The 56413-nt window shown below is 67.3% G+C and carries 56 protein-coding genes, 2 tRNA genes and 2 pseudogenes (2 of these 60 cut by a window edge); 14 read left to right on the forward strand and 46 right to left on the reverse strand.

All coding sequences use genetic code 11. The annotated features are described in order from the left end of the window. From E3T23_RS10260 to E3T23_RS10290, 7 genes are all read right to left on the reverse strand, one after another. Positions 1-213: the 5' end (the start) of a response regulator gene (locus E3T23_RS10260; protein WP_134370268.1), read on the reverse strand. 480 nt of this gene lie to the left of the window's left edge; only the first 213 of its 693 coding nucleotides appear in the window; its start codon is at positions 211-213; the stop codon falls past the left edge of the window. Between the two features lie 87 nt (positions 214-300). Continuing rightward, positions 301-561 (reverse strand): SHOCT domain-containing protein, encoded by a 261-nt coding sequence (locus E3T23_RS10265; RefSeq protein WP_134370269.1) that lies wholly within the window; start codon positions 559-561, stop codon positions 301-303. A gap of 56 nt (positions 562-617) precedes the next feature. Continuing rightward, positions 618-1163 (reverse strand): hypothetical protein, encoded by a 546-nt coding sequence (locus E3T23_RS10270; protein ID WP_134370270.1) that lies wholly within the window; start codon positions 1161-1163, stop codon positions 618-620. Positions 1164-1578: 415 nt separating this feature from the next. Further along, complete coding sequence (locus E3T23_RS10275; protein WP_134370271.1) at positions 1579-2868, reverse strand: bifunctional alpha/beta hydrolase/OsmC family protein; 1290 nt, start codon at positions 2866-2868, stop codon at positions 1579-1581. Between the two features lie 150 nt (positions 2869-3018). Next, entirely contained in the window at positions 3019-3717 is a 699-nt protein-coding gene (locus E3T23_RS10280; RefSeq protein WP_134370272.1) for a haloacid dehalogenase type II, read from the reverse strand. Next, positions 3714-4289: a Crp/Fnr family transcriptional regulator gene (locus tag E3T23_RS10285; RefSeq protein ID WP_241977823.1), complete on the reverse strand. Its 576-nt coding sequence runs from the start codon at positions 4287-4289 to the stop codon at positions 3714-3716. Before E3T23_RS10285 ends, E3T23_RS10280 begins: the two co-directional genes overlap by 4 nt. Before the next feature lie 100 nt (positions 4290-4389). Continuing rightward, positions 4390-4743: a hypothetical protein gene (locus E3T23_RS10290; RefSeq protein ID WP_241977825.1), complete on the reverse strand. Its 354-nt coding sequence runs from the start codon at positions 4741-4743 to the stop codon at positions 4390-4392. Between the two features lie 374 nt (positions 4744-5117). On the opposite strand from E3T23_RS10290, the gene E3T23_RS10295 reads away from it, so the two are divergent. Continuing rightward, entirely contained in the window at positions 5118-6293 is a 1176-nt protein-coding gene (locus E3T23_RS10295) for a TIGR04053 family radical SAM/SPASM domain-containing protein (RefSeq protein WP_134370273.1), read from the forward strand. A gap of 74 nt (positions 6294-6367) precedes the next feature. Here the strand turns inward: E3T23_RS10295 and E3T23_RS10300 are convergent, their stop codons facing one another. From E3T23_RS10300 to E3T23_RS10315, 4 genes are read right to left on the reverse strand one after another with little or no spacing between them, the layout of a single operon-like run. Then, a complete protein-coding gene (locus E3T23_RS10300) occupies positions 6368-6640 on the reverse strand; it encodes a hypothetical protein (RefSeq protein ID WP_134370274.1) in 273 nt (90 codons plus the stop codon). Further along, complete coding sequence (locus E3T23_RS10305; RefSeq protein ID WP_134370275.1) at positions 6637-7428, reverse strand: slipin family protein; 792 nt, start codon at positions 7426-7428, stop codon at positions 6637-6639. The genes E3T23_RS10300 and E3T23_RS10305 overlap by 4 nt, the downstream gene beginning before the upstream one ends. Then, on the reverse strand, positions 7428-8189 hold the full coding sequence (locus E3T23_RS10310) for a hypothetical protein (RefSeq protein WP_134370276.1): 762 nt from the start codon (positions 8187-8189) through the stop codon (positions 7428-7430). The genes E3T23_RS10305 and E3T23_RS10310 overlap by 1 nt, the downstream gene beginning before the upstream one ends. After that, positions 8189-10573 (reverse strand): nitric-oxide reductase large subunit, encoded by a 2385-nt coding sequence (locus E3T23_RS10315; RefSeq protein ID WP_241977826.1) that lies wholly within the window; start codon positions 10571-10573, stop codon positions 8189-8191. Before E3T23_RS10315 ends, E3T23_RS10310 begins: the two co-directional genes overlap by 1 nt. Positions 10574-10796: 223 nt before the next feature. Here E3T23_RS10315 and E3T23_RS16010 point away from each other — a divergent pair, with 223 nt between their 5' ends. The 4 genes and pseudogenes from E3T23_RS16010 to E3T23_RS16020 form a co-directional block, all read left to right on the forward strand. Further along, the gene (locus tag E3T23_RS16010) at positions 10797-11027 is read left to right on the forward strand and encodes an NAD(P)-binding protein (RefSeq protein WP_166806271.1); all 231 of its coding nucleotides are present in this window, start codon (positions 10797-10799) and stop codon (positions 11025-11027) included. A 99-nt stretch (positions 11028-11126) separates the two neighbouring features. Beyond that, positions 11127-11852 (forward strand): annotated as a pseudogene (hemG, locus tag E3T23_RS16015) (protoporphyrinogen oxidase); the annotation flags it as partial. Positions 11853-11874: 22 nt separating this feature from the next. Beyond that, entirely contained in the window at positions 11875-12234 is a 360-nt protein-coding gene (locus E3T23_RS15700) for a hypothetical protein (protein ID WP_241977828.1), read from the forward strand. A 449-nt stretch (positions 12235-12683) separates the two neighbouring features. Continuing rightward, positions 12684-12764, forward strand: a pseudogene (locus tag E3T23_RS16020) (Rieske 2Fe-2S domain-containing protein); the annotation flags it as partial. A gap of 226 nt (positions 12765-12990) precedes the next feature. Here E3T23_RS16020 and E3T23_RS15710 read toward each other — a convergent pair. Further along, entirely contained in the window at positions 12991-13791 is an 801-nt protein-coding gene (locus tag E3T23_RS15710) for a helix-turn-helix transcriptional regulator (protein ID WP_241977830.1), read from the reverse strand. Positions 13792-14268: 477 nt separating this feature from the next. Here E3T23_RS15710 and E3T23_RS10340 point away from each other — a divergent pair, with 477 nt between their 5' ends. Beyond that, positions 14269-15132, forward strand: a complete 864-nt coding sequence (locus E3T23_RS10340) for a hypothetical protein (RefSeq protein ID WP_174843866.1) — start codon at positions 14269-14271, stop codon at positions 15130-15132. Between the two features lie 368 nt (positions 15133-15500). Here E3T23_RS10340 and E3T23_RS10345 read toward each other — a convergent pair. From E3T23_RS10345 to E3T23_RS10355, 3 genes are all read right to left on the reverse strand, one after another. After that, positions 15501-15574, reverse strand: a tRNA-Ile gene (locus E3T23_RS10345). A 101-nt stretch (positions 15575-15675) separates the two neighbouring features. Beyond that, on the reverse strand, positions 15676-16923 hold the full coding sequence (locus E3T23_RS10350) for a glycosyltransferase (protein WP_420898317.1): 1248 nt from the start codon (positions 16921-16923) through the stop codon (positions 15676-15678). Between the two features lie 183 nt (positions 16924-17106). Continuing rightward, positions 17107-18021, reverse strand: a complete 915-nt coding sequence (locus E3T23_RS10355) for a DMT family transporter (protein ID WP_134370282.1) — start codon at positions 18019-18021, stop codon at positions 17107-17109. A gap of 41 nt (positions 18022-18062) precedes the next feature. Here E3T23_RS10355 and def point away from each other — a divergent pair, with 41 nt between their 5' ends. Further along, positions 18063-18629, forward strand: coding sequence for a peptide deformylase (gene def / locus E3T23_RS10360; protein WP_134370283.1), 567 nt, complete (start codon positions 18063-18065; stop codon positions 18627-18629). A gap of 45 nt (positions 18630-18674) precedes the next feature. Here def and E3T23_RS10365 read toward each other — a convergent pair whose 3' ends face one another. The 15 genes from E3T23_RS10365 to recO form a co-directional block, all read right to left on the reverse strand. Beyond that, on the reverse strand, positions 18675-19553 hold the full coding sequence (locus E3T23_RS10365; RefSeq protein WP_134370410.1) for a sensor histidine kinase: 879 nt from the start codon (positions 19551-19553) through the stop codon (positions 18675-18677). An 88-nt stretch (positions 19554-19641) separates the two neighbouring features. After that, a tRNA-Asn gene (locus E3T23_RS10370) sits at positions 19642-19714 on the reverse strand. A gap of 64 nt (positions 19715-19778) precedes the next feature. Next, the gene (locus E3T23_RS10375; RefSeq protein WP_134370284.1) at positions 19779-20786 is read right to left on the reverse strand and encodes a D-isomer specific 2-hydroxyacid dehydrogenase family protein; all 1008 of its coding nucleotides are present in this window, start codon (positions 20784-20786) and stop codon (positions 19779-19781) included. Further along, complete coding sequence (locus E3T23_RS10380; RefSeq protein ID WP_134370285.1) at positions 20770-21684, reverse strand: ATP-binding cassette domain-containing protein; 915 nt, start codon at positions 21682-21684, stop codon at positions 20770-20772. Before E3T23_RS10380 ends, E3T23_RS10375 begins: the two co-directional genes overlap by 17 nt. A gap of 4 nt (positions 21685-21688) precedes the next feature. Next, the gene (locus tag E3T23_RS10385; RefSeq protein ID WP_134370286.1) at positions 21689-23377 is read right to left on the reverse strand and encodes an ABC transporter ATP-binding protein; all 1689 of its coding nucleotides are present in this window, start codon (positions 23375-23377) and stop codon (positions 21689-21691) included. Beyond that, complete coding sequence (locus E3T23_RS10390) at positions 23374-24348, reverse strand: ABC transporter permease (RefSeq protein WP_134370411.1); 975 nt, start codon at positions 24346-24348, stop codon at positions 23374-23376. The genes E3T23_RS10385 and E3T23_RS10390 overlap by 4 nt, the downstream gene beginning before the upstream one ends. 104 nt (positions 24349-24452) lie before the next feature. Beyond that, complete coding sequence (locus E3T23_RS10395) at positions 24453-25541, reverse strand: ABC transporter permease (protein ID WP_134370287.1); 1089 nt, start codon at positions 25539-25541, stop codon at positions 24453-24455. A gap of 122 nt (positions 25542-25663) precedes the next feature. After that, the gene (locus E3T23_RS10400; protein WP_134370288.1) at positions 25664-27301 is read right to left on the reverse strand and encodes an ABC transporter substrate-binding protein; all 1638 of its coding nucleotides are present in this window, start codon (positions 27299-27301) and stop codon (positions 25664-25666) included. A gap of 167 nt (positions 27302-27468) precedes the next feature. Then, complete coding sequence (dnaG, locus tag E3T23_RS10405) at positions 27469-29340, reverse strand: DNA primase (protein WP_134370289.1); 1872 nt, start codon at positions 29338-29340, stop codon at positions 27469-27471. After that, a complete protein-coding gene (locus E3T23_RS10410; protein ID WP_174843867.1) occupies positions 29340-30590 on the reverse strand; it encodes a deoxyguanosinetriphosphate triphosphohydrolase in 1251 nt (416 codons plus the stop codon). Before E3T23_RS10410 ends, dnaG begins: the two co-directional genes overlap by 1 nt. After that, on the reverse strand, positions 30583-31755 hold the full coding sequence (dusB, locus tag E3T23_RS10415; RefSeq protein WP_134370291.1) for a tRNA dihydrouridine synthase DusB: 1173 nt from the start codon (positions 31753-31755) through the stop codon (positions 30583-30585). Before dusB ends, E3T23_RS10410 begins: the two co-directional genes overlap by 8 nt. A gap of 45 nt (positions 31756-31800) precedes the next feature. After that, positions 31801-31929 carry a hypothetical protein gene (locus tag E3T23_RS15830; RefSeq protein ID WP_255570722.1) on the reverse strand — a complete coding sequence of 43 codons (129 nt, stop codon included), beginning with the start codon at positions 31927-31929 and terminating at the stop codon, positions 31801-31803. After that, positions 31926-32585, reverse strand: a complete 660-nt coding sequence (locus tag E3T23_RS10420) for a DsbA family oxidoreductase (protein ID WP_134370292.1) — start codon at positions 32583-32585, stop codon at positions 31926-31928. The genes E3T23_RS15830 and E3T23_RS10420 overlap by 4 nt, the downstream gene beginning before the upstream one ends. Positions 32586-32592: 7 nt before the next feature. Continuing rightward, the gene (locus tag E3T23_RS10425) at positions 32593-33459 is read right to left on the reverse strand and encodes an isoprenyl transferase (RefSeq protein ID WP_134370293.1); all 867 of its coding nucleotides are present in this window, start codon (positions 33457-33459) and stop codon (positions 32593-32595) included. Beyond that, positions 33456-34178 carry a DNA repair protein RecO gene (recO, locus tag E3T23_RS10430; protein ID WP_134370294.1) on the reverse strand — a complete coding sequence of 241 codons (723 nt, stop codon included), beginning with the start codon at positions 34176-34178 and terminating at the stop codon, positions 33456-33458. The genes E3T23_RS10425 and recO overlap by 4 nt, the downstream gene beginning before the upstream one ends. A 78-nt stretch (positions 34179-34256) precedes the next feature. Here recO and E3T23_RS10435 point away from each other — a divergent pair, with 78 nt between their 5' ends. Continuing rightward, entirely contained in the window at positions 34257-34955 is a 699-nt protein-coding gene (locus tag E3T23_RS10435) for a trimeric intracellular cation channel family protein (RefSeq protein ID WP_241977836.1), read from the forward strand. A gap of 108 nt (positions 34956-35063) precedes the next feature. Further along, positions 35064-35798 carry a hypothetical protein gene (locus E3T23_RS10440; protein WP_174843868.1) on the forward strand — a complete coding sequence of 245 codons (735 nt, stop codon included), beginning with the start codon at positions 35064-35066 and terminating at the stop codon, positions 35796-35798. A gap of 95 nt (positions 35799-35893) precedes the next feature. Here E3T23_RS10440 and leuA read toward each other — a convergent pair whose 3' ends face one another. From leuA to hrcA, 9 genes are all read right to left on the reverse strand, one after another. Next, a complete protein-coding gene (leuA, locus tag E3T23_RS10445; RefSeq protein ID WP_134370295.1) occupies positions 35894-37666 on the reverse strand; it encodes a 2-isopropylmalate synthase in 1773 nt (590 codons plus the stop codon). 156 nt (positions 37667-37822) lie between these two features. Next, positions 37823-38725: a GTPase Era gene (gene era, locus E3T23_RS10450; protein WP_134370296.1), complete on the reverse strand. Its 903-nt coding sequence runs from the start codon at positions 38723-38725 to the stop codon at positions 37823-37825. Next, positions 38718-40034: a hemolysin family protein gene (locus E3T23_RS10455; protein ID WP_134370297.1), complete on the reverse strand. Its 1317-nt coding sequence runs from the start codon at positions 40032-40034 to the stop codon at positions 38718-38720. Before E3T23_RS10455 ends, era begins: the two co-directional genes overlap by 8 nt. After that, positions 40031-40498: an rRNA maturation RNase YbeY gene (gene ybeY, locus E3T23_RS10460; RefSeq protein WP_134370298.1), complete on the reverse strand. Its 468-nt coding sequence runs from the start codon at positions 40496-40498 to the stop codon at positions 40031-40033. Before ybeY ends, E3T23_RS10455 begins: the two co-directional genes overlap by 4 nt. Continuing rightward, on the reverse strand, positions 40495-41577 hold the full coding sequence (locus E3T23_RS10465; protein WP_134370299.1) for a PhoH family protein: 1083 nt from the start codon (positions 41575-41577) through the stop codon (positions 40495-40497). The genes ybeY and E3T23_RS10465 overlap by 4 nt, the downstream gene beginning before the upstream one ends. A 1-nt stretch (position 41578) precedes the next feature. Further along, the gene (locus E3T23_RS10470; protein ID WP_134370300.1) at positions 41579-41956 is read right to left on the reverse strand and encodes an HIT domain-containing protein; all 378 of its coding nucleotides are present in this window, start codon (positions 41954-41956) and stop codon (positions 41579-41581) included. A gap of 22 nt (positions 41957-41978) precedes the next feature. Then, positions 41979-42719, reverse strand: a complete 741-nt coding sequence (locus E3T23_RS10475) for a 16S rRNA (uracil(1498)-N(3))-methyltransferase (RefSeq protein ID WP_134370301.1) — start codon at positions 42717-42719, stop codon at positions 41979-41981. 6 nt (positions 42720-42725) lie between these two features. Then, entirely contained in the window at positions 42726-43844 is a 1119-nt protein-coding gene (gene dnaJ / locus E3T23_RS10480) for a molecular chaperone DnaJ (protein ID WP_134370302.1), read from the reverse strand. 81 nt (positions 43845-43925) lie between these two features. Next, entirely contained in the window at positions 43926-44957 is a 1032-nt protein-coding gene (gene hrcA, locus E3T23_RS10485; RefSeq protein ID WP_134370303.1) for a heat-inducible transcriptional repressor HrcA, read from the reverse strand. Positions 44958-45125: 168 nt separating this feature from the next. Between hrcA and E3T23_RS10490 the strand changes: the two genes are divergently transcribed. Both E3T23_RS10490 and E3T23_RS10495 read left to right on the forward strand, forming a co-directional pair. Beyond that, positions 45126-45572: a DUF4870 domain-containing protein gene (locus E3T23_RS10490; protein ID WP_134370304.1), complete on the forward strand. Its 447-nt coding sequence runs from the start codon at positions 45126-45128 to the stop codon at positions 45570-45572. Between the two features lie 42 nt (positions 45573-45614). Then, positions 45615-45989 (forward strand): DUF4870 domain-containing protein, encoded by a 375-nt coding sequence (locus E3T23_RS10495; protein WP_134370305.1) that lies wholly within the window; start codon positions 45615-45617, stop codon positions 45987-45989. 21 nt (positions 45990-46010) lie between these two features. On the opposite strand, the gene hemW is transcribed toward E3T23_RS10495, so the two are convergent. From hemW to lepA, 3 genes are read right to left on the reverse strand one after another with little or no spacing between them, the layout of a single operon-like run. Continuing rightward, entirely contained in the window at positions 46011-47237 is a 1227-nt protein-coding gene (hemW, locus tag E3T23_RS10500) for a radical SAM family heme chaperone HemW (RefSeq protein ID WP_134370306.1), read from the reverse strand. A 4-nt stretch (positions 47238-47241) separates the two neighbouring features. Further along, a complete protein-coding gene (locus E3T23_RS10505) occupies positions 47242-47889 on the reverse strand; it encodes a DUF1990 family protein (protein ID WP_134370307.1) in 648 nt (215 codons plus the stop codon). Positions 47890-47893: 4 nt separating this feature from the next. Next, positions 47894-49741 (reverse strand): translation elongation factor 4, encoded by a 1848-nt coding sequence (gene lepA, locus E3T23_RS10510; protein ID WP_134370308.1) that lies wholly within the window; start codon positions 49739-49741, stop codon positions 47894-47896. A gap of 327 nt (positions 49742-50068) precedes the next feature. Here lepA and E3T23_RS10515 point away from each other — a divergent pair, with 327 nt between their 5' ends. The 3 genes from E3T23_RS10515 to rpsT all read left to right on the forward strand — a co-directional run bounded on the left by E3T23_RS10515 (position 50069) and on the right by rpsT (position 51664). Next, positions 50069-50509, forward strand: coding sequence for a hypothetical protein (locus E3T23_RS10515; protein WP_134370309.1), 441 nt, complete (start codon positions 50069-50071; stop codon positions 50507-50509). A gap of 26 nt (positions 50510-50535) precedes the next feature. After that, positions 50536-51282 (forward strand): alpha/beta fold hydrolase, encoded by a 747-nt coding sequence (locus E3T23_RS10520; protein ID WP_134370310.1) that lies wholly within the window; start codon positions 50536-50538, stop codon positions 51280-51282. Between the two features lie 118 nt (positions 51283-51400). Next, positions 51401-51664, forward strand: coding sequence for a 30S ribosomal protein S20 (gene rpsT / locus E3T23_RS10525; protein WP_134370311.1), 264 nt, complete (start codon positions 51401-51403; stop codon positions 51662-51664). 122 nt (positions 51665-51786) lie between these two features. Here the strand turns inward: rpsT and holA are convergent, their stop codons facing one another. From holA to E3T23_RS10545, 4 genes are all read right to left on the reverse strand, one after another. Continuing rightward, positions 51787-52830, reverse strand: coding sequence for a DNA polymerase III subunit delta (holA, locus tag E3T23_RS10530; protein ID WP_134370312.1), 1044 nt, complete (start codon positions 52828-52830; stop codon positions 51787-51789). A 41-nt stretch (positions 52831-52871) separates the two neighbouring features. Further along, positions 52872-55448, reverse strand: a complete 2577-nt coding sequence (locus E3T23_RS10535; protein ID WP_134370313.1) for a ComEC/Rec2 family competence protein — start codon at positions 55446-55448, stop codon at positions 52872-52874. Positions 55449-55570: 122 nt separating this feature from the next. Next, positions 55571-56185: a DUF2238 domain-containing protein gene (locus E3T23_RS10540; protein WP_134370314.1), complete on the reverse strand. Its 615-nt coding sequence runs from the start codon at positions 56183-56185 to the stop codon at positions 55571-55573. Beyond that, positions 56182-56413, reverse strand: partial view of an endonuclease/exonuclease/phosphatase family protein gene (locus E3T23_RS10545; protein WP_134370315.1) — the 3' portion only. The gene runs 629 nt beyond the window's last position; only the last 232 of its 861 coding nucleotides appear in the window; its start codon lies beyond the right edge, outside the window; its stop codon occupies positions 56182-56184. The genes E3T23_RS10540 and E3T23_RS10545 overlap by 4 nt, the downstream gene beginning before the upstream one ends.

Consider the following 56413-nt stretch of genomic DNA (forward strand, 5'->3'; position numbering starts at 1 on the left):
GCTGAACCCGCGCAACTGCCGGAGGACCTCCAGCCCGTCGATCCCCGGCAGCATCACGTCCAGGAGCACGAGAACGGGAGGGTCTTTGCGGAGTGCCGCAAGCGCCTCGGTGCCGTCCGCAGCCTCCGCTACGTCATACCCTTCCGCTTCCAGGTAGCCGCGCAGGACGGTCCTGATCTGTGCCTCGTCATCAACAACCAGGACTTTCTGCATCGCTCACCCCTTTCTCCTGATTATCGCCGCCCACCGGCACTGACTCCGCATTACGCCCAGAAACTCGGCGAGCGGCCCCCTCAGGCCCTACCCTTCGAGGACCTTCAACCGTTCTCGGTACTCCGTTTCATTCAATTCACCCTTCGCGAAGCGATCATCGAGGATTTGACGCGCTTGACTCCGCTCGCCTTCCCCTCGGCCTGCCCGAGAACCTCCGCGCGACACACCGCGATCCGTTCCGCCCGCAAAAGACATCACGATCCAGACAACGAGAAGGATGACTGCGACGAGCATGAGCAGCCCTACCGGCCATCCCCACGCCATGTTGTAACCGTTTCCCCACATCATTTCTCCTGCTCCTTCAATTCTTGTTCACTTTTTGACATTGATACAGTCCGTGGCGGTCAGGTCGTTGCCATTCCCGGGCCCATTTCTGTGCCTGTGCCCATTCCGATACCCGAGTGCATACCCATTCCCGAACCCATGCCCATCCCCTCACCTGGGGTGTGGGTAGCGTTCAGCATCGTGTCGATGCGGCTCGTCATCTGGTCCACGGCTGCCGCTCTTTCATCAGATGACAGAGTGCTGTTGGAGTCGAGATTGGTTTTGAGTTCCGAGACCATTGCGTCCTTGAGTCCAGAAACCGATTTGCCCTCAGCTTCGGCTATGTCCGCGAGGGACTCACCCGACTGCAGCCGCTGCTGCAGCTCCGTCTGGCTCAGGCCGAGGGAACTCGCGACCGCGATCATGGGCGAACTCTGCCCAAATCCCCTGCCGCCCATGTGGTCAGACTGGTGATCGTCAACTGTTGACGAGTTCGTCGATGACGGCCGGGGAATCGTCCCCTCACCGGTTGAGGCCTGCGCGGCGGCAACACCCCCAGTGACAAGCGCTCCGACAAGCCCGAGTCCCGCAATACCAGCGGTCATTTTCTTCCGATTGAATGTCATCAGTCTCAGCACCTTTCACTTTCAGCCACCACGTTGGTGTCTACACACCAGCATGCAGACCGCGCATGAAGCGCCAGCCTCCGAGAGTGTGAAGGTTCGATGAAACGCACTGACCCGGCTCCAACTGCTCCGCCCAGACCCCCACCGAAGCGGTGAATCCTGAGGGCGTGCACCAAGCTAACGACCTCAACTCACAGTGACAGGCACACCGCGGGCGATCAGTCGATGCCCCAAGTCGATTCGAGCTCGAGATCGAGATCGAGCACGTTGAGTCATTCAATGGCCACAACCCGAGAGTGCACTAGGGCATCCCAGACCACCCCAACCGGGTCGTGCATAAACGTTCGCGCTTCAAGTACCAGGGCGGCGGAATGCCGGTCCGACAGGAGCGCGTGGTCGGCGATTGGGAGTGCGCTCATGCCTGGACTCCGACATCCAGATCATCGCTGATCGTTGTGGGACCTCGACCGTCGTCGACGACGGTCGTGTCGATGACGATTTCCGAGTGCAGGGTGCGGTGTACGGGGCATTTGTCGGCGATTTCGCGTAACCGCTGACGCTGCTCGTCGTCGAGGTCACCGTCGAAGCGGATGACCCGTTCGATGCGGTCAACCTGGCCGGTTTCGGTCTCGCAGTTGCTGCAGTCCTGCGCATGGATTCGGGAGTGCCGCAGCGAAACGGTGACCTTCTCCAGCGGCCACTTCTTGCGCTCGGCATACATCCGCACTGTCATCGAAGTGCAGGCGCCCAGGCCGGCCAGTAGGAAATCATAGGGCGACGGGCCGCTGTCGGTGCCGATGGGAGCGGGCTCGTCGGCGGCCAGCCGGTGCCGACCGATCATGATCCGCTGGGCGAAAGCCCCGGTCCCGGTCTCGGCCACTACGACGAGTCCTTCAGCCGGGTCTTCCGATGTGGACGATGCAGCCGGCTCCGGGAGCGGGGCGACGGCGTAACGGCCGGCCCAGGTGGCGAGCATGGCGGCCGCGTAGGCGGCATCCGCCGGCTTCGTCAGCAGGTGATCGGCCCCATCGAGCGCCACGAACGATTTAGGGTGCCTGGCTGCCTCATAGATGCGACGCGCGTTGTCGGCATCGACGGTGGTGTCGGTCGGCGAGTGCATCACCAGCAGTGCCGCGCCCAGGTTGCGAATACGCTCGGCCTGAGGCTGGGCGGCGATGTCATCGAGGAACTGGCGACGGATGCGGAAGGTGCGGCCGGAGAGTTCCACCTCAGCCTCCCCGCACGCTTCGATCTCGGCGCGGCTCTCGCGCAGCAGGTGTGCGAGGTGGTCGGGATCGGCCGGCGCCCCGATCGTCGCCACGGCCCGCACCTCGGGGATGCGGTGGGTGACGGCGAGCACGGCGGCCCCGCCCAGCGAGTGCCCGATCAGCAGGGACGGCGCCGCGTGGTGCTCACGCAGATAGTTTGCGGCGTTGACCAGATCCTCGATGTTGGAACTGAAATTGGTGTTGGCGAAGTCTCCCCCGGACTGTCCCAGACCGGTGAAGTCGAACCGGAGCACCGCGATCCCGAAGTCGGTCAGGGCCCGGGAAATCCGGGCTGCCGCGAGCACGTCCTTGCTGCACGTGAAGCAGTGCGCGAACAGCGCGTAGGCCCGGGGCTTCGACTCCGGCAGGTCCAGACGCGCCGCCAGGGGCGACCCCTGGGAGCCGGTGAACTCCAGTCTCTCGCTCTGCCTGCTCATGCGTTGTCCGTTCTGTAGTTGATCGTTCTGTGGTCGATCATCGATCCTGGCCTGGCTCTTGTCCCCGAACGAATTCGACGGAGATTTTCCGATTTTCGGCCCATTTGGGCCCGAAACCGGGCTCCAGGGCCAAAATCTCCGTCGAATTCGTCAGGAGCGGTGGGCGGGGTGAGGGTCGGGGGCGAGCTGGGTGGCCAGTTCACCGAGAGCGCTGAGGGTGTGGTCCGGTGCAGTGAAGAAGCTGGGGTAGGTCTCGCCGGTGCGGTTCAGCCATGCGGTGCGGAGGCCCGCCTGGGCTGCCCCATGGATGTCCCAGGGGTGCACGGCGACCAGGAGGAGGTCGGACGGCTGGACCCCACAGGCATCTGCGGCGTACTCGTAGGCGGCCCGAACCGGCTTCCAGGCCGGGGCGTCCTCCACCGTGAGCAGGGCCTCGAATTCGCCCCGGAGGCCCGACCGGGTCAGGAGGGACTCTGCCACCTGCGCGGATCCGTTGGAGAAAGTCACGAGGCGCAGCCCCGCACTCTTCAGGCCACGGATGCCGTCGGCGATGTCCGGGTGCAGGCTCAACGTTTCGAATCCGTCCATCACGTGGCGTACCGCGTCGTCGAGGCTCTGGGTGAGGGCGACGTCGCGGAGTACTCCGCACAGGAGCTCGGAGCCGATCATCGAGAATTTCGCGGTCCCGCCCGCGGCGGCCAGGGCGAACCCGTCCCGCAGCAGCGTGGCGAACCAGACCCTGGCCAGGGAGGCCGGGGCGCCGACCTCCACGAACCGGGCGCTCAGGGGGGACATGTCGGAGAGGGTCTCGTTGACGTCGAACACGATCACTGAGGGCGTGCTGGTCATAGTGGGTTCCTTTGGTCAGTGCGGGTGGTGCCGGTCGTGCGGCCTCGCTGGTCGGTCACTCCGTGCGCCGGACGACAACGCTCAGTGCGGAGGCATCCTGGATGATGATGCGTCCCCGGCCCCGACGGATCAGGTCGCGGGCGGCGAAATCGGCCATGGTCTTGGAGCGCCAGATCGGTCAGTCGCTCCTCGAGCTGGGCGACCTGTTCGCCCAGCAGACGGGAGATGCGCACGGCGATGCGCGGATCGGAGAGGAAATACTGTCCGACCTCAGCCACGGTGAGCTGGCAGATGGCCGCGTCCTCGATGGCCTCCGCATCGTTGTCGTACATGCGCTGGCCAACGAGTGACGTATCGCCGAAGACGGCGCCGGGTTCGAGGATGGCCATGGTCAGGGCCTTGCCGTCTTCGGTCACGCGGAAAACGCGCACCCGCCCGGCCTTGAGGATGAAAAGCGCGGTGACCGGCTGGCTCTGGCTGAAGACGAGTTCCCCGGCCCGGAACAACCGGGCCGGGGTCATCAAATCCATCGCATCGATCTCGGCTTGGCTGAGGTCCGCGAACAGATCCACCTCGGTCAGGCACCTGAACGGTTCTGCGGGTGTCGATATCAACGGGTTGGCCTCTCGTGCGTGCGGCGACCAGGGACGCCGGTCCCGATCGGGGCCGCACTCATCTCGTCTCCGCAGGTTTCACGCAATTGCTCACGCTCGGCTCGTGAGGATACGCACGGCCGTCAGCCTCAGAATAGCCCCGTAGATCAGGTGCCCCATCAAAGAGAACACGCTGGTCATGTCCAGGACGAAGAGGGGCATCCCCAGCATCAGGAGCATCATCACCAGCGGTCCGAGAACCCACCAGATGGTTGCCGAACAGAACCGTCAGGCCCGAACCGATCATGATCGAGATTATCAGGTGCAGCCAAAAACCAACCAACGCCGACGAGGAGCCGACCATGGACGCGAGCATCGGCAGCATGCCCATCAACATGCCGAAGACCGCACCGCCGGCCAGTCCCCCGAGCACCCCGGCCAGGCCGCGCCGACCCAAGTGGCGGAGAGGGCAGCGGGGCATAAAAGCCGGAGGAACGCGAATTCTGCGATCTCGGACACACCCCCCAAGCAAACCCAACCCATGTGCTCGTCCGGCGTGCGTTCAACGTGAACAGGCGGCGGAACTGTGGAGAAAGCCGGGCGTCCCCAGGGTGGCGGTGCTTGTGGTGAGCCGCCGGTAAATAAACACGGAACTCTTCTCAAGTTTAAAAAGGAACTTTATGCTAAAAATTATTTGGGTCATGAATGACCCGAGCTCACGCTGACGGAAACCCCGAAGCAGCTCGAAACCACAGGCGCGACCAACCGGCATCAGCCGGACACGGACGCCTGGGCGAGGAACCCCGCATGACCGAATCCCCCCGCAAACGCCCAGTGCGATTGCTGCACCACGACGCCGCCGAACGGCCCTTCATCGTCATCTGGGAGGTCACCCGAGCCTGCCAATTGGTCTGCACCCACTGCCGCGCCGACGCCATCCGCAGCCGCAACCCGTTCGAGCTCAGCACCAAGCAGGGCAAGGAGCTGCTCGACGACCTGGCCGCGTTCGGCACGCCACGCCCACTCATCGTGCTTACCGGCGGCGACCCCTTCGAACGGCCCGACCTGCCCGAACTCGTTGCCCACGGCACCGGGCTTGGGCTGAGCATGGCCCTCTCCCCCTCGGTGACCCCGAAGCTCACCCGCTCGGTGCTCGTCGAACTGCACGACGCCGGAGCGAAGGCCATCTCGCTCTCGCTGGACGGGGCGACCGCCGCCTCCCACGACGCATTCCGAGGCGTGAACGGCGTATTCGACGACACCATGGTCGCGGCCCGGATGGTGCGCGAGGTCGGCTACCGGCTGCAGATCAACACGACGGTTACCGCCGCCAACGTGCACGAGTTGCCGTCCATTCTCAAAACCGTGCTCGAGCTTGGCACCACACTCTGGAGCATCTTCTTCCTGGTACCGACCGGGCGCGGCAAGCTGCTGCAGGCACTGAGCGCCGATCAGGTGGAAGAGGTGCTGCACTGGATGCACGACGTCTCCGACCTTGTGGCCATCAAGGCGACCGAGGCGCCGCACTACCGTCGAATCGCGATCCAGCGCGCCGGTGTGGCCGACCTCGACGCGACCTTCCCTGTGGGCCCGCTGCGGGCCGAGCTGCGTCGGGACACCGCCGACCTCCTGACGGGAGACGAGCCGAAACGGCGCGCCGCCCGGGCCCCGATCGATGTCAATTCCGGCCGCGGCTTCGCCTTCGTCGACCATGTCGGCCTGGTCTACCCGAGCGGGTTCCTGCCGGTCGCTGTGGGCTGTGTTCGCGACCAGCCGTTCTCGGAGATCTACCGTGACGCCGAGCTGCTGCAAGATCTACGCTCGCCCGACAAGTTCGGCGACCGGTGCGGCCGCTGCGAGTTCCGCACGGTCTGCGGCGGGTCACGGTCGCATGCCTATGCCGTCACCGGCGATCCACTCGCTGCCGACCCAAGCTGTGCCTTTGAGCCGGCGATGCCGGACGAGCCGGCAGAAGCTCACTGACCGACTGACGCAGACAGAACAATGCCCGGCCGATTCCTCGGCCGGGCATTGTTCGTGCGGGAGTGCTAAGCAGGTCAGGGCAGGTTGTGCTTGCCGCCAACCCACTGCAGGGCGCCGATCAGGGCCACGCCGACCCCGGCCATGCCCACGAACATGCCGAGCATCATCCAGAACAGCAGCGGTTCCAAGCCGGCGACGATGGCGTCCGTGCGCACGATGGTGCCCACGAGAAAGCCGAAGATCGGCGCGAACAGGCCGATGAACGATCCCACCAGCATCAGGCGGATGCACCGGGTGCGATGGGCGGGTGAGGCCGGGCGGTTCTTCTCCCGCAGAACGTCGCTCATGAGGGGCTCCCGACCGGCATGGTAGCGGGGACCGAAGCGGACATCTTGTTGAGGAACGGACCGATGATGTCCATCGGCAGCGGGAAGACCACGGTGGAGTTGTGGTCGGCGCCGAGCTCGAGCAGAGTCTGCAGGTAGCGCAGTTGCAGTGAGGCGGGGTTGCGGCTGAGGATTTCGGCGGCCTGACCGAGCTCCTCCGAGGCCTGCAATTCACCGTGCGCGTTGATGATTTTTGCACGGCGATCCCGCTCGGCCTCGGCCTCGCGTGCCATGGCCCGTTGCATCGCCTGCGGAATCTCCACGTCCTTGATCTCGACGACCTTGACCTGGACACCCCACGGTTCGGTCTGGGCGTTTATATTGCGGGCCAGATCCTCGTTGAGGTCGGCGCGGTGCGCCAGCAGGGTGTCCAGGTCGGCACGGCCCACGACCGATCGCAGCGTGGTCTGCGCCATCTGCGAGGTGGCCATGGCATGGTTCTCCACGCCCATCACCGACAGGACCGGGTCGGTCACCTGAAACAGCACGACCGCGTTCACCCGGGCCGGCACGTTGTCCTTGGTAATGACATCCTGCGGAGGGATGGTGAGGGTAACGATGCGCAGGTCGACCCTGATCATGCTGTCGATGCCGAGGAAGACGATCTGCACACCCGGCTGGCGGATCGGGCGGAGCCGCCCGAACCTGAACGACACCCCGCGTTCGTACTCCTGCAGCACCTTGAACGAGGCCGCCAGCCAGATCAGGAAGAGGCCCCCCACAGCGAGCGTGGTTATCAGGATCGCCATCAGCGGTTCTCCCCGCGGGTCCAGTCGGGGTCCGCGCCGACGCGGCCAGGGCCGGCTTCCATTTCCAGTTCGGCCCAGCGGGCCGAGAACGATGAAGGCACTGTGTTTCCTTTCGGTTCAACGGGGTCCGGGGCACGCCGGCCGGTTTTTCTGATGGTGCCGTAACCGCGGGCGCCCTCCGCCTGGCGGGCGGCCTCCCGTGTGGCGATGCTCTCGTCGAGGCTCTCGTGGCGCAGGTGCTCGGGAAACCCGGCCGGGCTGCGCCGCAAGTGCGACCAGAGCGGCCAGCTGCCCACGGCGATGATGATGGAGGCAGCCGCCAGGATCACGAGCTCGACACCGGTGCGCTGCTGCAACATCGTGGCCAGCGGCCATGCCAGCCCGAGCACCACAACGGCACAGGCGATACCACGGTGGAATCGCTCAGCCTCCGAGCTCGGCCACGGATCGATGTTGCGGGAGACCTGGCGGCCGGTGTCGGACGTAGTGCATGTGTCTTTCACCGGGCAGGGGTTGCAGACCGTGGGACTGGCCTGATATCGCGTGACCCGGTTGTCCGGGTCGAAGGAGATCGGCCACAGCCACTGGTCTTCCGAGCACTTCCACGCATCGTGGTCTTCGTGGTAGCTGAAGGCCCCCGCTCGCGCTGCGGTCGTCGTGGTGGCGGTTCGCCGGGCGAGCAGGTCCAGGACGTGTGCCACGACCAGCAGAAAGCCGCCGTAGACGAGCGCGAACCAGATCTCCGAATTGATCTCCTGCATTAGAAGCCGTCCACCGGGCGGTCCGGGTTGGACTCCGGTGTCGCGTCCACGCTCGACCGGGCATCCGATGCGTATCCCAGCGTCGGTTCTGCGCTGTACGCGGTGACGGGTACCGATGGTTGGGCCTCAACGAACAGGGCCTCCATGGGCACCTCCTGGGTGCTGCCCTTGATGCGGTAGCGCACTCCGAGCCAGGCGATCCAGACGAACGGCATGACACCACCGACGATGAAGAGCACGTCACCGGGCAGCCGCAACCACTCGAGCACGGCATTGCCGGGTTCAGTGATGAAGTTCAGGCTGCGCGCCTCGAAGTAGCCGTCGTTGATGGAGTGCCACAGCTGGATGACGCCGAGCGGCAGCAGGGTCGCGAAGGTCATCCAGGCCAGGCCGAGGTTCAGGCACCAGAACGACAGCTTTGCGAGCCGGTCAGGCCAGCGCTCCGGTGGAATCAGGTAGCGAAGGGCGAACAGGGCCAGTCCGACTCCGAGCATCCCGTAGACCCCCATCATGGCTGCGTGGGCGTGATTGGCCGTTAGCGCGGTGCCGATCTCGTAGTAGGAGATGATCGGCAGGTTGATCAGGAAGCCGAAGACACCCGCGCCGAGGAAGTTCCAGAACCCGACAGCCACGAGGAACATGACCGCCCAGCGGTGCGGGAACGGGGCCGAGCTACGGGACTCCTGCCGGGCACCGAGCTGCAGGAAACTCCACGCCTCGATGGTCAGGAAGGTCAGCGGAATCACCTCGAGCGCGGAGAAGAACGCCCCGAGCGCCATGTGCTCCACGGGCGTTCCCGAGAAGTACAGGTGGTGCATGGTGCCAAGGATTCCGCCGGCGGAGTAGAGGATGACGTCGAGGAGGATGATCTGCATGGCGATCTTGTGCTTGACCACGCCGAGCATTACGAAGATATACGCGACCATGACCGTCGTGAACAGCTCCAGGAAGTCTTCAACCCAGAGGTGCACCACCCAGAAGCGCCAGAACTCGGCCACGCTTAGATGCACCTCAGTGCCAGCCAGCATCCCTACCGCGTAGAACGCGGGAATCGCCAAACCAGAGTAGAAGAACAGCCACGGCAGGTTGAAGCGGTGTTCAGACTTGAGCCGAGCCCGGATGCCGCGGAAGATAATGACGATCCAGAGGGTCAGGCCCACTACGAGCATGCCCTGCCAGACCTTGGGCAGATCGATGTATTCCCACTGCATGCCCCAGAAAATCGAGTCCTTGGCCGCTTCGACGCCGAACACGCTCATCGCCTCACCGACGAAGGAGCCGGCGATCACGACAGCGAGAGCACCGAGCAGCGCATAGGCGAGCCAGTGCTGGCGCTTGGGCTCCCGGCCGGAAATATACGGCGCTAGGAAGATGCCCGCAGCCAGGAACGACGCGGCCGTCCAGAGCAGCGAGAGCTGCACGTGCCAGGTGCGGGCGAGGTTGAACGGCAGGATCTGGGCCAGGTCAATTCCGAAGAAGCTAGTGAGGTCCACTCGATAGTGCTCGATGGCCGCGCCCAGGAACGCCTGAGCGAGGAACATCAACGCGACAACGAAGAAGAACCAGGCCGTGGCGGACTGCGCCGGGGTCACTTTCACCTCGCCCGGCTGCCGGAACGACAACGCCGGGGTCTCTTCGCCGTGCTGCCAGCCCATCTTTTTGCTCCACCGGCCGTACAGGCCGAAGAGCGCACCGAGGGCGACGAGTAGCGAGATGAGCGAGAGTGCGCTCCACACGATGATGTCAGCGGTCGGCGCGTTGTCAACAAGCGGTTCGGCGGGCCAGTTATTCGTGTACGAGTAGTCGTGTCCCGGCCGCTCGGCCGCGGAGGCCCAGGCGGTCCAGGCAAAGAACGCCGTGAGCTCGTGCACCTCGGCCTCGTCGGTGATCGCGTACGGGATCAACCCGTACTGCGTCGTCGGGGCTCCGAAGTAGTCAGCGTAATGCTGGGTGATCTCCTCGAACGCCTCGATCTGCAGATCGGTGAAGACCAGGTCTCCCGAGGCAGCGTCGTAGCGATTGGTACGCATCATCTCAACGAGTTCACCCTGCGGGTCCTGTACTCCGGAGGCGGTAAGGGCCTCGAGCACAAATTCGGAAGACCGGCGCAGATAGTCGGCCGTGTAGTCCGGCCCCAAATACCCCCCGTGCCCCATGATCGAGCCGTACTGCTGCAGTCCGCGACCGGCGAAGATCTGCTGGCCGTCGGTGATCTCAGCGCTACTGAAGACGACCTCTCCCTGCGAGTCGACCACCTGCTTGGGCTGCGGCATCGAGTCGGTGTATGTCCTCAGTGCGAGGAATCCCATGACGGCGAACCCGAAGACCATGACCAGGGCAACGCCCTGAACCCACCCCTTCGAGACCATCAACTCCGATCGCACGCGTTTTACCTTGGATCGTATTCGGACCACGACTGGGCCCCTTTCCTGTTGCCTGACAATTCCCCGAGTGGGGTACAGCGCCGTGTCAAGGCTAGTGGGTATAAAAGGAGCAATCTGCTTTCAATTCGAATTTCAACTTTTCGCCGGCGTAGGCTCGCATGATCACCCCCCGATGACATGAAGGAACTAGGTGCTAGAACAACTCCGGACCGAACCGACCCGCGTGACCATCGTCGGCGCCGGAATTAGTGGCCTCGCCACCGCCTGCTTCCTGCACCACAGCCTCGGCGACGAAGCGCAGATCACCGTGGTCGAGGGCACCGACCGACGGGGCGGAAAAATTTCAACGCGAACACTCGCGGGCCATCCATTCGATACCGGCCCTGACTCACTGATGGTACGGTCCCCGTGGTGGCGGCTCTGCTCGAGGATCTCGGTCTGTCCGGTGCCGTAGTGGCACCGGTTGGCGGGGGCGCGCGCATCTACAGCCGCGATCGCCTGCGGTCGTTGCCTGGGGGAACCCTGTTCGGCGTTCCCGGCGGGCTGCTGCCGCTTGCTTCATTCCCGGCTGCTCTCGCCGCTCGGGCCGGCCCGCGCCGACCTCGACCTGGTGCGTCCCAGCAGCCACCCGGTATCGGCTGACCCGTCGATCGGCGAGATTGTGCGCACCCGGATGGGTGCCCACGTGTTCAACCGCCTGGTCGAGCCACTGCTCGGCAGTGTGCACGCGGGCCGGGCCGGCACTCTCAGTGCCCAGAGCACAGCTCCCCAAATCGCGTCCCTGGCCCAGAGCAACCGAAGCCTCTACCTCGGCATGCGGCGCCGGCCCGCGCCCGCGCCCGCAGCCGGCGGCAGCGCCGGCCCCGTGCTCGTCACCCTGAACACCGGGCTCGACGACCTGATCGAGGCCCTCGCCGAACAGTTGACGGATGCTACGATCAGGCGCGACAGCGCTGTGACCGCGCTCACCCACGCACTCACCGCAGAGTCAACGCCCCCCAACGTCGGTGGCTATCGGCTAGACCTCGACGACGGCAGTCTTATCGGGGCCGACGTCGTCGTGGTCGCCACGCCGGCCTTCGTGTCGGCGGCCGTCGTTGCCGCAGCCAGCTCTCAGCTCGGCGCTCTGCTCGAGGAAATCGAGTACGCCAACGTCGCCAAGGTCTGCTTGGTCTATCCGCGGTCAGCGTTCCCGGCCGACCTCGCCGGTACTGGGTTTCTGGTGCCACCCGAAGAAGGCAGCCTGATCGTGGGCTGCACGTGGTCGAGCCTGAAATGGCCACACCTTCGCGGACAACGACGTGGTGCTCATCCGCTGCATGGTCGGCCGGCACGGCGACAACCGCTGGACCACCATGACGGAAACCGCCCTCGTGCGACGGGTGCGCGACGAAGTGGACGACGCCATGGGCCTGGTCGGCACGCCCATCGAACAACCCGTGCCGCGCCGGCCGCGAGGCATGCCCCAATACCTCGTGGGCCACGAAGGCCGACTCGACGTCATTGACACCACGCTGACCGAGCTGCCCGGTCTGTTCCTGACCGGATCCGCCTACCGGGGTGTGGGGCTGGCCAGCTTCATCGCCGAGCGCACGGCGGCTGCGATCGTCTCCGCCCGAGTTGCCCACGAGGCGACCACCACGAGCGCTCTCGCTGATTAGGCAGACCCGCGCCAGCTGACCCCAGCCGGCGTCGACTGCGCGCTGCGCTTGCATGCGCCTAGCGGGACCATCAGAATTCCCGCCGCTGTGCATCCGTGCCCGAACGCATGGCTGCGGGAGTATCACCTCGCCGGAGACGCCGCGGCTTGTGCGCTGCCCGGTCGCGGTGGTGCGAAAGGTCTTCGCCTGGCTGGCCGCGATCAGACATTCATGTTCTGCGGGCTCGCCCGCGCTGGAGAGAGATTCCCCGGCGGACCAAGCCAGCGACTCCGTCCCTGCTCATGGCAGCACCTCGAGGACGCCGCGGGCGCCCTTCTCGGCATCCCACTGCCCACGTTCGGCCCGGCATCCAGCACCCAGACCCGCACACGCTCACCCACCTTGGCTTGGAGCGGGAGGGCGGCGTGCTGGTGAAAGACAGCGCCGGCAGCTCCTTCGCGCTCGGCGACATGTGCTCCCACGCCGACATTTCCCTGTCGGAGGGTTTCGTGGAAGGCGACGCCCTGGAATGCTGGGCACACGGCGGCCGGTTCGATCTGTCCACCGGGCGGGCCCGAACCCTGCCGGCCTCCGAACCGGTTCCGGTCTACCAGCTCACCACCGTGGACGGCGATGTCTCCGTCGACGTCAGCAACCAGGTCGACGTGTCGGCCCACGTGGCCTCGACCGAGGGGCTGCTCGACCCAGGCTCTGCACAGGCTGGGTGCGGCTCGCCTGGACTCGGATCAGGCTGGGTGCGGCTCGCCTGGACTCGGATCAGTCAGCGACGGTCTCCGACGCATCGGTCCAGCTCTTCGGCAGCTCCACAATGCACAGGTGAGGCTGCACGAATGGTCTCAAGCGGATGGCGTCGCCGTCGTGGCCGAGCGACTGCGCGAGGCCCTTCATGAGGCCCAGGTGCACCGAGCAAACCACGGCCGGATTCTCCCGCGCCTCCGCCCGGAACGGGCACCCGGTCAGCGCAATGGCTGACTTGTCGGCCTGCAACGCGGGCTCGAAGCCGATCTCGGTGAGCACACGTAGCAGCGGGGGAACCACGTCGGCGGCAGGGGTGTTGGCGCCGGGCGCTTGCGTGGCGTCGGCGACCGATGCCCGGGCGACCGGTCCGTTCGTGGTCAGCCCGTCGGTGGTGCGCTCGCCGGTGCTTGGCTCCCCGGAGGTCACGGCATTCGCCACGGCCGCGTACTGCGCCGACCAGCGCTCGCCGGCCCGCACCGCGCGGGCGCGGCCGCCATCGAGGTCTTCGGCGATCACCGCGGCGAGGGCCTCCGTGAGCTGCTGCTGGGCGGTTTCGGTCGACAGCGGCCCCGCGACCGCGCTAAAAAGTACGTGCGGGCGCCCGCGTCGCCCGGCACTGGCGATGGTCCGTTGCACGAGCCCGGCCGTCCCGAGGTGCTCCAGGTGAAAACGCGCCGTGGTGATGTGCAGCCCGAGGGCCGTGGCAACTGCGCCGACGTCGAGGGGCACTGCGGACTCGGTGAGTAGAGCCAGTGCACGACGGCGCGGCTCACTGGCCAGGGCGGCATGTTGGGCGTCGTTCTTCGTGGTCGTAACCATGCATTTACAGTAGCAGCGTGCGGTTAAAGCTTCTTTAGATTCTGGTCGCCAGCCGATGGAAGGCACCCGGACTGTCACTGCGCTCTCTGCGGTGAACACCTTGAAGCCGATGCCCCGGTCGGTGGGAACGACGGTTTAGTTCACGAAAAGCACGGAGTCCAGAATACGGGTGTCCAGGAAGGCCCGGCCGACCTGGATCAGGCCCCGCCGAGGAACATGGCGAACAGAAGCAGGCCGAGCACCGAAATTCTTATGGCTGGCGCCTGCGCGACCACCAGTGCAAGCACACCGACTGCACTGCCGAGCACTATCGCAGTGGCCTGCCCATGTCAGAGGGAGGTGCCGTGCGTATGGGCCGCCCGAAGATTACGCTAGATGCAGAGGAGGCGGCGTCCTACGACTGAACGTCCCGAATTGGGGCGTTGACACTCACTTGTGTACGCTGCGAATCTTCGCATGAGGGACTAGGGAGCCAGCATGATCGCGAACCTCGGGCTGAACCGGCTGCTTTGGGTTGTGACCGGCGGGACGGCCATCGTCGCCGCAGTCGCCGGCATCCTGAATCCGCGCCTTTACACCGGACTCGTCGCCGAGGCGCTGCTTCCTGGGGCGCTCGCACAGGACATCATCTCGGTGCTCGCCGGGATCGGCCTGCTCGTGCTCGCCGCGCTTGCCCGTCCCAATCGGCGCCGGCAGCAGCTACTCGCGCTCGGCCTGCTCGGCTACCTCTTCTACGCGTACGGCATCTACGTGATCGAGCGGGCCTACAACGGCCTCTACCTGGTCTACCTGGCGATCTTCACCCTGGCGTTCTGGAGCGTGGTCTACGGCACGGCCAACCTGCGGCGAGAGGTGATGGCGCGGACAACGATGCCGCGCGGGCTGCGGGTTGTCTCCGCTGTCGGCGCGCTACTGCAGCCTCTGATGTTCTACCCACTCTGGATAGCAATGCTGATCCCGCTCATGCGCGACCGGGACCAGATCGACTCGCTGTACTCCATCTTCATCCTGGACCTGGGCTTCATCATGCCCGCGTTCCTGATCCTCGCTGTGCTGGTGTTCCGCAACCGGGGCGCCGGCCTTGTGCTGCTGCCGGCCCTGTATGTGCTGGGCTTCACCCTCATCTTCTCGCTGGCGCTGGCCGAGCTGGTCAAACCAGTGTTCGGCACCGCGCCGGACCTGCCGGCGCTGGCCGCCGCAGCGCTGCTCTCGGCACTGTTTCTGGTGCTCGGCGGGCTGCACCTGCGCCGCCTGGAATTACCTCAACTACGCGCAGACACTGTAGAGGTCCGCCCGCCTCTGGAGATTCCGGGAGCCGACGGTTTCCGACGGCACCGCTGAACGTCTCGACCCGACCGTCGTGACCTCGATTGATCTTGATCCGACCGGGAGTTCCTTGCAATTTCGGGTTTAATTCTATCGGCACACCTCGACCGACCTGGGCCGGTCTCGACGTAATATACGTTCAATAGTCGTGCGCACATCAAGTCTCAGGCGCGGGCGCTCGCGGCAGGCGGGCACGGCCGCATAAACGTTGGATAAACGGTGACCGCGTCAAATATTGGCTTGGCAATCAAAAAATGAAGTACTGATCACAGATCACTTCGAGTAGGAGGCCCAGGACTTGAACCCAGGACCGTCTCCTGATGGGTTCGAGTCTCGCTACTTCGGTGGGAACTAAACTACCTGTTCAAAGGCTATTTCTTTCGTAGGGCGGCCGGGACTTGAACCCGGGACCGACGGATTATGAGTCCGCTGCTCTAACCAGCTGAGCTACCGCCCCAATCGACGCCTCTGCTCTGACGAGTGTGCAACCGATTTTGCGGTGATCGGGTGGATCACCGGCTCCCACGATACAGGCACTCGAAAGATGAGGACGCCCGGCTACTCCGCGCCCCAAGCGGTCGCGTCCGAGGTTACCTCGTCGATGACCGGTTCCCCGCGGTAGAGGCATTCAAAGGTGCTCAGGGTGCGGTTGATGTCGTGCGCGCCGATGAGCCGGAGGGACTCGTTCTTGAGGGTGTCCAGATCGTTGGGTGCGGCCGTCAGCACGGTCGTGAGCTTGTCGGCGAGGTCCTGAGCCTTGCCTGGCTCGAACAGGTAGCCATTTTGGCCGTCGTGTACGAGGTGCGGAAGCGCCATGGCGTTGGCGGCCACGATCGGCAAGCCGGACGCCATCGCCTCCATGGTCGCGATGCTCTGCAGCTCCGCGATCGACGGCATCGCGAAGACGGTCGCGCGGGTGTACGCGGTCGCCAGTTCGGCATCCGTAACGTAGCCGGTGAACGTGACCCGGCCGGTGAGGCCGAGTGTCTGCGAGAGGTGTTCCAGGTTGCGCTTCTGGTCGCCGCCTCCGACGATCTCCACTTTCACATCGAGCTCGGGTGCGAGCAGGGCCACGGCCTGCAACAGCACGTCGATCTGTTTCTCGCCGGTCACCCGGCCGACGAAGAGGATGCGGTTCTCGGTGCGGGGCGCGAAGCTGGGCGTGTAGTTTCGGGCGTCGATGCCGCACGAGATTGCCAGCACACCCTCGAGGCCGGTATAGCGCTCCAGGAACTGGGCGGCACGCAGAGTCGGGGTGGTGACCGCTTCCGCCCGGCCGTAGGTGCGCCTCGCGGCCCGCCAGGCGGCCTTGATGAGACGATCATGCATGCTCTTGGGCACCAAGGTGAATTCGAGCATATTCTCGGGCATGAAGTGGTTCGTGCCGATGATGCGGATGCCCCGCTTCGCCGCCTCGATCGTGACGGCGCGGCCCACCATGATGTGGGACTGGAAATGGACGACATCCGGTTTGAACGTGTCGAGAATGCGCCGGGACTCCCGCGGGATGAACCACGGCAGTGCGTACCGGAGCCAGTCGTGCGGGTACCAGCGCCAGCTCTTCAGGCGGTGCACGACCATCGGCTGGCCTTCGTGTACCTCGGTCCAAGTGCCGAACTTGCGTGACGCGGCCGGCGCCATGATCTGCACCTCGTGCCCGCGGGCCACCATCCCGGCGGCAAGGCGTTCCGCGAACCGGGCCGCGCCGTTCACGTCAGGAGAGAAGGTATCTGCGGCGATCAGGATGCGGAGCGGTTTCTTCGACACCGGCTGACTTCGGGTCGATTCGCTCGGCAAATCGGTCAAATCTGACAAAAGACACTGTCCCAACGTATGTGTGCCGGAGTTCGTCATCCGGCAAGAATTCATGTTTTCGACGGCGCGCACGCTGACGAGGTCTTCTAGCACCTTATTCTAAACCGGTGCCGCAACAGTCATACAGGGGGCGGCGCGCCCACACGAACGCCGAACTGAGAACCGCGGACCGCGTCAGTCGCCGGCGAGAGGGTGGTAGCGCGCCAACAGGAAGACCCCGACGATTGCGATGACACCCGCGATGAGGAATGCGACAGCCGCCCACGGCGGAGCCTGTTCGATCTCACCCAGAACGACGATGCCGATGCCGACGGCAATCAGCGGATCGATGACGGTGAGTCCGGCGATGACCAGGTCCGGCGGCCCGGAGGCGTAGGCGGTCTGCACGAAGTAGGCGCCGAGCGCCGCCGCCGCCAGCAGCCCGACGACGCAGGTCAGGGTCAGCCATTCGAAGTTGCCGTTCTGGGTGCGGTTGATGACGACCTTTGCCAGCGTGGCGACGAACCCGTAGAGGACCCCGGCGCCGACGATGTAGAAGATGGCTTTGAACCGGGTGCGCAGCTTGACGAACGCGACGCCGAAAACGGACAGCACGACGCCGAGGACGATCAGGATCGTGATCAGGTTTTCGTCGGTGACCGGCTTGTCCACGGCGGTGAAGGCGGCCACGGTGACGAAGAGGCCCACGCCGCCGACGCACATCGCGATCGCGATCTTCGACGCGCGGTTGACGGGGACCCGCGTGATGCGGGCGTTCAGGATCGATGTGATCACGAGGGCGACGGCGCCGAGGGGCTGCACCATGATGATGGGGGCGAACGCCAGGCTGGAGAGCTGGAACACGATCGCCAGTCCGAGCATGATCGTGCCGAAAACCCATGACGGCCGGCCGAGGAGCAGCATCAGCTGGCGCGGGTTGAGCCCGCCGGTGACCTCGGCGGTTTTGGCCTCGACCTTGGTGACGCCGCGGTGCTGGAATTGCGCCCCGAGCGAGAGGAACACGGCACCGACGAGGGCGAGCGGAATCCCGATGGCCTGACGCGGATTGATTGCGATTTCCGCAGTCAGGTCGGTCAGGTCGGGGTTCACTCGAACGAGCCTATCGAGATCCAGCCCGATATCCTTGCTGAATGGCCGTTCGCTCGATAGTTATTTCAGGAGATCCTGTTCTCCATTCCCCCGCCCTCCCCGTCACCGATTTCGGCGATGATCTGCACGAACTCGTGCAGGACATGTTCGAGACCATGGATGCCGCGCCCGGGGTCGGTCTGGCGGCGCCGCAAGTGGGTGTGCCATTGCGGCTCTTCACCTACAACTTCCTCGATGACGACGACCACCTGTGGCGTGGCGTGGCCATCAACCCGGAACTGTGGATCACCCCGGTTCCCGCGGGCGATGCCGACGAAGACGAGGACGTCGAGGGCTGCCTGTCCTACCCGGGCGAACGCTTTCCGCTGCTGCGCTCAGCCTCAGCCATCCTGCGCGCGGTGGACCTCGAACAGAAGCCCTTCGAAATCCGCGCCGATGACTGGCTGGCCCGCATCTTCCAGCATGAGTACGACCACCTCGAGGGAACCCTCTACGTGGATCGTCTTGAACACTTCTACGCCAAGATCGCGACCAAGGTGACCCGCAAGCGTGGCTGGGGTGTGCCCGGGCTCAGTTGGATGCCCGGAGTCGACAACCTGGAAGACTGACCGGCGGACCTGCCGGACAGGCAGACTCGGTCGCCCGCTGCCGGGTCAGCCGCGGGCGAGGTCCACGCCGTGGATGCCGTTGTGGAAGCGCAGCGACGGGAAGACGGCCGTGACCGTGAACCCGACGCCGGGCACAGGCCCCGCCTTGAAAATGCCACCGAACATCTCGGTGCGCTCGCGCATCTGGGTGATGCCTGCACCGGATACGTTCGCACTGAGTGCCTTGAGGTCGTCGTCGATGGTGTACTTCGTGCGCGCCGCGAAGTCGGCGGCGTCGGCGCTGTCACGGCGGGCCGCCGCACGGATGCCATCGTCGGCGACGAGCAGGTGCAGACCGTCCTGCGTCCACGTGAGCGTGACCCTGGCCTCGGTGCCTCGTCCGCCGTGAGTGAGCGTGTTGGCCAACGCGCTCTGCAGGATGCGGAAAATGGCCAGTTCGGCGCCCGGCTTGAGCGGGAACCGCTCGCCGGACTCGGCGAAGACCACGGCGACGCCCGCGCCCCGCATGACGCGGAACAGGTCCCGCGCAGACTGCAGACCCGGCTGGGCGACGGCGACGGATTCGCCCTCGCGCACGATCGTGAGAACGCGGCGCATGTCGGCCAGGGCAACTCGACCGTCGTCGACCAATGCCGTCGTCACTCGCACGGCGCTGGACGGGTCGCTCTCGGCCGTGTAACGGGCACCTTCGGCATGGGTGATCAGCCGGGCGACGGACAGCACCGCCACGTCCTGCAGCTCCCGGATGATGCCGAGCCGGCCCTGCTGTTCGGCGAGGGAGAGTTGCAGGTCGATGCGCATTCGTTCGGCAGCCGTGCGATCGAAGACCACCCGCCTGAACCGAATGAGCGTGACCAGCCAGAGGGCCAGCAGCAGGGCGACGAGCGCGGCCAGGACGGTGCTCAGATTGAGCCAGGACTCCACAAATGCCGCCTTTTCTGCTGCCACGTCGCACGGAACTGGACGGGATACAAAAAAGACCACCAGGGGTGGAGCCCTTGGTGGCCTTTCGCTCCCCGACTTGGACTCGAACCAAGAACCTGCGCATTAACAGTGCGCTGCTCTGCCAATTGAGCTATCGAGGAATACTGCTTGAACAGCTCTGCTACTTTATCAAAAGTTGGCGATCTGCCAAATCGACGGCGGCTTTCAGTAGCCGATCCGCGGGTCGACGACCCCGACGAAACGCCCGTCTGCAAGGAAGGCGACCACATTCAGGCGAATCCGCTCAGCCAGGAGCGGCCCGGTCATCTCGGGCGTGTCGGCCGAATGGGGCGTGATCAGGCAGCGTGGCTCGGCCCACAGCGCATGTCCCTGCGGCAGCGGTTCCGGATCGGTCACGTCGAGCGCCGCGCCGGCGATGGTCCCCGCGGCCAGCGCGGCCACGAGGGCGTCCGTGTCGACGAGCGGGCCGCGGGCGATGTTGACGAGCACGGCCTCTCGGCGCATCAGCTCGAGTTGGGCCGGACCGATCAGGTGCCGGGTGCCGCCCGTGAGCGCTGCCGCGACGACGACGACGTCGCTGGTCGGGAGAACGCCGGGCAGGGCATCCGTCGCGACCGTGCGGGCCGCACCGGGCACCGGCTCGGTGCCGCGCCGCACCACCGTGATCTCTGTGCCGAAGGGCGCGAGCAGACGGATCAGCTCCCGGGCGATCCCGCCGGCGCCGATGACGGTCACGTTGAGTCCGTAGAGCGAGCGCCCCTCGGGCAGGGTGCTCCAGCTCTCGGACCGAGCGCGCTTCGGCAGCACCCGCAGCAGCGCCAGGGTGAGGGCCAGGGCGTGTTCGGCGACGGGCTGCGCGTAGGCACCCTTCGCACTGGTCCACAGCAGGTCGGTTCGATCGAGGCCCGCCAGCACCTCACTGAAGGCGTCGACGCCCGCCCAGGGCAGCTGCACCCACCCGATCCGGGGATGCGCGTCCAGGACCGCGCGCAGATCGTTCGCGCGCCCGTAGTCCAGCCAGATCAGCCCGCGGGTCTCGGCGGAGAGCTCGGTGAGAGTGCCCCCGGCAGCCTGGACCGCCCGGGCAAAGGCCGGCTCCGGTCGCGGCAGGATGGTGATCGGACCGGGCACCGGGCGTCGGTCTGACGACAGCGGTAGGACCGCGTCGGCGAGCACGGCCCGGTGCTGCTCGGTTTCAGTTTTCGTTGACATGTTCGTCGGATTCGCTCTCGTAGTCGTTCTCGTCGTCCTCGTCGTTCGAGTCGCCCTCGTCGCCACGCGCATCCCGCATCAGGGCCGCGGCCAGCCCCGCCACATACGGGTGCCACGGGTCGTCGAACACCTCATCGATCGTTCCCAGCCCCACCAGAACGCCCTGGTGCAGCACGGCGATGCGATCCGCGACCCGGCGGAGCACGCTGAGGTCGGAGCTGATCACCAACGCCGAAAAGGCCCGCTCGCGCTGCAGTTCGCCGATCAGGTCGACCACGGCGTCCCGCACCGTGACGTCGACGCCCGCCGTCGGTTCGTCCGCGATCAGGAGCGACGGGCCGAACACGAGCGCCCGGGCCAGCGCCACCCGCTGGCGCTGCCCGTTGCTGAGCTCGTAGGGGAATTTGGTGAGCAGCGCCAGAGGCAGCCGGACCGCGTCGACCATCGTCGCCACCTGTTCGTCGAGGTTGCGCCGGTCGTAGCGCCGGTCCCGGCCGAGCACGGGCTCCCCCACGATCTCCGCGACCGTCAGGGTCGAGGGCAGCGTGTCCGAGGCGTTCTGCGCCAGATGTCCGACCTCGAAGGTGACCCGGGACAGCTTGCGCCGACGGATGCCGCGGAGCCGGTATCCGAGCACCGTCGCTTCTCCCCCGGTGATCTGCGGCCGCACGTCGCCGGTTCCTCCGCCGCCGGAGCTGAACGCGGCGCCCGAGAGCACTCGGGCCAGCGTGCTCTTGCCCGAACCGCTCTGCCCCAGCAGCCCGAGAACCTCGCCGGGCCTGATCTGCAGGGTGAGGCCGTGCACGGCCACGAATGCGCCGCTGGCACCGTGGGGCGGGTACTCGATCGTCAGGTCACTGGTGGAGATGGAGCAGGTCGGTGCGGCGACGCGGATCATGTGTCTATCCTGCCGCACGCAGCCTGTTCAGTCCCTCCCGACGCAGCGCCTGTTCGGCCGGGTCCGGCACGGGCAGGGAGGCGAGGAGCCGTTGGGTGTAGGGATCCTTCGGTGCCCCGAGAACCTCGGCACTGGTGCCCTCCTCGACCAGTTTGCCGCGGTACAGCACCGCGATCCGGTCCGCGACGAGGTCGACGACGGCCAGGTCGTGGCTGATGAACAGGGCGGCGAAACCGAAGTCCTTCTGCAGTTCGGCGAACAATTCCAGTACCCGCGCCTGCACGGAGACGTCGAGGGCGCTGGTGGGCTCGTCCGCGATCAGCAGGGGCGGTTCCAGGGCGAGCGCCCGCGCCAGACTGGCGCGTTGGCGCTGCCCGCCGCTGAGCTCGTGCGGGTAGCGGTCGCCGTACGCACTCGGCAGCTGCACGGCCTCCAGGAGCTCGTTGACCCGCGGGCGGGCGTCGGCGGCGTTCCGCGCCCGCCCGTGCACCACCAGCGGTTCTGCGACGCAGTCGGCGATGGTCAGCAGCGGGTTGAAACTCGACGCCGGGTCCTGGAAGACGAAACCGATGTCGCTGCGGAACTTTTTGAACGCCCGTTCCTTGAACCCGTTCATCTCGTGGCCCATCACGGTCAGGGATCCACCGGTCACCCGGGTCAGGCCGGCGATGGCCCGCCCGATCGTGGTCTTGCCCGAACCGCTCTCCCCCACGAGACCGAGTACCTCCCCGGGCCGGATCAGGAAGCTCACCCCGTCGACGGCGGTGAAACCGGACCGGCCGAGTCGGCCGGGATATTCGATTCGGAGCTGGTCGGCGACGACGACCGGCGCCTGCTGTTCCCAGTCACCCGCGCGCGCACCGGCCCGGGCGGCGGCATGCACGACCCCCTGGCCCACGTGCGGCACCGCGGCGAGCAGCTTCTTCGTGTAGTCGTCCTGCGGCGAGCTGAAGAGCGTTTGGGCATCCGCCTCTTCGACGATCTTGCCCTGGTACATCACCGCGACCCGGTCCGCGAGGTCGGCGACCACGCCCATATTGTGGGTGATCAGCACGATCGCCGTGCCGAATTCGTCGCGGCAGCGGCGCAGCAGGTCGAGGATCTCGGCCTGCACGGTCACGTCGAGCGCCGTGGTCGGCTCGTCGGCGACGATCAGGCCGGGGTCGAGGACCAGGGCCATCGCGATCACGACGCGCTGCTTCTGCCCGCCGGAGAACTGGTGCGGGTAGTAGTCGACGCGGGTCTCCGCGTCGGGGATGCCGACCCTCCCGAGGATCTCGATCGCCTTGGCCCGGGCTTCCTTGCGGCTGAACTGGCCGTGCGCCCGGATGCCCTCCATGATCTGCCATCCCACGGTGAACACCGGGTTCAGCGCGGTCGAGGGCTCCTGGAACACCATCGAGACGTCGGTGCCGCGCACCTGCCGCAACTGGGCGGTGCTGAGCGCGATGACGTTGCTCTCGCTGGAGCCGTCCTTGCTGGTGAGAATGACGGCGCCGGAGGCGGTCGCCGTTTCCGGCAGCAGCCCGAGGATGGTCTTGGCGGTGACGGTCTTCCCGCTGCCGCTCTCGCCGACGATGGCCAGGACCTCTCCGGGAGCGACCCGCAGGGTCACGCCGTCGACGGCCCGGACGGCACCGGCATCCGTCGCGAAGGAGATACCGAGATCGGTGATGGTGAGCACGTCGGTCATGGTCGGTCCTCGAGTCCGTCGGTGGGATGGGTTGCGGGGCCTTCCAGCCCGCCGAGCCCGCCGGGACCGGCGACCAGGGTGCCGCCGGGAACGACCGAGGTCTGCGCGACGATTCCGGCCGCCTGGCCGACGGCCCGGCGCCCGCGCAGCCGGGGATCGGCCAGGTCGTTGAGGCTTTCGCCGACCAGCGTCATCCCGAGCACCGCCAGCACGATCGCAAGGCCTGGGAACAGGGACGTCCACCAGATGCCGCTGGTGACGTCCGAAACTGCCTTGTTGAGGTCGTAGCCCCATTCGGCGGCGGCGGTCGGTTCGATTCCGAACCCGAGGAAGCCGAGGCCAGCGAGGGTCAGGATGGCCTCCGACGCGTTCAGGGTGAAAATCAGCGGCAGGGTGCGGGTGGCGTTGCGGAACACATGACGGAACATGATCCGGGCACTGCCGGCGCCCAGCACACGGGCGGATTCCACGTAGGCCTCCGCCTTGATCCGCACCGTCTCGGCGCGGATCACCCGGAAGTACTGTGGGATGAAGACCACGGTGATCGAGATCGCCGCCGCCAGGACGCCGCCGATCAGATTCGATTTGCCGCCGGAGATGACGATGGACATCACGATGGCGAGCAGCAGCGACGGGAACGCGTAGACGGCGTCGGAGACGACCACGAGGATCCGGTCGAGCCAGCCGCCGAAGTAACCGGAGACGAGTCCGAGCAGCACCCCGGCGAAGATCGAGAGCACCACGGCGACGATAATCACGAAGAGCGCCGTTTGCGCGCCCCAGATCACCCGGGAGAGCACGTCGTAGCCGCCCACCGTCGTGCCGAGCAGATGCGATCCCCCGGGCGGCTGCTGGGCGCCGAACGCACCGTCGGCATCCCTGAGCTGGCTGAAACCATAGGGGGCGAGAACGGGGGCGACAATGGCGGTCAGCACGAACACCGCGGTGATGATCAGGCCGGCGACCAGCATCCCGCGTTGCAGGCCGACGCTTTGACGCAGCTGATGCACGACGGGTAGCCGGGACCACCAGGTGTGCTTATGAACGGAGGGAGGGCTCTCGAGCGCAGTCACCGTCAGTACCTCACCCTCGGGTCGATCAGCGCGGCGATGATATCGACGATGAAGTTGGTCAGTGCGACGATCACGGCCAGCAGGGCGACGATTCCCTGGACGGCCACGAAGTCACGCGCCTTGAGGAACTCGGAGAGCATGAAGCCCAGTCCCTTCCATTCGAAGGTGGTTTCGGTCAGCACGGCTCCGCCGAGCAGCAGGGCGATCTGAAGCCCGATCACGGTGATGATGGGGATCAGTGCGGGGCGGTAGGCGTGCTTGCGGACCAGCCGGAATTCGCTCACCCCCCTCGAGCGGGCGGCATCGACGTAGTCGGTGCCGAGGGTGCCGATCACATTGGTGCGAACGAGCCGGAGGAACACGCCGGCCGTCAGGAGGCCGAGCGCGAGGGCGGGAAGTATGGCGTGCTCGAGCACGTCTGCGAGCACCTCCGGGTTTCCGGTCATGATGGCGTCGATGGTGTAGAACCCGGTGCTGTAGGGCAGCAGTTGCATCTGCAGTTCGGAGCTGGTCGAGGCGCGGCCCGAGACCGGCAGGACATCGAGCCAGACCGCGAAGACGAGTTTGAACAGCAGCCCGGAGAAGAAGACCGGAGTGGCGTAGCAGAGGATGGCGAAGACGCGCAGAGAGGCATCCGTCGGCTTGTCGCGCCAGTACGCAGCGACCATGCCCAGCGGGATTCCGACGATGAACGCGACGAGGAGCGCATAGAAAACGAGCTCTGCCGTGGCGACGCCGTAGGTGAGCAGGACTTCGGATACCGGCCGGTTCGTGCTGATGGTCGTGCCGAAATTGCCGGTGAAGATCTGTCCCAGGTACTCGACGTACTGCACGAAGATGGGCCGGTCGTACCCGGCCGCCTGAATGCGCTCGGCCAGCTGCTCCGGGCCGAGGCGCCCGCCGAGGGCGGCCGTGATCGGGTCGCCGGTCGTGCGCATCAACCAGAAGACCATGGACACGAGGATGAAGATGGTGGGGATGATCAGCAGGAACCGGATCAGGATGTACCGGCCGATCCCGCCGTCGGATGCGGGACGTTTTGTGCGTCCCGTCGCACGGGGCGACGGGGACCGCGTGGTCACAGTGGTCATTCCTGCCTAACGATTGGACTGTGTGATTGGGCTGTGCCGGTGGAGCGGGACGGGGGCACCCAGCGCGCAAGCTGCTGGATGCCCCCGGCTTTCAAATCAGGGAAAACCTAACGACGGATGCCCTAACCCTTGGCCAACGCCGCGTAACGGAACTTGAACGACGCGTCGAGCGTGTCGCTGGTCCCTGTCACATCGGTGCCGGTGACGGCGACCTGGGCACCCTGGAGCAGCGGCACGGTCGACAGCTGCGCGGCAACCTTGTCCTGGATCTCCTCGATCAGCGCGGTGCGCTCGGCGGGATCGGCGGTGACGGCCTGCTTGAGAATCAGGGCGTCGACCACCGTGTCGCTGTAGTGGTTCTTCAGGAAGCCGCCTTCGAGGAAGAACGGGGTCAGGTAGTTGTCGGCGTCGGAGTAGTCCGGGAACCAGCCGAGCTGGTAGACGGGGTAGACATCCGTCGTGCGGTCCTTCGAGTACTGAACCCACTCGGTGGTCTGCAGGTTGACTTTGAAGAGGCCCGATGCCTCCAGCTGGTCCTTGACCAGGGCGTACTCGTCGCCGGAGGACGGGCCGTAGTGGTCGTTGCTGTACTGAAGGTTCAGCTCGACCGGGCCGGTCACGCCGGCGGCCTCGAGGGTTGCCGCCGCCTTGTCGGCGTCGGGGGCACCCTCACCGTCGCCGTAGAGGCCCTTGAGGGACTCGGTGGCACCGGTCAGTCCGGCCGGAACGTAGGAGTACACCGGGGTGTACGTGCCCTTGTAGACCTGCTCGGCGATTTCGTCGCGGTCGACCAGGTCTGCCACGGCCTGGCGCACGGCGAGAGCCTTGGCCGGGTCGGCCTCGGCGGTCTTGGCGCCGAAGGGCTGGGTGTCGAAGTTGAAGACGATGTACCGGATCTCGCCGCCGGGGCCGTCGACGACCTTGACCTGGTCGTTGCCGCGCAGGTCCTCGATGTCGGTGGCCGACAGGCTGCGGAACGCGACGTCGATGTCACCCTGCTGCACTTCGAGCTTCAGGTTGGACGCGTCGGCGTAGTACTTCACGTTGACGACGTCGGTCTTGGCCGCGCCCAGGAGACCCTCGTAGTCCGGGTTGGCCTTGTAGCCGACCAGGTTGTTGAAGTCGTAGCTGGTGATGACGTACTGGCCGGCGAAGGCGTTCGCGTCGACGATGTCCTGGTCCGGCGTGAGCTCCGTGGCCGAGAACGATTCCTCGTCGACGATGGGGCCGGCCGGACTGGACAGGATCTGCGGGAAAATCTGGTCGTTCGCCAGCTTGAGCGTGAACACGACGGTGGTGTCATCGGGGGCCGCGACGCTGTCCAGGTTGTAGAGCAGCGAGGAGGGGCCGCTGTCGTCCGCGATCGCCAGCTGGCGGTCGAAGGTGAACTTGACGTCGGAGGAGGTCAGCTCGTTGCCGTTGGCCCATTTCAGGCCGGGCTTGAGGGTGACCGTGTACTCGGTGGGGCTGGTGAACTCGGCGGCGGTGGCGATGTCGGGCTCGACGTCGGGGCTGCCGTAGGGGGTGTTCATCAGGAACGGGAAGACCTGGTTCTGCACGGCGAACGAACCATTGTCGTAGGAACCGGCCGGGTCGAGCGATGTGATCTTGTCGGTCGTTCCGATCGTGATGGCTTCGCCACCGGAGCCGGTCTCGTCGTCGGTTCCGCCGGCGGAACAGCCGGCCAGGGTCAGCGCGGCGACCGCGACAACCGCTGCGGCGCTGAGCCCTCTCGCGCGTGAAGTGGATGAGAATGCCATAGCCGTGAGCCTCTTCCTCTAGAAAACCGATGCCGGCTCGCACGAATCATGCGCGTCCCGCATTGCTGTAGGAAAAGAATTAGCACAGAATGCCCGGTGCACCCGCGCTTTGCGATGCATCTTTATCGAGCTGCAATCTAGGTCGCGTGCCGGCCGACGAGACGGGCCTACTCCTCGCGGAGGTTGCGGCGCTCGGCCTCGACCCGCACCAGCTCCCGCTGGAGCGCCACATAAATTTCGCGGTTCGTCGCATCCGCGCGCTGGAGCCGGCCGAGCAGCTCGGCTTTCTGGCGCAGCAGATCCCGGTCGATCAGGGCCACGGTGATGTCGCGCACGTAGCGGCCGATTTCACGTTCGGAGCGTTCGGGCAGCGGCGCCATCGCCAGCTCCTTGACCAGGTTCTCGAGCGTGGCCGGCACCTCGGTGACGATGCGGTCGAGCCAGTCGACGGCGTCGTGATGCGGCGCGGTGGCCGCGATGGCGTCGCGCACCACCGCCAGGGAGGTGTTCACGAAGTTGGTCGCCGCGGCGCGCTGGATCAGGTCCGCTCCGACGATGGTCGGGCGCTGCAGCATGGCCATCAGGCCGTCACGCTCCAGCCGGGTGACCGGGTCGGTCGCCAGGTCGATCATGGAGAACGACTGCTCCCGCGGGCCCGTTTCGTCCTCCCCCGGCTGCCGGGCGCCCGGCGTGGCCGTTCCGGCGGCGCGGGAGCGGGACAGGGCGGCGGAGACCGCCCGGCCGACCTCTCCGAGCTCCATGCCGAGCATGCGCGCCAGCTCGTGCGTATAGCCGGGGCGCAGGGCCGGGTCGCGGATGTCGCCGACGACCGGCGCCGCGGCGCGGAGCGCGGCGACGCGACCCTCCACGGTGTCGAGGTTGTACTGCCCGAGCAGTTGCCGGATCATGAACTCGAACATGGGCTTCTTCGAGTCGATCAGCCGGCGCACGGCGTCGTCGCCGCGGTGCAGTCGCAGGTCGCAGGGGTCCAGGCCCTCGGGGGCGACGGCCACATACGTCTGGGCGGAGAAACGCTGTTCCTCGCTGAACGCGCGCACGGCGGCCTTCTGGCCGGCGGCATCGGGGTCGAACGTGAACACGACCTCGCCGACCCCGCTGTCGTCGCCCAGCACGCGGCGCAGCACCTTGATGTGGTCGACTCCGAAGGAGGTGCCGCAGGTGGCGACCGCGGTCGTCACCCCGGCGAGGTGGCAGGCCATGACGTCGGTGTAGCCCTCGACGACGACGACCTGGTGGCCGCGGGAGATGTCCCGTTTGGCGAGGTCCAGCCCGTAGAGCACCTGCGCCTTGTGATAGATGGGTGTTTCGGGGGTGTTCAGGTACTTGGGTCCCTTGTCGTCGTCGAGGAGCCGGCGCGCCCCGAAGCCGATGGTCTGCCCGGTGATGTCCCTGATCGGCCAGACCAGGCGTCCGCGGAACCGGTCGTACACCCCGCTCGATCCTTCCCGGCTGGAGACCAGGCCGGCGAGGGTGAGCTCCTCGGTGGAGAACCCCCGGGCCCGAAGGTGGTTGGTGAGTTCGTCCCAGCTTTTCGGGGCGAAGCCGACCCCGAACCGGGCAGCCGCAAGGGAGTCGAAGCCGCGTTCACCGAGGAAGGTGCGTCCGACGAGGGCGCCGGGGCTGCCGAGGCGTTCCACGAAGAAGTCGGCCGCGGCCTGGTTGGCGGCGTACAGGCGGGCCCGATTGGTGTGGTCGGGAGCCTCGCCGGCGCCGCCCTCGTAGTGCAGCTCGATGCCGACCCGGCCGGCGAGCCGTTCGACGGCCTCGCTGAAGCTGACGTGGTCCATCTTCTGCAGGAACGAGTACACGTCGCCGCTCTCGCCGCAGCCGAAGCAGTGGTAGAAACCGACCTGCGGGCGTACGTGGAAGCTCGGGCTGCGCTCGTCGTGGAAGGGGCACAGCCCTTTCATCGATCCCACGCCCGCGGACTTGAGGCTCACGTAGTCGCCGACGATGTCGGCGATGTTGGTGCGGGCTTTGACCTCTTCGATGTCGTTTTGTCGAATCAGGCCGGCCATCAGTGTTTCACCAGGCGTGCGTACCAGGCCAGCGCCGACTGGTCGGTGAGGCTGGCCACCTGGTCGACGACCACGCGTTTGCGGGCAGCGTCGTCGGCGGCCGCATGCCAGTCTTCCCGGTATCCCGGATCGAGGTGCTCGTCTCCGGACGCGTGCAGTGTGCGCGCCAGCAGCGTGAGCACCTGCCTCTGTTCCACGTAGATGGGCTTGCGGGTTTGACGCGTCATCACGAAGGTCGCCACGATGCCCTTCAGCACGGCGATCTCCGCCTCGACCTCTCGCGGCACGACCACGTGGGCGCCGTACCGGATCAGGTCCGCCCCCGGGTTGGCGTCGCGGGTGGCGCGCACGGCGGCGCCGCTGAAGCGGCCGATCAGCTGGCTGGTCAGGTTTTTCAACAGGCCCTGGTCGCGGCGGCTGCCCGTCCAGGTCTCCAGCCAGGCGTTGAGCGAGTCGAGTCGGTCGAAGGCGTCGGCCAGATCGTCCTCGGAGAGTCCGTCGCCGGTCCACTCGGTCATCGTGGCCAGGAGGGACTCGTGGTTCGCCCGGCTGCTGAGCTGTCCGACATCGATGTAGCCGCTGACGACGGCGTCCTCGAAGTCGTGCACGGAGTACGCGATGTCGTCGGAGAGGTCCATCACCTGGGACTCGATGCAGAGCCGGCGCGCCGGGGCGCCGGAGCGCATCCACTCGAAGGCCTCCCGGTCGTCCGGGTAGAAGCCGTACTTGGCGCGGCCGCTCGGATCGGCGACCGAGGAGTCGGCCGCCCACGGATACTTGCAGCTCGCGTCCAGGCTGGCCCGGGTGAGATTGAGCCCATGGCTGCGGCCGTCGCGGCCGAACACCTTCGGCTCGAGACGGGTCAGCAGGCGCAGAGTCTGCGCGTTGCCCTCGAAACCGCCGATGTCGGCGGACCACGTGTTGAGGGCCTTCTCGCCGTTGTGGCCGAAGGGCGGGTGGCCGATGTCGTGTGCCAGGCACGCGGTGTCGACGATGTCCGGGTCGAGCCCCAACCGCAGGGCCAGCTCGCGCCCGACCTGGGCAACCTCGAGGGAATGGGTGAGCCGGTTACGCGCGAAATCGAGGCCGGCGGTCGGACTCAGCACCTGGGTCTTGGCGGCCAGTCGGCGCAGCGCGCTCGAGTGCAGGAGCCGGGCCCGGTCGCGCGCGAAATCGCTGCGCCTGGAGCCGTGCTCCTCCGGCAGCCAGCGTTCCTCGTCGTGCCTGCTGTATCCCGTCTCGTTAGCCACCGCTCGTGTCCCCTTCACCTTCGGTCAGATTGGCGCGCTCGGTCGACACGAGCTCCTGGGAATCCAGCCAGTGTTCGGGCAGCGAGGTCTTCTTCGGGCTGCCGGCTCGGCCCCTCGGCCCCTCGGCGCCCTCACCGGGATATTCCAGGTCCCCGTCGAGGGTGCCGAGCAGGTCGTCGAGCTGTGCGAGCGAGCCGACCGAGGCCAGGTTCGCCCGCAGGTCGCCGCCGACCGGGTAGCCCTTGAAATACCAGGCCACGTGCTTGCGGATGTCCCGGCAGGCCCGCTCTTCGCTCTCGAAGAACTCGGTCAGCAACACCGCGTGGCGGCGGAAGGCGTCGGCGACCTGGCCCAGGTTGGGCTGGATCTTGGCGGCCGGCGCGCCGGACGCGTCGCCGCGGAAGGCCGCGGCGAGGTCGCCGAACAGCCAGGGCCTGCCCAGGCAGCCGCGGCCGACGACGACACCGTCGCAGCCGGTCTCCGCGACCATGCGCAGGGCGTCCTCGGCGGACCAGATGTCGCCGTTGCCGAGCACCGGCACGCTCGTGATGGTGTTCTTGAGCGTCGTGATGGCGGACCAGTCGGCCTGGCCGGAGTAGTACTCGGCGGCCGTGCGGGCGTGCAGGGCGATGGCGGCGACACCGGCGCCCTCGGCCGCTTTGCCGGCCTCCAGATAGGTGAGGTGGTCGGAGTCGATGCCCTTGCGCATCTTGACGGTCACCGGCACGTCGCCCGCCGCTTGGACTGCCCCTTCGACGATCTGGCGGAAGAGCCCGAGTTTCCAGGGCAGGGCGGCGCCGCCGCCCTTGCGGGTGACCTTGGGAACCGGGCAGCCGAAGTTCAGGTCGATGTGGTCGGCACGGTCTTCGGCCACGAGCAGGGTGACGGCGTCGGCGACGGTCTTCGGGTCCACCCCGTACAGCTGGATGGACCGCGTCTTCTCGCTCTCATGGTGGTTGATCAGTCGCATCGACTCGGTCGTCCGTTCGACCAGCGCGCGCGAGGTGATCATCTCGCTGACGTAGAGGCCCGCGCCGAATTCGCGGCACAAACGACGGAATGCCGTGTTGGTGATCCCGGCCATGGGCGCGAGAACGACGGGCACGTCGAGCGTGAGCGGGCCGATCTTGAGGGGCGCCGGGCTGGTCTGGGTTGCGGAGGTCATCTCGTCAATTCTCCCAGACGCCGGGGCGCCCCGCTGACGGCCGTGCTAGGTGCCGCAGGAGCCGCCCCCGCAGCATCCGCCGGCGTCGGCCTGGCCCAGCAGTTCGATCGTGGGAACGGTGGACGCCTCGGCGGGGACGGTGGTCGTGCTGTCGGTGTCGGGTGCAGCGGTCATTTGTTGTTCTCCTCGATGTTTTCGGTCTGCGCCTGGCGGAGCGCCTGGGCGAAGGTATCAGGGTCCTGCGCGCCGGAGATGCCGTATCGGCCGTCGATGACGAAGAAGGGCACCCCCTGGATGCCGTAGGCGGCGGCCTGGGCGACGTCCGCTTTGACGTCCGGGAGGAAGTCGTGGGCGGTCAGGGCGCGAATCACGTCCGCGCGGTCCAGCCCGATTTCGGCGGCGAGGTCGGCGAGGTCGTCGATCCGGCCGACGTGGCGGCCGTCGACGAAGTAAGCCTTCAGCAGTCGTTCCTTCATGTCGAGCTGGCGTCCGTGCGCCTTCGCGTAGTGCAGCAGCTCGTGGGAGATGACGGTGTTGGTCTGGTGCACGGCGTCGTAGTCGTAGTGCAACCCGACACTTTCGGCGATGCCGGTGACGCGTTCGAGCATCAGCTCGACCTCGGCGACGGGCAGGCCCTTGCGCTGGCTGAGGTAGTCGACCGGGCTGCCGTCGAAGTCGACCGGGGTGTCCGGCGCGAGCTCGTAGCTGTGGTATTCGACCTCGACGTTCCCGTCGAACAGGGCCGCCCCGGCCTCGAATTTGCGCTTGCCGATGTAGCACCACGGGCACTGAACGTCGGACCAGATGTCTACTTTGATGGTTTCACTCACTGTGCGGTCAACCCTCGGTGCCCCCCGTTGTATTCCCGGCCGGGGCGGTCGGCGCGTCCACGGCACCGCCGTAACGGCGGTTGCGGGACGCGTAGAGCTCGATCGCACGCCACAGGTCCACGCGGCCGAAGTCCGGCCAGAGGGTGTCCAGGAACACCATCTCCGCGTAGGCGCTCTGCCAGAGCAGGAAATTGCTCGTGCGCTGCTCCCCCGAGCTGCGCACGAACAGATCGACGTCGGGCAGGTCCGCCGTGTACAGGTGGCGCTGGATCGACTTCTCGGTGATGCCGGAGGGCTTCAGTCTGCCCGCGGCGACGTCCTCGGCCAGCGCGCGCACGGCATCCGCGATCTCGGTGCGTCCGCCGTAGTTCACGCACATGGTGAGGGTGAGCACGTCGTTGCCCACGGTCAGCTGTTCGGCGAACTGCAGCTCCTTGATGACGGATGCCCAGAGCCGGGGCTTGCGTCCGGCCCACCGCACGCGCACGCCCCACTCGTTGAGCTGGTCGCGCCGGCGGTGCAGGACATCCCGGTTGAAGCCCATCAGGAAGCGCACCTCGTCGGGCGACCGCTTCCAGTTCTCGGTGGAGAACGCGTAGACGCTCAGGTGTTTCACGCCGATCTGGATGGCCCCCGCGACGACGTCGAGAAGGGCCGCCTCCCCGGCCTTGTGGCCCTCCACGCGCGGCAGCCCGCGCGCGTTCGCCCACCGGCCGTTGCCGTCCATGACGATCGCCACGTGCTCGGGAACGGCCTTCGTCGGCAGAGCGGGCGGGTACAGGCCGGTCCAGTCCAAAGGCTGGAACGGCACCGCGTCCTTGTGGGTCAGGGGCTTCTGACCGAACGGATTGAGGCTGAAGGGAGTGGGGGTCATCGACTCACGTGTTCCAACGATCGGAGGCCGCGCCCGAGGTGCCACTGCGTGTAGGCGGCGACGACCCCGGTGGCCTGGGCTCTGGTTTGCGGCGGGGTGGACTTGGTGTGTTCCCAGTCCCCGGTCAGCAGGGAGCCGAGCAGGGCGATGGTGGCCGGGTCGAGCCTCGGTGAGCCGGGGGCGGCGCAGTCGTCACAGACGATCCCGCCGACCTGCACGACCATCGCGGAGTGGGTCCCCCGCGCTCCGCACCGTGCGCAGTCCTCGAAGCTGGGTGCCCAGCCGGCCATCGACAGTGCTCGGAGCAGATAGGAGTCCAGGGTGAGGCCGGCGCCGTGCTCGCGGCGGGAGAGCGACCGGAGGGCACCCACCAGCAGCAGGTACTGCTGCAGGGACCCCTCGGCCTCGGTGAGTTTGTCCGCGGTTTCGACCATGGCGCTGGCCGCCGTGTAGCTCGGGTAGTCGGCCGTGATCTGGGCGCCGTAGGAGGCGATGGACTCTGCCTGCGTGATGATGTCGAGGCTGCGCCCCTCGTAGAGCTGCACGTCGGCGACCATGAACGGTTCGAGTCGGGCCCCGAATTTCGACGCGGTGCGGCGCACTCCCTTGGCGACCGCGCGCACCTTCCCGTGCTGGCGGGTGAGCATGGTGACGATGCGGTCGGCTTCGCCCAGCTTCTGGGTGCGCAGCACGACGACATCATCACGGTAGACAGGCACCCTTCAATTCTCCCACCTGGCGGAAGCGCGAGCTGCCGAGCGCGCCGACGCCCACCGATTCAGTGGTTTCATTAGGGGGTGCCCTCCACCTCCTTCTTCATCCCGCTCTGGCTCGACCTCACGGCCGTCGCCATCGGAGCGGTTCAGGGTGCCATGTTCGCCGGCCGTTTCACCGACCGCCGCTTCGATCTGCTGGGGATCGCTCTGATCGGCGTCACCGTGGGACTCGGCGGCGGGCTGCTTCGCGACATCCTGCTGGGCGGCGTTCCCGCCGCGCTGCAGAGCAACTGGTACCTGCCGGTGTGCGCGGGGGCGGCCCTGCTGGGCATGCTGCTGCAGAGCCTGTTCAATCGGCTCGGCCCGTTCATCATCGCGCTCGACGCGGTGACCATCGGGCTGTTCGGCGCCCTCGGGACCAGCAAGGCGCTGGCCGCCGGGCTGCCGGAGATCCCCGCCCTGTTCGTGGGGATCATCACGGCTGTCGGTGGGTCGGCACTGCGGGACATGATGCTGAACGTGCCGATCGCGGTGATGCACGTCGGCTCCTTCTACGCCGTCGCGGCCGGGGTCGGCAGCGGACTGCTCATCGTGCTCTTCCTGCTACAGGTGCCGATCACCGTCGCCGGGATCAGCTGCGTCGTGGTGACGACCGTCATCCGGATCCTCGCCGCCCGGTACGGCTGGAGTCTGCCGCAGCAACGGGCGATCGGCAGCTGGCCCCGGTGGCGGCGCGACAGCATCGTGCCCTTTCGCCGGGGCAGACGCCTCAGGGACTGAGACTCCGACCGCCCGAAACTGGTCGACAAAGGACGGATTCCGCTCTGGCCTTTCCCTGCGTCCCGGGTGAGACTATTGAGAAGAACTCACGTCGTTTGGAGGAACCTCATGAACCTGCTGAAGGGCAACGTGCCCGATTCTCTGCCGGATTTGATGCCGGTCCTGTCCCGAGGCAAGCACAGAAACCCGCGTTCCGGCGCCTGTTTCATGGAGTTCGCCTCCTATCTAGCCGGGGAGTCGTGGAGCGACCACCCGGCCTGCACGCATCCTCTGCTCGCATCCCTGGCCCGAATGGTGAACGACTGCACGTCGGACACCGCGCGGGCCCGGCTGGTCCCGCTGATCCCCTCGGTGATCGGCCTGCGCGGGGACAGCGCGCGGGTGCGCCTGCTGATCGCCGTGCGCGCGGCCACGTCGGCCCTCCCGATCACCAGTGCAGACCATCAGCGGGCCCTCGCCGTGGGCATCCTCAACTGCGAACGCCATCTCACCGAGACCGACGGCCCGATTCCCGACGACCTCTCCGCGCGCATCCGCCAGTCGTTCGACGCGGCACCGGAGACCGAACGGTGGGCACGGGAATTCATCGCCTCGATGGGGTCCTGGTCACGGAGCAAGTTCACCGACCGCACGGCGGAGACCATCATCCGGGTGTCCGTGCAGGGCATTGCGGAAGCGTGTGCTCCCGACCCGGACGGCCAGCTCTACGACCTCCTCGCCGCCGCGATCGACGACTGCAGGAGGGTGCTGGCGCCGGAGGGCCGACGGTCCATGCCGACCGGGGAGCCGACGCACGTCGCTCCGGCGCACCGGGCCAGGGCGAAGGACACGGCGCGACTCTGACGCCCTGATCGCGCACGAGAATCGCCGTTCCGGCCGAGCGTCTCCCCTCGGGGATGCCACTCGGCCGGGACGGCGATTCTCAGTGCACGCGGGAGTTACGCGGTCGCGTCCGCCAGGGACCGTTCGCCGGCCTCGGCGCGGATGCCGCGGTTGACCGCCGACACCACCGACTTGAGCGAAGCGGTCGAGATGTCCGCGTCGATGCCGACGCCCCAGAATCGGGTGCCGTTGACGTCGAGTTCGACGTAGGCCGCGGCCAGTGCGTCTCCGCCGGCCGACATGGCGTGCTCGACATAGTCGTAGAGGGTGATCGCGATGCCGCGTGCGGCCATCACGCCGAGGAACGCCGCGATCGGGCCGTTACCCGAACCGATGGCACTGGACACGCTCGTGTCGTCGCGGAGGTCCACGGACAGCTCGACCGACCCGGAGAGGTCGCTCGAGGTGCGCGTGGCGTGCAACTCGAAACGACCCCACTTGGCGTCGGGCGTGGTGTGGCTGGCCGGAAGGTACTCGTCGTTGAAGATCGCCCAGATCTGATCGCTGGTGACCTCTCCGCCCTCGTGGTCGGTCTTGGACTGCACGACGCCGGAGAATTCGATCTGCAGTTTGCGCGGCAGGTCCAGGGCGTGGTCGGTCTTCAGCAGGTAGGCGACGCCGCCCTTGCCGGACTGGGAGTTGACCCGGATCACGGCTTCGTAGCTGCGGCCGAGGTCCTTCGGGTCGATCGGCAGGTACGGGACCGCCCAGGGCAGGTCGTCGACGCTGCAGCCCTGTTCGGCGGCATCCGCGGCCATGGCCTCGAAGCCCTTCTTGATGGCGTCCTGATGCGAGCCGCTGAACGCGGTGAAGACCAGGTCGCCGGCCCAGGGGCTGCGCTCGGGGACCGGCAGCTGGTTGCAGTACTCGGCGGTGCGCTTGACCTCGTCGATGTTGCTGAAGTCGATCTGCGGGTCGATGCCCTGGGTGAACAGGTTGACGCCCAGCGCCACCAGGTCGACGTTGCCGGTGCGCTCCCCGTTGCCGAACAGGCACCCTTCGATGCGGTCGGCCCCGGCCAGATAGCCCAGTTCCGCGGCCGCGATGGCGGTGCCGCGGTCGTTGTGCGGGTGCAGGGAGATGAGCACGTTCTCGCGGTGGGCGAGGTTGCGGGACATCCACTCGATGGAGTCGGCGTAGACGTTGGGAGTGGCCATCTCGACCGTCGCCGGCAGGTTGATGATGACCTTGCGCTCGGGCGTGGGCTCGAGGATCTCGAGGACCTGGTTGCAGACGTCGACGGCGAAGTCGAGTTCGGTGCCGGTGTAGCTTTCCGGGGAGTACTCGTAGTAGACCGTGGTGCCGGGGACGGTTGCCTCGGCGGCACGGCACAGACGAGCACCGGCCAGCGCGATGTCGATGATGCCCTGCTTGTCCTCGCGGAACACGACGTCGCGCTGCAGCACGCTGGTGGAGTTGTAGAGGTGAACGATGGCCTGTTTGGCGCCCGCGATCGACTCGTAGGTGCGCCGGATCAGGTGCTCGCGCGCCTGGGTGAGCACCTGGATGGTCACGTCGTCCGGGATGGCGTCGTCGTCGATCAGGCTGCGGACGAAGTCGAAGTCGGTCTGGCTGGCCGACGGGAAGCCGACCTCGATCTCCTTGTAGCCCATCCGCACGAGCATGTCGAACATGACGCGCTTGCGCTCGGGGCTCATCGGGTCGATCAGGGCCTGGTTGCCGTCGCGCAGGTCGACGGCGCACCAGCGCGGGGCCTGGGTGATGTGCTTGCCCGGCCAGGTGCGGTCGGGCAGCTCCACCGTGAACTGCTCCTGGTACGGGCGGTACTTGTGGATCGGCATCGGGGATGCGGTCTGGTTGTTTTTCATGATCTGTGATCTCCTCGCGAATGGTGGGTAGCCAACGACGAACTCCGCGACGAGGGAGGCCTCAGATTAGGACTCGTCGCGGCAGCGAAGAAGGAGCTCACCGAAAAACATAAATGCAGGCTACCACCCTCCGCGGGGAGGTCAACCTCCGGGCCGCTAGAAGCCGAGGCGTCCCAGCTGTTTCGGGTCGCGCTGCCATTCCTTGGCGACCTTGACCCGGAGGGAGAGGAAGACCCTCTTGCCCACGAGAGGTTCGATCTGTTTGCGGGCGCGCACGCCGACATCCTTCAGCCGGCTGCCGGACTTGCCGATGATGATGCCCTTCTGGCTGTCCCGCTCGACGAACAGGTTCGCGTAGATCTCGACCAGTTCCTGGTCGTCGCGCTCGATGATGTCGTCGATGGTCACGGCGATCGAGTGCGGCAGTTCGTCGGTGACGCCCTCGAGCGCCGCCTCGCGGATGTACTCCGAGATGCGCGACTCGAGGCTCTCGTCGGTGACCGCGTCGGCCGGGTAGAGCGGGGCATCCGAGAGCGGCAGCAGGCGCAGCAGTTCCGCGCTGAGAATATCGAGCTGGATGCGGCTGGTCGCCGAGATCGGCACGATCGCCTCCCAGTCGCGCAGCTGCGACACCGCGAGGAGCTGGTTGGCGACGCTGGTCTTGGACGAGGCGTCGATCTTGGTCACGATGGCGACCTTGCGGGCCCGGGGGAAGTTGTCCAACTGCTCGTTGATGAACCGGTCGCCGGGGCCGATCGGCTCGTTGGCCGGAATGCAGAGGCCGACCACGTCCACGCCGGACAGCGTCGACTGCACGAGGCTGTTCAACCGTTCGCCCAGCAGGGTGCGCGGCTTGTGGATGCCCGGGGTGTCGACCAGGATCAGCTGGCCGTTCTTCTGGTGCACGATGCCGCGGATGGCACGCCGGGTGGTTTGCGGCTTCGACGACGTGATCGCGACCTTCTCCCCGACCAGCGCGTTCGTCAGGGTGGACTTGCCCACGTTGGGGCGTCCCACAAACGATACGAACCCCGCTCGGAATCCCTCTACTTCAGTCATGACCGTTCACTCTCTCATCGTCCGACACTCCGAGGAATGCGTTCTGCGCGTCTATCAGCGCTTGGTCTCGTTCAACCAGCACGGTGCTGATTCGTTTGCGGCGTCCCTCGGTGCGTTCGGCGGTGAGGACCAGCCCGCTCGCCGTCGCGACCGAACCGGCGACCGGCAACCGGCCGAGAGCCTTCGCCAGCAGCCCGCCCACCGAATCGACCTCGTCGTCGTCCAGTTCCAGGTCGAAGAGTTCGCCGAGCTCGTCGACCGCAAGCCGCGCGCTCACCCGGAAACGACCGTGGCCCAGGTCTTCGACCTCCACCACGTCCCGGTCGTATTCGTCGGAGATGTCCCCCACGAGTTCCTCGATCAGGTCTTCGAGGGTGACCAATCCGGCGATTCCACCATACTCGTCGACCACCATGGCGAGGTGGTTCGACTCGAGCTGCATCTGGCGGAGCAGCGCGTCGGCCTTCTTCGACTCGGGCACGAACACGGCGGGCCGCTCGAGCTCCCGCACCGTCAGGCTCTCCACGTTCGGCGGCCGTTCGTAGACGAGCCTAGCGATGTCGCGCAGGTACAGGATGCCCGTGACGTCGTCGACTTCGCCGTCGATGACCGGCACCCGCGAGAAGCCCTTGCTCAGGAACAGGCCCATCGCCGCACCGATCGACGAATCGGCCTCGATGGTGACCATGTCGGTGCGCGGGATCATCACCTCGCGCACCACGGTCTCGTTGAACTCGAAGATGGAGTGGATCAGTTCCCGGTCGTTCTCCTCGAGGACGTCGAGTTCGGTGGCCTCGTCGACCATGCTGAGCAGCTGGTCCTCCGACGTGAACGTGGCCAGCCGGGTGCGCCCGGGGGTGACCCGGTTGCCGAGGGCCACAAGCGCGTTGGCGATGGGTCCGAGAAGTACCCGGAGGAAGTGCACCAGCGGGGCGATCGCGGAGAGCAACTCCACGGGGTGGGCCCGGCCCACGCTGCGCGGGCTGGCGCCCACGAGCACGAAGGAGACCGCGGTCATCAGCAGCGAGGACAGCAGCAGAGCCAGCCACAGTTCCTCGATCGTGGTCGCGAAGACGAGGGTCACCAGCACGGCCGCCGTGGTCTCGGCGATGATCCGCACGAAACTGATGGTGTTCAGGTGCGCCCCGGTGTCGGCGGCGATCGCCGTCAGGGAGCGCCGGGCACGGGACTTCTCGGCCAGCTCGAGGATGTCTGCCCGCGACTGAATCGTGATGGCAGAGTCCACCGCGGCCATCAGTCCGCCGAAGGCGACCAACAGGATGGCCGCCGTGAGAAACCACCCGATCATCGGTCGCGGAGGCGTTCCTGCAGGGCGAAGCCGAGCAGGATGTCGCGCTGAATGCCGAACATCTCCTTCTCCTCGGCGGGTTCCGCGTGGTCGAATCCCAGCAGGTGCAGCACGCCGTGCGTGGTGAGCAGCAGCAGCTCTTCGAGGGTGCTGTGCCCGGCCGTTTCGGCCTGGCCCTGGGCCACCTGCGGGCAGAGCACGATGTCGCCGAGCAGCCCGGGCGGGGTCTCGGCGTCTTCGGTGCCCGGGCGCAGCTCGTCCATCGGGAAGCTGAGCACGTCGGTGGGACCCGGCTCGTCCATCCACTGCACATGCAGCTGTTCCATCGCGCCCTCGTCGACGAGCACGATCGCCAGTTCGGCGTCGGGGTGCACGTGCATGGAGTCCAGAGCGTAGGCGGCCAGGCGCAGGATGGCGGCCTCATCGACCGGAATGGCCGATTCGTTGTTGATTTCGATGCTCAAGAGGATCTCCGTTTCGGAAGGCGGTCGCGGGGACTGTTGGGGCGGCCGGGTCCGCGAGCTGCGAATTCCCGCGCCTGATCGCTTTCGTAGCGCTCGGCCTGCTTCTGCGCGTCGTACTCGGTCCAGGCGTCGACGATCCGGCCGACCAGGGAGTGCCTGACGACGTCGGCACTGGTGAGGCGCACGAAACGGATGTCGTCGACCTGGTCGAGCACCCGGCTCACCAGGCGCAGCCCGCTCGAGCCGGCGGGCAGGTCGATCTGGGTGATATCCCCCGTCACGACCATCTTCGAGCCGAAGCCCAGCCGGGTCAGGAACATCTTCATCTGCTCGGGCGTGGTGTTCTGCGCCTCGTCGAGCACGACGAAGGAGGAATTGAGGGTGCGCCCGCGCATATAGGCGAGCGGCGCCACTTCGATGGTCCCGGCGGCCAGCAACTTGGGCACGAGCTCCGGGTCCATCATCTCGTTGAGGGCGTCGTAGAGCGGGCGCAGGTACGGGTCGATCTTGTCGGTGAGGCTGCCGGGCAGGAAGCCGAGACGTTCCCCGGCCTCGACGGCCGGGCGGGTGAGGATGATCCGGTCGACCTCCTTGCGCTGCAGCGCCTGCACGGCCTTGGCCATCGCCAGGTAGGTCTTGCCGGTGCCGGCCGGACCGATCCCGAACACGATGGTGTCGGTGTCGATGGCGTCGACGTACTGCTTCTGACCGACGGTCTTGGGCCGGACGCTCTTGCCCCGGGAGCTGAGGATGGCCGGGCCGAGGCGTTCGGACGGGCTCGTGGAGCTGTCCTCGTCCAGCATCCGAGAAGAGATGCTCACCTCGGACTCGGCGAGGTCGCGCCCGCCGCGCACCATGAGCAGGAGCTCCTCGATCAGGCGCCGCGCCGCCTCGACGCGTTCGGCCTCCCCGGCGAGCGTGATCTCGTTGCCGCGCACATGCACGCTGACGCCGGGGTGCTCTCTCTCGACAGTGGCGAGCAGGCGATCGTCAGCGCCCAGCAGGCGCACCATGGCGACGCCGTCGACCGTGATGCGCACCTCGGCCTGGCCGGGCCCCGTCGGCCCAGGGTCGGTCATCTCACCGGAAACCAAGCGTTCCCTCCCCCAGGGTTCCGCCGGCCGCCTGCGGGGCGAGCAGGTGCGCGTGCACGTGGAAGACGGTCTGCCCGACCGTGGCGCCGGTGTTGAACACGAGCCGGAACTGGCCGTTCGACAGCCTGGCCGCCAGTCCGTCGGCCACCTCGACGAGTTCGGCCAGCAGCCCGGGGTCGCCCGCCGCGAGTTCGACCACGTTGCCGTACTCGGAGGTTTTCGGCGTGATGACGATATGCACGGGCGCCTGCGGGGCGATGTCGTTGAAGGCGATGATCCGGTCGGTTTCGGCGACGATGGTCGCCGGGATCTCGCGCGCGGCGATGCGGGTGAAGATGGACGGTTCTTGGCCGGTGGAAGACATATCTCTATCTTAAGCTCGCGCGCTACCAGCGGCCGAGCGTCGCGTTCAGGATGGCGAGGGCGGCGGGGCCGGCGGTGGATGTGCGCAGCACGTTGTCACCCAGCCTCACCCGGGTGGCCCCGGCCTGCTCGAGCAGGGTCAACTCGGCCGGGGAGATGCCGCCCTCGGGCCCGACGACGAGCAGAATCTCCCGGTCGTCGGTCGGCGCCGCCTGGGAGGTGAGCCGTTCCGTCGCGGTGGGCTCCAGGAGCAGCATCCGGGTGGAGCCGGCCAATTCGGCCAACATTTTGGTGCTCGCCAGTTGCCCGACGGTGGGCAGCCACGCCCGGATCGACTGCTTGGAGGCCTCGCGCACGATGCTGGACCAGCGATCCCGGCCCTTCTGGATTTTGGCTCCCTCCCAGCGTGTCACCGAGCGGGACGCGGCCCACGGGATGACCCCGTCGATGCCGAGCTCCGTGGCCGCCTGCACGGCCAGTTCGTCCCGGTCTCCCTTGGCGAGAGCCTGGACCAGACGGATGCGCGGCGTCAGGCGCGCGGTCTCGGTCACCGTGTCCACGCTCAGGGTCAGCAGGGACGCCTCCACGCCGATGACGACGGCGGCGAGCATGAGCCCGGCCCCGTTCCCGATCTGAAGGTGCTCACCCGGGCGCACCCGGCTGACGGTGACCGCATGCCGCGCCTCGGCGCCGCGGATGCCGACCACCGCCCCGGGCACGCAGTCCGCGGCCAGGAGCGCCTCATCGATGAAGAAATGTGCCATCGACGTCTAGCCGCGGAACCGATCGCGCAGCTTGGCGAACAGTCCCTGCTGGAACGCGCTGAGAGCAGGTGCCGGCGCCTTGTGACGGGATGCGAAGGCCTCGATCAGCTCCCGCTCCTTGTGGTCGAGCCGGGTCGGGGTGACCACGTGCACGCCGATCTTCAGGTCGCCGCGCCCGTTCCCGCGCAGCCGGGTGACGCCGCGGTCCTTGATCGTGATGACTTCGGCGCTCTGCGTGCCGGGTTTCAGCTCGACCTCGATGTCGCCGTCGAGGGCCTTGACCGTCGCTGACGTGCCGAGGATGGCATCCGTCATCGGCACCTCGAGGGTGGCGAGCAGGTCGTCGCCGTCGCGGCTGAAGACTTCGTGGTGACGGACCTTCATCTCGAGGTAGAGGTCGCCGTTGGGCCCGCCGGCCGGACCGGCCTCGCCGCTGCCGGGCATCTGCAGGCGCAGGCCGGTGTCGACCCCGGCGGGGATGTCGACGGGAACCGTGCGGCGCGCGCGCACGCGGCCCTGGCCCTGGCAGGTGACACAGGGGGTGGCGATGATCGTGCCGTAGCCGCGGCAGGATCCGCACGGGCTGCTCGTCATGACGTTGCCGAGCAGCGACCGCACGGCACGCTGGATGTTGCCGGTGCCGTGGCAGATGTCGCAGGTGACCGGCGCGGTGCCCGGCTGGCAGCAGGTGCCGCTGCAGGTGGTGCAGGTGATGGCCGTGTCGACTTCGAGGTCGCGGTGCGTGCCGAAGATGATCTCGTCGAGGTCGAGCTCGACCCGGATCAGGGCGTCCTGGCCGCGCTCCCGGCGCGACCTGGGGCCGCGGGTGGATCCCCCGCCCCCGAAGAACGTCTCGAAGATGTCGCCGAAGTTGCCGAAGTTTCCGTCGAAACCGCCGCCCGCGCCGCCGCCCGTACGGCCGTTGCCGCCTCGGTCGTAGTTGTCGCGCTGCTTGGCGTCGCTGAGCACGTCGTACGCGTGCGTGACGGATTTGAAGCGTTCGGAAGCATCCGCGCCCGGGTTCACGTCGGGGTGGAGCTGCCGGGCCAGCTTGCGGTAGGCCTTCTTGATCTCGTCGGTCGTGGCGTCGCGTGCAACGCCGAGTACTTCGTAATGGTCAGCCAAAGCTGGCTCTCCTAGGTCTGTTCTGAAATGGGGGTTTGTTCTGAATGCGCCAACCTCCGGTTTCGGGGCCGGAGGAACTGGTCAATTCTCGCCGAGAAGGCGTGAAAGGTAGCGGGCGACCGCGCGGACGGCCGCCATGTTGTTCGAATAGTCCATCCGGGTGGGGCCCAGCACGCCGAGGCGGGCCAGGTTGCCACCCTGCGAGGAGTAGCCGCTGGTGAGAACGGATGTCTCGGCCAGACCGAACGGGGCATTCTCCCGGCCGATGCTGACGAACACGCCGTGCTGGTCGGAGGCCATCTCGCCGAACAGCCTCAGAAGTGCGACCTGTTCTTCGATGGCCTCGAGCACCGGATAAATGCTGCCGGTGAAGTCTTCCTCGGTGCGCACAAGGTTGGCGGCGCCGGCCATCACGAGCCGGTCCTGCCGGTTCGCGCCGACCTGGTCCCGCAACGTGCCGGTGATCAGGTCCACCGCTTCCTGCTGCTCGAAGGTGGCGGAGCCGGCGGTGTGGGAGTTGCCGGTGAGGCTGCTGGCGGCCTCGGTCATGCCGAGTCCGACCAGGGCCGAGTTCAGCCGGGCCCGCAGCTCGATCAAAACGGGCTCAGCCAGCGGGCGGGGCAGGTCGACGACACGCTGCTCGACCCGTCCGGCATCCGTGATCAGAACCGACAGGAGGCGCGTTTCGGACAGGGGGACCAACTCGATGTGGCGCACCTTCGCGCGGGACAGCGACGGGTACTGAACCAGGGCGACCTGGTGGGTGAGCTGCGAGAGCAGCCGCACGCTGCGGGCCAGGACCTCGTCGAGGTCGGCCGACTGGCCGAGGAACGTCTCGATGGCCTGGCGCTGCGCCGCCGAGAGCGGCCGCAGGTCGGCGAGGTGGTCGACGAAAAGGCGGTAGCCCTTGTCGGTGGGGATGCGGCCGGACGAGGTGTGCGGAGCCGCGATCAGCTCCTCCTCCTCGAGCAGGGCCATGTCGTTGCGGATCGTGGCCGCCGACACGCCGAAGGAGTGCCGGTCGACGATGGATTTGGAACCGACGGGTTCACGGGAGGCAACGTAGTCCTGGACGATCACCCGCAGGACTTCAAGGCTGCGATCGGACACCATGGCTCTCGCCTCCTCCCGGCGTCGGGAGTGCAGCACAGGCTGGCACTCGCGGTATGTGACTGCCAATCATACCGCGACCGGCTGGGCGTCCCCATTGCTCCCGAATGTTCCGGCGCAGTAACTTAGGCATGTACCACCTCTTCCTCTTGTGCACTGAAAGGCACGATCATGAGCAATTTCACCGGTCCCGGCCCCGACGACCCGTACCAGGGCCACCGGCCCCCGCAGCCCCCGTACCAGCCCGCCGCACCGGGACCGTCCGGACCGCTGACGGAGGCGGAAGACCGCCAGTGGGCGTCCCTGGCCCACCTGGGCGGGATCTTGATGTTCCTGCCGTCGCTGGTGCTGTGGCTGCTCTTCAAGGACCGCGGACCGCTGACCGGCGTCGAGGCGAAGGAGGCCCTCAACTTCCAGATCACACTCTTGATCGGCTACTTCGCGATCAACTTCGTTGCGACGGTCATCGGCTTTCTCACGTTCGGCATCGGCGGCGCCCTCGGCGGCCTTGCCTGGATCCTCTACATCGTCGGCGTCGTCTTCTCGGTGCTCGGCTACCTCCAGGCGAAGGACGGCAACCACTACCGCTACCCGTTCGCCCTGCGCCTGATCAAGTAGCGGGCACGATCCGGTCTTTTCAACCAAAGGAGCATCAGCATCATGTCCGACTACACACCGCCGCCCGTCAACCCCGCCCAGGCCCAGACGCCGCTGAACCCGGCCGACGAGAAGCTCTGGGCCACCCTGATCCACATCGGCGGGATCCTGTTCGGCCCGCTGCCCGCACTGATCGGCTATATCGTGCTCAAGGACCGTGGTCCGTTCATCCGGGCGCACAGCGCGACCGCCCTGAACTTCCAGCTCACGCTGCTGATCACCTACGTCGTGGGTGGGATCCTCACCATCGTCATCGTCGGTTTTCTGATCCTGGCCGCCGCCTGGGTGCTGACGATCGTCTTCGGCATCATGGCCGCCCTGGCCGCGAACCGGGGCGAGTACTACACGTACCCGCTCTCGATCAAGTTTGTGAACTAGTCTCGACGAGCTCGACCACCGTCAGTCGGCGAGCAGCCGGCGCACGACGGCATCCGCCAGGAGGCGTCCTCTTCGGGTCAGTTCGATCGAACCGGAGAGGGCGGCTCTCGCGTCGATGAGCTGGTCGGCGATCAGGCCGGCCACCTCGCGGCGACCGAGCGCGCCGAGCGAGTCGATCGGGATGCCCTCGCGGATGCGGGTGAGCAACAGCACCCGCTCCATCTCCTGCGTGGCCGTGTCAAGGGTCTCCCGTCCGGCGGCCGGGGAGTCGCCGGCCCGGATCCGGTCGCCGTAGGCCGACGGATGCTTGACGTTCCACCAGCGCACCCCGCCGATGTGGCTGTGCGCTCCGGGGCCGACGCCCCACCAGTCCTGACTGCGCCAGTAGGCGAGGTTGTGGCGGGAGCGGTGCGTGTCATCCGTGGCCCAGTTGCTGACCTCGTACCAGCCGTAACCGGCCTCGGTCAGGAGGTCGTCGGCCAGCTCGTAGAACTCGGCCTGCACATCGTCGTCGACGGGCGCCAGTTCGCCGCGCCTGATCTGACGGGCGAGCTTGGTGCCCTCCTCGACGATGAGCGAATAGGCGCTGATATGGCTGGGGGCCTGCCGGATGGCGTGCTCGACGCTGGTGCGCCAATTCGCGAGCGTCTCCCCCGGCGTGCCGTAGATCAGGTCGAGGGACACGTCGAGGCCCGCCTCGCGGGCCCACTGCACGACCAGCGGCACGCGTTCGGGGTCGTGGGTGCGTTCGAGGGTGGCCAGCACGCTCGGCACCGCGGACTGCATGCCGAAGGACACCCGGGTGAACCCGGACTCGGCGAGGCGACCGAGGTACGCGGCGTCGACGGAGTCAGGGTTCGCCTCCGTGGTCACCTCGGCTCCGGGTGCGAGCCCCCAGGTTGAGCGCACGGCCCGCAGCATTCGCACGAGATCGTCGGCCGGGAGCAGGGTGGGGGTGCCGCCGCCGAAGAAGACCGTCGCCGCCTCGCGGTCCGGGACACCGGAGCGTTCGAGGATGCGGCCGGCCGCCTCGACCTCGCTGATCGCCTGGCCGGCATAGTCGTGCTGGGACGCACCGCGCAACTCGGTGGCGGTGTAGGTGTTGAAGTCGCAGTAGCCGCAGCGCACCCGGCAGAACGGCACATGCAGGTAGACGCCGAAGTCTCGCGCCGAGGCTCCGACGGCGGCCGAGGCCGGCAGCAGGCCGTCGCTGGGTGCGGGGTCGCCGAGGGGAAGGGCACCGCCCATCCGTTTAGACCGCGCCGATCGGGTGCAGCGCGCGCAGGTAGCGCGCCGTGATCTTCGACTGCTGACGCCGCACGAGCGGCCAGCCCAGCCGGTAGAACCAGGTGCTGGGGCGGGAGAATGCGCGGATAATGAGCCAGACCGAGTCGTCCTCGCGCTTCTCGACGACGAACGATTCCTCACCACTGGCCGGGTGCCCGGCCATGGTGCCGTAGGCGAAGCCGAGGCGGCCGGGTTCGTCGATGACGTAGACGACCCGCACGGGGGCGTCGACGGTGAAGGGGCCGAACTTGGTCGTGAGGTGCGCGGACATGCCGTTGACGATGTAGGGGGTGCCGTCCTCGGCGAAGACGGATTCGTCCGGCGCGATCTTCTGGCTGCGGGCGGCCTGGCCGTCGGCGTCGAAGACGAGCCCGGTGTATTGCTGCCCGGTGCCGTCCAGCAGGTCGGTGACGGTCATGCCGCTCCCCCGCTGCACACCCCAGGTCATCAGCGACTTCGAGGCCAGCTGGAAGCGCTCCTCACCGCTGCCGAGTCGCACGGTGCGCTCGAGGGGCCGGTAGCCCTTGGGCGGGAACCGGAGAAGGTCGGGTACGAGGGTGCCGCCGATGGAGGCGTAGGTGACGGCGGTATCGGTGAAGGTGGCGCGGCGCATCCGTCTACTTCTTCTTCGGGGGCTCGTCGCCGGACAGGGCGGCGATGAACGCCTCCTGGGGAACCTCGACCCGGCCGACCATCTTCATGCGCTTCTTGCCCTCTTTCTGTTTCTCCAGCAGCTTGCGCTTGCGAGAGATGTCGCCGCCGTAGCACTTGGCGAGTACGTCTTTGCGGATGGCGCTGATCGACTCGCGCGCAATGATGCGGGCGCCGATCGCGGCCTGGATGGGAACGTCGAACTGCTGCCGGGGAATGAGCTTGCGGAGGCGGCCGGTCATCAGCACGCCGTAGTCGTAGGCCTTGTCGCGGTGCACGATTGCGCTGAACGCGTCGACCTGCTCGCCCTGCAGCAGGATGTCGACCTTGACCAGGTCTGCCTCCTGCGAGCCGATCGGCTCGTAGTCGAGCGAGCCGTAGCCGGCGGTGCGGCTCTTCAGGTTGTCGAAGAAGTCGAACACGATCTCGCCGAGCGGCATCGTGTAGCGGATCTCGACCCGGTCTTCACCGAGGTAGTCCATGCCGAGCAGGGTGCCGCGACGGCTCTGGCAGAGTTCCATGATGACGCCGACGTAGTCCTTGGGGGCGAGGATGGCCGCCTTCACGATGGGTTCCTCGACCTTGGCGATCTTGCCGTTCGGGAACTCGCTCGGGTTGGTGACGGTGACCGTCTTCTTGTCGTCGGTGGTGACCTCGTAGATCACGCTGGGCGCGGTGGTGATCAGGTCGAGGCCGAATTCGCGGTCGAGCCGCTCGGTGATGATCTCGAGGTGCAGCAGGCCGAGGAAGCCGCAGCGGAAACCGAATCCGAGGGCGACGGATGTCTCCGGCTCGTAGACGAGGGACGCGTCGGAGAGTTTGAGCTTGTCGAGGGCCTCGCGGAGGGCCGGGTAGTCGCTGCCGTCGATCGGGTAGAGGCCCGAGAAGACCATCGGCTTGGGCTCGGTGTAGCCGGGCAGGGCGACCGTCGCGGGCCGGAGCGCGGTGGTGACCGTGTCGCCGACCTTCGACTGGCGCACATCCTTCACGCCCGTGATCAGGTAGCCGACCTCGCCGACACCGAGGCCCTTGCTGTTCGTGGGCTCGGGCGAGGTGACGCCGATCTCGAGGATCTCGTGCGTGGCCCGGGTCGACATCATCTGGATCTTCTCGCGCGGGTTCAGCTTGCCGTCGATCATGCGCACATAGGTGACGACGCCGCGGTAGCTGTCGTAGACCGAGTCGAAGATCATCGCGCGGGCCGGGGCGGCCGGGTCGCCTTCCGGGGCCGGGATGAGGCGGGTGGCCCGGTCGAGGAGTTCGGCGACGCCGACGCCGGTCTTGCCGGAGACCCGGAGCACGTCGTCCGGGCTGCCACCGATCAGGCTGGCGAGCTCCTTCGCGTACTTGTCGGGGTCGGCGGCCGGCAGGTCGATCTTGTTCAGCACCGGGATGATGGTGAGGTCGTTCTCCAGCGCCAGGTAGAGGTTGGCGAGGGTCTGCGCCTCGATCCCCTGCGCGGCGTCGACGAGGAGGATGGCTCCCTCGCACGCGGCCAGGCTGCGGGACACCTCGTAGGTGAAATCCACGTGCCCGGGGGTGTCGATCATGTTCAGGGCGTAGGTCTGGCCGTCGAGTTCCCATGGCATCCGCACGGCCTGGCTCTTGATGGTGATGCCGCGCTCGCGCTCGATGTCCATCCGGTCGAGGTACTGGGCGCGCATCGAACGGTCGTCGACGATGCCGGTGATCTGCAGCATCCGGTCGGCCAGCGTGGACTTGCCGTGGTCGATGTGGGCGATGATGCAGAAGTTGCGGATGAACTCGGGCGGGGTGGCGGCCGGTTCAAGCGCCGTGAGGGGTCTCGGTGACATGATCCCGTAATTCTCCCATAGGTGGCTGGGTCCCCGTTTCGCCGCTGCCGCTTGTCGTTCCGGGCTTGCGGTCTCGACCGCGCCGCGCCTCGCAGTGAACCAATTCGACGGAGAGTCTCTCGAAAGCAAGCTATTTCGAGCTGTTTGTGGCCGATTCTGGCAAAATCTCCGTCGAATTCGTTCGGGGCGGAGCTGCTGCACGGCGGTCTCGGGTTCCCGGGATCGGCGGGTGCCGACCCGGCAGCCGTTCCGGGTGGGGCCCAGGGTAGGTTTCGGTCGCTTGGCTGCACCCATGTCTGACGACGTGGCCTGGCTCTCGGCTTCTCGATGGTGTTCGCCGGCCCCGTCTACGCGGCCCTTTACGTTCCGATCGCCTTCAGGAAATGGCGCAGGGAACCCGACGTCACCGGCGCAGTCTCGCTGGAGCGCGACCTGATCGCGAGCTTCGGCACGCTCAACCAGAAGCTGACGATGACCCTGAGCCTGATCCTCGTCGTCAACCTGATCGTGTTCGTCACGAATTACCTGGCGGACGCCAACAGCGAACTAGGGATCCCCTGCGGCATGATCGCTGTCACCGGCGGGATTGTGATCTTCATCCTGAACCTGATCTGGATCCAGCGGCCGCACGGCATCGCGGGCGAGAGCATCGCCGTCAGGAATCATCTCGGCGCGTGGCGGCTGATTGCCGCGAACCGGGTGCTGTCCCTGCTGATCTGGTGCGGCTACCCGCTGGTGTCTATCATCGGCATCGCCGTCACGCTCTAGTGCCGCCGCTCGCCGAGGAGGAAGACATGCCACCCGCCATCCCGGTTCTCTTCGTGCACGGGATCCGCACGTCGGGCACCATGTGGCGGCGCCAGCTGTCGATGCTGGCCGAGGAGGGGCATCCGGCACTTGCGATCGACCTGCCGGGGCACGGCTCACGCATGAGGGAACCGTTTACCGTGGCGGGCGCCCTGGCCGCCATCGACGAGGGCGTCGACGCCCTGGGCGGCCGGGTGCTGCTGGTCGGCCTGTCCCTGGGCGGCTACTACGCCATCGAGTACGCCGCACGCCACCCGCAGAAGGTGGCCGGGCTGGTCGCCGCGGGAAGCTGTGCCATTCCCGGCGGCTGGCCACTCGACGCCTACCGGAGCCTGGCCCGACTGGTCCGCCGACTGCCCGACCAGGGATTGTGGCTCCACACCACACTCGTGCGGGTGCTCCTGTCACCGGAGGGGGCCGCGGACACGCTTGCCGGCGGGGTACCGCTGACCGTGATGGATGCCGGGCTCGGCGCCACCGGCACCCTCCGCCCGCTCGACAGCCTGGCCCGCTACCCGGGGCCCGTGTGGCTGGTCAACGGGTCGTTCGATCAGTTCCGGCTGCATGAGCGCCGTTTCCTCGCCGCCTGCCGGAACGGCCGCCTCGTGATCGTTCCCCGGGCGTCACACCTCGTCAGCCTGGCCCAACCGGAACGGTTCGCAGCGGTGCTGAGCGGCATCCTCGCGGAGGTCGCGTCCAGCCGGCCCGGTCCGATTGTCGACCTGAGCGAATAACTGGTATCGTTTCCTGTTGGCTTGCGTGTTGGGTCCCACCCCACACGATTATTGCCGTACGGCGCCCTCTACCGCCACGCGGCCCATCCGAACAAGAACCTAACGAAAGCGTATAAACGTGGCAAACATCAAGTCGCAGATCAAGCGTATCGGCACCAACAAGAAGGCCCAGGAGCGCAACAAGTCGGTCAAGAGCGAGTTCAAGCGCGCTGTCCGTGCGACACGCCTCGCGATCGCCTCGGGCGACAAGGACAAGGCTGTTGCCAGCCTCGCCATTGCTTCGAAGAAGCTCGACAAGGCCGTCAGCAAGGGCGTCATTCACCAGAACCAGGCCGCGAACAAGAAGTCCGCGATCGCCAAGTCGGTCAACGCCCTCGTCTAGTCTCCGCCTGACCTGGCTCAGGACCGTTCACCGGCCCTGACCCGCGTACACGCGAAAGCCCCCTCCGTTTCGGTGGGGGCTTTCGTGTGTCCGGGCCTGGTTTCAACTCTCAGAGCCCCAGGTCAGCTCTCGCCGCGACGGGCGATCACGCCGATGAGGCGCTCGAGGGCGAACACGGGGTCGCGCTCGGCCCCCTTCACTGCGGCATCCGTTTCGGCCAGCGCCACGACGCACCGGGCCAGACCCTCATCGGACCAGTTGCGCAGGTCACGCTGGGCCCGCTCGACCTGCCAGGGGGCGAGGCCGAACTGGGAGGCCAGCTGGCCCGATCCGCCACGCACCCCGCAGAGTTTCGCCATGGTGCGGATTTTCATGGCGAACGCGGCCACCACCGGCACCGGGTCCGCGCCGGACGACAGGGCGTGCCGCAGGATGACGAGCGCCTCCCCCTGGTGCCCGGCGATCGCCGCGTCGGCCACCTTGAACGCGTTCGCCTCGACCCGGCCGCCGTAGTAGCGGTCCACGGTCGTCTCGGTCACCTCGGCGCCGACATCGGCGATGAGCTGCTGGCAGGCCGCGGAGAGCTCGGCCAGATCGCCGGAGAACGCGGCGACCAGGGAGCGCAGTGCGCTGGGCGTGACCCGCTTGCCGGCCGACTTGAATTCCGCGGAGGCGAAGTCGTGCCGGTCGGAGTCCTTTTTCAGCTCGGCACAGACGACCTCGATGCCACCGCCGACACCGGAGCGGATGGTGTCGAGAAGTTTCTTGCCGCGCACCCCGCCGCCGTGCCGGAGCACGACGTAGGTGTCCTCGGCCGGGTTCTGCAGGTAGTCGAGGGCCTCCGCGAGGAAGGTGTCGCTGCACTTCTCCACCGAGCTGACCCGGATCAGGCGCGGTTCGCCGAAAAGCGACGGGCTGGCCATGGTGAGCAGCTCGCCGGGCGCGTAACTGTCAGCCTGTACATCGCTGATCTCCAGGTTGGGGTCTTCAAGTTTGAGGAAGTCCCGCAGCTGGCGGATCGCGCGTTCGGCCAGGAAGACCTCGGTTCCGGACACCAGAATGATCGGGGCCGGCCGCACCTGATGCCAGCTCAGCTGCGGAATGGCGGCCGATTTCGGCGCAGCGCGGGATGCGGTCCGGCCGGATGAGGCGGTTCGTGCGGCCACTTCGGGTTCCTTCGGTCAAGACGATGCAGGATCGGTTAAGACTATCCGGGACCGGTGACCGCCACGGTCTCGCCCTGCACGGTCTCGCCCTGCACGGTCTCGCCCTGCACGGTCTCGCCCTGCACAGTCTCGCCCTGCACAGTCTCGCCCTGCACAGTCTCGCCCTGCACAGTCTCGCTCCACACCGTCAGCGCACCACCGCCGGGGCCCGGGGCGATCACGAGCAGGCCCTGCTGGTCGGTGCGCAGCGCCATCGTGCCCGCGGACACGAGAATATCGAGGATCTTGTCGGTGGGATGGCCGTAGCCGTTCTCCCGGCCGACCGAGATCAGCCCCACGGTGGCCTGGAGGTCCGCGTAGAGCTCCGGACTCTGGTCCCCCGACCCGTGATGGGCGACCTTGACGACATCCACCGCGCCCGGGGCGGAGCTGCGCCGGAGGGCGTCCTGGGACTCCTCGCCGAGATCCCCCAGGAACAGGGAACGGATGCCGCGACCGTCGAAGCCGATCGTCACGCTGCCCGGGTTGCCGGTCTGCATCACCGGTGAGTCCCGCACCGGCCAGAGGATCTCCCAGCGCAGCTCCCCAAGGGTTCCGGTATCGCCGCGGGCGGCCGCGCGAACCTCGGCCCCGCCCGCGGCGAGGGCATGCTGCAGACGCTCATCGTCGGCGTCCTCGGGGATACCGACGAGGGCCGTGTCGACCCGGCCGATCACGGCCGCGACCCCGCCGATGTGGTCCAGGTCGTAATGGGTCAGCACGAGGATGTCGATCCGGTCGATCCCCAGTGTGTCCAGGCACTCGGCGAGGAGGCCAGGGTCGGGCCCCACATCGACGAGCGCGTACCGGTCACGGTCGCGCACGACAACCGCATCGCCCTGCCCGATGTCGCAGGCCGCGATCTGCCAGTCCGCGGGGAAGGCCACGGCCCGGCCGACGCCGGCCCCGAGCAGGGTGCCCGCGTAACCACCGGCGGCCAGGACCAGCACCGCGATCGCCGCGATCGGCCAGCGCGCCCGACCCTGCCGCCGGCCACGCAACACCAGCGCCACGACGGCGACGGTCAACACGGCCGTCACGAGAACACCGAACACCCCTCCCAGCCAGGGCAGGCGGCTGCCGGGCAGCTCCGCAGTTGTGCGGGCGATCGCCGCGATCCAGGCGGCCGGCAGCCAGGCCAGGGAGAGCACTCCCTCGGCGACGCCGGGCAGCCAGGGCAGCAGCAGGCACGCGATCAGGCCGATGACGGTGGCGGCCGGGGCCGCGGGGCCGGCCAGGAGGTTCGCGGGCACCCCGTAGAGCGGGAGGGTGGGTGTGAGCAGCACGAGCACCGGTTGGCAGGCCAGCTGCGCGGCCAGCGGGATGGCGATCACCGCGGCGAGCCAGCCGGGCAGCCAACGGTGCAGCATCCGGGTCAGCGGTGCGGCCAGCACGAGCAGGCCGGCCGTGGCCAGCACCGAGAGGGCGAAACCGTAACTGCGGGCCAGCCACGGGTCGGCCACCAGCAGCAGGATCACGACGAGGGCGAGCAACGGTACGCCCCGCCCCGGCCGGCCCGAAGCGATCCCGACCAGCAGAATGATGGCCATCAGGGCGGCGCGCAGCACGCTGGGTTCGGGCGTCACGAGCACGACGAACCCGAGCAGGGTGAGCAGCGACAGCCCGATCCGGGTGCCGCGGCGCAGTCCCATAAACCCGGTCAGCAACATGACACCGGCGATCACCACGGCGCAGTTCGCCCCGGACACGGCCGTGAGGTGACTGAGCGAACTCGTCTTCATCGCCGCATCCAGGTCCACCCCGACGGAGCTCGTGTCGCCGATGGCCAGGCCGGGCAGCAGGTCGCCGCCGTCGCCCGGCAGTCCCCCCGCCGCGGCCGTGAAACCGGTGCGCAACTCCCCGGCCCAGCCGAGCCACCAGGGCGGTGCCCCGACGATCTCGGGCGGACCCCGCCCGAGCACCAGGGCGGATGCCGCGTCCCCGGCCGTTGTCAGCCGGACGGTGGCGTCCAGCCGCACGACGGTGCCGATCTGGAGCGCGGTCGCCGTGGCATCCGCGGTCTCCGCGAACACAACCACCGGCACCGACAGGCCCCGCACGGCACCCTCCCGTGCGACCCCGCCCTGCTCGATGCCGGTCAGTGTGCCGCGGAAGCGTACCCGGGTCGACACTCCCGAATCGGCGCCTGCCGGGCCGAAGAGGGCGGGAGCGCCGAACGACTGCGTCTGCACCGGTATCGACGACACGGAGAGAAGCACGGTCACTGATTCCTGCCGGGTGGCGCTCTCCCGCACCGTCGCCGGCAAGCGGTCAGGAGCCGCGACCGTGACGGCGGACGTCATCAGTGCGGCGGACGCGCAGCAGACCAGGGCCACTCCCCACACGGGCGACCGGACGACCCGGGCCGACCACCCGAAATCGTCGGCCCGACGAAAATCGGTGCGCCCGCGCACACCGCTGCCTCGCCACGCAACCAGGCCCAGGCACACGGCTCCGGCCCACAGTGCGGTCTGGCTGCCTGGCGCCCACTCGGGGAACGCGATGAGCACCCAGGCCGCGAGCCACGCGGTCGTCGCCGGCAGCACCAGGCGCAGGTCGATCCCGGTCCCGGACTCCATCCGTGGAGAATATCCACGCGGGCGCAGTGAGCCCCGTGGTCCCCTGGTCCTGTGCCCTGTTCGTGCAGAGCCACAGGTGGGGAGGCCTCGCGGTTACCGCGTCAGAATCCGCCTCTGACGACTCAGCCGGGGATCGGCCGGGACGGCCGGGACGGCCGGTCCGCTCCGGTGGACCGGGTCACCAGGAACGACACGCTCCAGCCCGCGAGCACGGCGCCGGCGCCGCCCCAGACCAGATCGCCGATCGTGTCGACGTAGCCGACGTAGATCTCCTCGTCGATGAACGTGTGCCCGAACCACTCGAAGACCTCCCAGAGCGCTCCGAGCGACAAACCCAGTGCGGTGGTCATCACAACGGCCGAGAGCATCGGTCGGGACAGCGTCGCGGCGTCGGGCAGGACGTCGAGCTTCACAAGCAGGAGGTAGCAGAGTGCCGCGCAGAGCCCGTTGGTGAGAAAATGCATCGGAAGATCCCACCATCGCGTCGAGATGTAGATTTGCAGCACGCTGCTCCACACGGCGACGAGCACAACGAGACCGAACGTGATGTCGGCGCTCGGCCGAATGTCCAGGAGCCGGGGAAGGAACATCCCGACCGAGACGACCGCGAGGCTCACCCCGGCGATCGTGCCCCAACCGAGACCGGCGACCACGATTCCGACCAGGGCGAGCACCCGCAGCCCGTCTGCGACCATCTCGCCCGCCCCCGAGGGGGCGCGCAGGGCTGTGCGGATCATGGCAGCACCTCCGGTTGGTCATCGCCCAGGCGCAGAACCGCCTGAACGGGTTCGTGGTCGGATGCTGCACGGCCGTCGAAGCGTGCGGCGTTGATGCCCGTGGTCGTCACGTCGACACCGTGCCCCACCAGGATGAGGTCGATGCGTTTTCCACCCTGACGGCTGCGCCGGTAGTTCGAGAAGGTGCCCCACTGCGGCGTCAGGCGCTCCCCCGCCGCCTGCCAGGAG

The organism is Cryobacterium cheniae (assembly GCF_004403395.1).
Lineage (GTDB): Bacteria > Actinomycetota > Actinomycetes > Actinomycetales > Microbacteriaceae > Cryobacterium > Cryobacterium cheniae.

Coding starts and splice junctions, on each gene's coding strand:
- E3T23_RS10265 (WP_134370269.1), bottom strand. CDS start 561: ATGATGTGGGGAAACGGTTACAACATGGCGTGGGGATGGCCGGTAGGG.
- E3T23_RS10270 (WP_134370270.1), bottom strand. CDS start 1,163: ATGACATTCAATCGGAAGAAAATGACCGCTGGTATTGCGGGACTCGGG.
- E3T23_RS10275 (WP_134370271.1), bottom strand. CDS start 2,868: ATGAGCAGGCAGAGCGAGAGACTGGAGTTCACCGGCTCCCAGGGGTCG.
- E3T23_RS10280 (WP_134370272.1), bottom strand. CDS start 3,717: ATGACCAGCACGCCCTCAGTGATCGTGTTCGACGTCAACGAGACCCTC.
- E3T23_RS10295 (WP_134370273.1), top strand. CDS start 5,118: ATGACCGAATCCCCCCGCAAACGCCCAGTGCGATTGCTGCACCACGAC.
- E3T23_RS10300 (WP_134370274.1), bottom strand. CDS start 6,640: ATGAGCGACGTTCTGCGGGAGAAGAACCGCCCGGCCTCACCCGCCCAT.
- E3T23_RS10305 (WP_134370275.1), bottom strand. CDS start 7,428: ATGGCGATCCTGATAACCACGCTCGCTGTGGGGGGCCTCTTCCTGATC.
- E3T23_RS10310 (WP_134370276.1), bottom strand. CDS start 8,189: ATGCAGGAGATCAATTCGGAGATCTGGTTCGCGCTCGTCTACGGCGGC.
- E3T23_RS15710 (WP_241977830.1), bottom strand. CDS start 13,791: ATGGTTACGACCACGAAGAACGACGCCCAACATGCCGCCCTGGCCAGT.
- E3T23_RS10340 (WP_174843866.1), top strand. CDS start 14,269: ATGATCGCGAACCTCGGGCTGAACCGGCTGCTTTGGGTTGTGACCGGC.
- def (WP_134370283.1), top strand. CDS start 18,063: ATGGCCGTTCGCTCGATAGTTATTTCAGGAGATCCTGTTCTCCATTCC.
- E3T23_RS10375 (WP_134370284.1), bottom strand. CDS start 20,786: ATGTCAACGAAAACTGAAACCGAGCAGCACCGGGCCGTGCTCGCCGAC.
- E3T23_RS10380 (WP_134370285.1), bottom strand. CDS start 21,684: ATGATCCGCGTCGCCGCACCGACCTGCTCCATCTCCACCAGTGACCTG.
- E3T23_RS10385 (WP_134370286.1), bottom strand. CDS start 23,377: ATGACCGACGTGCTCACCATCACCGATCTCGGTATCTCCTTCGCGACG.
- E3T23_RS10390 (WP_134370411.1), bottom strand. CDS start 24,348: ATGCTGGTCGCCGGCCTGATCATCACCGCGGTGTTCGTGCTGACCGCC.
- E3T23_RS10395 (WP_134370287.1), bottom strand. CDS start 25,541: ATGACCACTGTGACCACGCGGTCCCCGTCGCCCCGTGCGACGGGACGC.
- E3T23_RS10400 (WP_134370288.1), bottom strand. CDS start 27,301: ATGGCATTCTCATCCACTTCACGCGCGAGAGGGCTCAGCGCCGCAGCG.
- dnaG (WP_134370289.1), bottom strand. CDS start 29,340: ATGGCCGGCCTGATTCGACAAAACGACATCGAAGAGGTCAAAGCCCGC.
- dusB (WP_134370291.1), bottom strand. CDS start 31,755: ATGACCTCCGCAACCCAGACCAGCCCGGCGCCCCTCAAGATCGGCCCG.
- E3T23_RS15830 (WP_255570722.1), bottom strand. CDS start 31,929: ATGACCGCTGCACCCGACACCGACAGCACGACCACCGTCCCCGCCGAG.
- E3T23_RS10425 (WP_134370293.1), bottom strand. CDS start 33,459: ATGACCCCCACTCCCTTCAGCCTCAATCCGTTCGGTCAGAAGCCCCTG.
- E3T23_RS10440 (WP_174843868.1), top strand. CDS start 35,064: ATGAACCTGCTGAAGGGCAACGTGCCCGATTCTCTGCCGGATTTGATG.
- leuA (WP_134370295.1), bottom strand. CDS start 37,666: ATGAAAAACAACCAGACCGCATCCCCGATGCCGATCCACAAGTACCGC.
- era (WP_134370296.1), bottom strand. CDS start 38,725: ATGACTGAAGTAGAGGGATTCCGAGCGGGGTTCGTATCGTTTGTGGGA.
- E3T23_RS10455 (WP_134370297.1), bottom strand. CDS start 40,034: ATGATCGGGTGGTTTCTCACGGCGGCCATCCTGTTGGTCGCCTTCGGC.
- E3T23_RS10465 (WP_134370299.1), bottom strand. CDS start 41,577: ATGACCGACCCTGGGCCGACGGGGCCCGGCCAGGCCGAGGTGCGCATC.
- E3T23_RS10470 (WP_134370300.1), bottom strand. CDS start 41,956: ATGTCTTCCACCGGCCAAGAACCGTCCATCTTCACCCGCATCGCCGCG.
- E3T23_RS10475 (WP_134370301.1), bottom strand. CDS start 42,719: ATGGCACATTTCTTCATCGATGAGGCGCTCCTGGCCGCGGACTGCGTG.
- hrcA (WP_134370303.1), bottom strand. CDS start 44,957: ATGGTGTCCGATCGCAGCCTTGAAGTCCTGCGGGTGATCGTCCAGGAC.
- E3T23_RS10490 (WP_134370304.1), top strand. CDS start 45,126: ATGAGCAATTTCACCGGTCCCGGCCCCGACGACCCGTACCAGGGCCAC.
- E3T23_RS10495 (WP_134370305.1), top strand. CDS start 45,615: ATGTCCGACTACACACCGCCGCCCGTCAACCCCGCCCAGGCCCAGACG.
- hemW (WP_134370306.1), bottom strand. CDS start 47,237: ATGGGCGGTGCCCTTCCCCTCGGCGACCCCGCACCCAGCGACGGCCTG.
- E3T23_RS10505 (WP_134370307.1), bottom strand. CDS start 47,889: ATGCGCCGCGCCACCTTCACCGATACCGCCGTCACCTACGCCTCCATC.
- lepA (WP_134370308.1), bottom strand. CDS start 49,741: ATGTCACCGAGACCCCTCACGGCGCTTGAACCGGCCGCCACCCCGCCC.
- E3T23_RS10515 (WP_134370309.1), top strand. CDS start 50,069: ATGGTGTTCGCCGGCCCCGTCTACGCGGCCCTTTACGTTCCGATCGCC.
- E3T23_RS10520 (WP_134370310.1), top strand. CDS start 50,536: ATGCCACCCGCCATCCCGGTTCTCTTCGTGCACGGGATCCGCACGTCG.
- E3T23_RS10535 (WP_134370313.1), bottom strand. CDS start 55,448: ATGGAGTCCGGGACCGGGATCGACCTGCGCCTGGTGCTGCCGGCGACG.
- E3T23_RS10540 (WP_134370314.1), bottom strand. CDS start 56,185: ATGATCCGCACAGCCCTGCGCGCCCCCTCGGGGGCGGGCGAGATGGTC.